The sequence below is a fragment of the Pseudomonas sp. 3A(2025) genome (assembly GCF_054589175.1).
This window is the reverse complement of record NZ_BAAILM010000048.1, coordinates 78,460-135,227: the sequence shown is the minus strand read 5'-3', so window position 1 is coordinate 135,227 and position 56,768 is coordinate 78,460. Positions and strand designations below refer to the sequence as shown.

Genomic DNA, 56,768 nt, shown 5'->3' with positions numbered 1-56,768 from the left:
CGTTCATGGCCGTGACCCTGCCGCAGATCAAACCGAGCGTGGTGTCGGCCACGCTGTTTGCCTTCATCACCTCGCTGGATGAAACCGTGGTGGCGCTGTTCATTTCCGGTGGCGACAACCAGACCCTGACCAAACGCATGTTCACCGCGCTGCGTGACGAGATCGATCCGACCATTGCCGCCATCAGCTCGATCCTGATCCTGGCCTCACTGATCCTGGTGGTGATCGCCGGGCGCAACAAGCAGTAAACCCTTAGCGCCGTAACGCCTTTGCCCGCCCATGCGGGCAAAGTCGTTCAAGGGGCTGGCTCCAGCCCAGCACAGCCTGCCGTCACGCGCCGCAATTCAGCATCTATCACCCGTGCGCAGGCTTATCTCGGCATCGGCCACTGGACCGGGCTTTTTACAATGGGCTCATCGTTCGCACCCTCAAGGCCCTGATCATGTTGAAAAACCAACTGCGTGACCCTTCCCTGCTTGTCGAACGCGCCTACGTCAACGGCGCCTGGATCGAAGCCGATGACGGCGCGACGATCGAGGTGACCAACCCCGCTGATGGCAGCGTGATTGCCCGGGTCCCGGCGCTGCAGGCCGCTGAAACCCGCCGCGCGATCGAGGCTGCGCAAGTGCGTTTCACCACCTGGCGCGAAGTGCCCGCCGCCGAACGCGCGCGCTATCTCGAAGTCTGGTTTGGCCTGATCATGGAAAACCAGGAAGACCTGGCGCTGATCATGACCTGCGAGCAAGGCAAGCCGCTGACCGAGTCGCGTGGTGAAATCGCCTACGGCGCCAGTTTCGTCAAGTGGTTTGCCGAGGAAGCCCGGCGCATCTATGGCGACACGATCCCTTCGCCTGCAACGGACCGGCGCATTCTGGTGCTCAAGCAACCCATCGGCGTGGTCGCGGCGATCACCCCCTGGAACTTCCCGAACGCCATGATCACCCGCAAATGCGCCCCCGCACTGGCGGCCGGTTGCACGGTGCTGGTCAAGCCGTCGGAGATGACCCCGCTGTCTGCCCTCGCGCTGGCGGTACTGGCCGAGCGCGCGGGCATCCCGGCCGGCGTGTTCAACGTGCTGACCGGCCTGCCTGCCGGGGTCGGCGGCGAAATGACCGCCAACCCCGATGTACGCAAGCTGTCGTTTACCGGTTCCACCCGCGTCGGGCAGGTGCTGATGAGCCAATGCGCCGCCACCATCAAGCGCTTGAGCCTGGAGCTGGGCGGCAATGCGCCGTTCATTGTCTTCGACGACGCCGATCTTGACCTGGCCATCGCGGGCGTCATGCAAAGCAAATTCCGCAACGCCGGCCAGACCTGCGTCTGCGCCAACCGCATTCTGGTGCAGGACGGCATTTACGACCGTTTCGCCGAGCGTCTGAGTGCGGCCGTGGCCGAGCTGAAAGTCGGCGACGGCCTGCAAAGCGGCGTCACCATCGGCCCGCTGATCAATGCCGCTGCCGTGGAAAAAGTTGCACGCCACATCAATGACGCCCTGGACAAAGGCGCAAGCATCGCCATCGGTGGCGCGCCTCAAGGCGAGGGGCTGTATGTACAGCCGACCGTGCTGCGCGATGCCAGCGCCGACATGCTGCTGGCCACCGAAGAAACTTTCGGCCCGGTCGCGCCGCTGTTCCGCTTCAAGGATGAGGCCGAAGCACTGACCCTGGCCAACGCCACGCCCTACGGGCTTGGCGCGTATTACTTCACCCAGGACATACGCCGCGCCTGGCGCGTGGGTGAGCGCCTGGAGTTCGGCATGGTCGGGCTGAACACCGGGATCATCTCGATGGAAGTGGCGCCCTTCGGCGGCATGAAGCAATCGGGCACCGGCCGCGAAGGGTCCAAATATGGCCTGGACGAGTTTCTTGAAGTCAAAGCCTGGCACATCGGCGGCCTGGGCTGATCGGCCAGACGAAACAGGGCTGCCGGACAGCAGATCCTGTTGGTCCGGCACTGCAAAACGGCACGAATCAGACCTGCGCCTGTGATCAGATAACCCACAGGCTTATTTGGGCAATCCCTGGTTCTACAGAGGACGACGCTTCATGAATTTCACTGAAGGTTTTGAATCGGTCAGCGTTAACAAGGTGTGCAAGCACTACGGCAACCTCAAGGCTTTGAACAACGTCGACCTCAAGGTCGAAGCCGGGGAATTCATGTCGTTGCTGGGCCCGTCCGGCTCGGGCAAAACTACCTTGCTGAGCATTCTGGGTGGTTTTATCCGGGTCAGCTCCGGCAGCATTTTATTCGGCGAGCGCGACGTCACGCTGATGCCGCCGCACAAGCGCGAAATCGGCGTGGTGTTTCAGAACTACGCGCTGTTCCCGCACATGACCGTCGGCGAAAACGTGGCCTTTCCGTTGCGTGCCCGTGGCGAAAGCGCCAGCAAAAGCCGCGACCGGGTCAAGAGCGCTCTGGCGACCGTGGAACTGTCCGGCTATGAAGACCGCAACATCGCGGCACTGTCTGGCGGGCAGCGCCAGCGCGTGGCCCTGGCCCGCGCCATCGTCTTCGAACCCAAGCTGATCCTGATGGACGAGCCACTGTCGGCCCTGGACAAGCAACTGCGCGAAATCATGCAGATCGAGCTGCGCGCCCTGCACAAGCGCCTGGGCGCCACCATGATCTACGTGACCCACGATCAGCGCGAAGCCCTGACCATGAGTGACCGCATCGCAATCATGCGCGGCGGCCAGTTGGTGCAGGTCGATACACCGCGCCGTCTGCACGATCACCCGGCCGACGATTTCGTCGCCAGTTTCATCGGCGAGAGTACCCTGGTGCCGCTGCAACGCAGTTCGAACAACGGCCTCTCTCTGGGCGCCACGCCCCTGCGCACCACCCGCCCGGTACCTGCCTCGGGCGATGTCTTCCTGGCCCTGCAATCGGAAAAGCTACTGCTGGACAACGACAGTTCGGGACCGGAATGGAATCGTCTGCGTGGTCGCGTGGCCGACATCGTTTTCCAGGGCGAAAGCCTGAAGGTGTTCGTCGACCTCGAGGGCGGGCCGACGGTCAGCCTGCGTCAACCCAGCCACCACGAAGGCAACCTCAGCCTGCCCCCGATTGGTTCGCCCATGATGATGCGCCTGCACCCGGAAGACACCATCGTCGTACCTCGCGCTGGGGTGTGATTGCGCCGATTCACAACCCATCGGCCCGTTGCGACACGGGCCGATGTCGTTTTCGGGCAAGCACACACCTTGGCGCCCTGCGCAGCGAAATATTTCGTCATACCCCTGCAAAACAGTCGATCAAAGCGTCCGATGCCCCAAGTTCAGCGCTTGTGATTCCGGGCAGTCCTTATCCTGATGACATCACCCGCCACCTTCGGCGTTCACGGAGATCGAGATGAATTCTGCACTGACTGAGAACCAACGCCTGCTGGCCCTGCGCGAACAACACGTACCGCGCGGTATCGCCACCGCTCACCCGGTCGTCGCGGCACGCGCCCAGGGCGCCGAGCTATGGGATGTCGATGGCAAGCGCTACCTGGATTTTGTCGGTGGCATCGGCGTGCTCAATGTCGGCCACAACCATCCCAAGGTGGTCGAGGCCGTGCGCCGGCAGGTCGGTGAGATTTCCCACGCCAGCTTCCAGGTGGTGGCCTATGAGAACTACATTCAGGTGGCGGCCCGCCTGAACAAACTGGTCGGCGGCGACGCCCACTACAAAAGCGTGCTGTTCACCTCCGGTGCCGAAGCGGTCGAAAACGCGGTCAAGATCGCCCGTGGCTATACCAACCGCACGGCCGTAATTTCCTTTCGTGGCGGTTTCCACGGCCGTACCCTGCTCGGCGTGACCCTGACGGGCATGAGCCAGCCCTATAAACAGAACTTCGGTCCCTTCCCCGCCGAGATCTATCACGCCACCTACCCCAACGCTTATCGGGGCATCAGCAGCGACGACGCTCTGGCCCAGCTGGACGAGCTGTTCGCCACCGACGTGGCGCCGGACCGTGTCGCCGCAATCATCATCGAGCCGGTCCAGGGCGATGGCGGCTTCCTCGCAGCGCCCAAGGAATTTCTGCAGGCCCTGCGGGCTCGCTGCACCGAGCACGGCATCGTGCTGATCCTCGACGAAATCCAGGCCGGTTTCGGCCGTACCGGCACCATGTTCGGGTTTCAGCATGCCGACATTCAGCCTGACCTGGTGACCGTCGCCAAGAGCCTGGCCGGTGGTATGCCGTTGTCTGGCGTGGTCGGTCGCGCCGAGATCATGGATGCGCCGACGCCGGGTGGCCTGGGCGGCACGTATGGTGGCAACGCCGTCGCGTGTGCGGCGGCGCTGGCCGTGCTCGACCTGTTTGAACAGCAGGATCTGCTGGCTCAGGGCGAGGCACTGGCGGCGCAACTGCAAGAGGGCTTGCTGGTCCTGCAGAAACGTTACCCAAGAATCGGCGACGTACGTGGCCTGGGTTTCATGCAGGCAATCGAAATAGTCGCCGACGATGCCGCTCACAGCCCCGATGCAGCCCTGGCGCAAAAGGTCATCGATGAAGCCCGGCACGCCGGTTTGCTGGTGATCAAGTGCGGCGTGCATCGCAACGTGGTGCGTTTCCTGGCGCCATTGGTGACCACGCCGGCGCAAGTGGCAGAAGCCTTGCAAATGCTCGAAAAAGCGTTGGCTGCAGCCTGCTGAACGCAGTGACGGTAACACCCGGCTCGACCTGCCCCGTCCGCGTCGAGCCTTGGGTTGAATCATCATGGAATCGGCATGGACCTACTCAGGAGCACGTCATGAGAGTCACCCATTACAAGGCCTTGGGCCTGTCGTTCGGCACATTGGTTGACCGCGAACGGGGCATTCTGGAAGGCCTGCGACCGCTGGCAGTGCAAAGTGAATCCCGTACCAGCGACGCACAGTTGCTCAGCGCTTACCGACAGGTGGCGCAGGAGCTTGCAGGCCGCGCTGCGCAGATCAGTGCAGCGGCGTTTCACGGCCAGTTGTACCAGCGTGTGGCGCAACAATTGCAAATCATTCCAGGCTGGGATGAAAGTGTGGCATTCAGTAGCTCTTCGTCGCTGTGGCCCATTTTCGAAGATGCCCCCGGTGCCCTTCAGTACCTGGGCAAGTTCTACCGTTTGATACTGATCGCCCCACCCCAGGGTATCGATGTACTGGCCCTGACCCGTCGTCTGCCGGTCGAATTCGATGCCGTTGTCGAACCCAGCGACGAGGACTGGCACAACAGTCTGGAAAGCGAGCTGCATCGCCTGGGGCTGGAGCGTTCGGAATTGTTACCGGTGCGCAGCACGGAAAGCGATGACCCGTGGAATGAGCGGGTGGACTTTCCGGTCTGCACACTGCGCCGCGGCCATGAGCAGCCGTGGAACCATTCGCCTCAGGCAATGGACGGCAAGCGCTGTGAATACGCCAGCCTCGCTGACCTGGCCCATGCCCATCAAAAGGCATTGCACGCCTGAGCACGACGGCCCTGATTTGACATTGCGAGGACTGATCCATGGACGCTGCAACCAAGCTCGACCGAATCGACATCAACATCCTGGTTCAATTGCAGAAAGACGGGCGCATGACCAATGTCAGCCTTGCCGAAGCGGTAGGGTTGTCGCCCAGCCCGTGCCTGCAACGCGTCAAACGCCTGGAATCCGCCGGCTATATCAGCGGCTATGAAGCCCACGTCAATCTGGCCAAGTTCGCCAATTCGGTCACGGTATTCACCGAAATGACCCTCTCGGACCACAAGCGTGCCGACTTCGTGAAATTCGAATCGAGCATCCGCAACATCGACGAAGTGCTGGAGTGTCACTTGATCAGTGGCGGCTATGACTATCTGGTGCGCTTTTTGTGCAGCAGCATTCAGCACTATCAGGAGCTGATGGAGTCGATTCTCGACAAGAACATCGGCATCGAAAAGTACTTCAGCTACATCGTGATCAAATCGCCCGTGGTCAAGAGCACTGTGCCCTTGCGCAGTCTGGTTCGGGCAATATAAAACAAGACCTGTCGCCCAATGGCGGCAGGTCAGAGCAGCATCTTACGAAAAAATGCAGAACACCTTGCGCACGGTCTCTTCGCTGGTCCACGCATTGGTGGCGCCCTTGGGCACGATCACCGTTTCTCCCGCCTGCACACAATAGCTATCGCCTTGCTCGGCCTGCAGCGTCACCGAGCCTTCCAGAATAAACATGAGCTCGGTGTAATTCGGCTCGACCTGTTTGCGCGCGTACGCCTCGCATTGCCACAACCCGATGCGCAGGTTGGCGACACTGAACAGGGTTTCGCTCCAGGCTCTCGGCGTGGCGGTCAACAGCACACTGGCCGCCGGCGGATTGGTCGGCGCCAGCGACTGCGACAGGTCGATGCTGACCGGGCTTGCGGGCATGCTGCCTGAAAGCCCCGGAAACGCCATGAACAGTCGACGCAACTGGCCGTGATGTTGCCAGCGCACATGGGCCCCACGCGGCACGATGAAACAGTCCCCAGCGGTCAGGTGCAGATCGAAACCCTTGCCCTGCACATGCAATTCGCCAGCTTCGATCACGCTCAGTTCAACCCAGGGAAACGCCTCGATCAGCAGGTTCGCGCCCGTGCTGACACTGCTGCCGGCGGCATAGCCTTGCACAGGGTCATGAAGATTGATGACCCGTCCCGTCGCCAGCGGGTCGTCCGGCAGCGCGAAGGGCGCACAGGGCAACTGGCTATCGGTGTGGGGTTGGGGGTAATGCACAATGGTTGACATGGTCTTAATGCTCGCTCATCGGCCGATGATGTCCAGAAATTGCTGCCAGCCCGCCGCCAGGCGAACGCCCGGCGCCCGGAAGGCATGCAGCGGAATGGGATTGAAATGCTCGCCCGCCAGCAAGCCGAGTTCGACCTTCTCGCCCGCCGTCATGGCTGCCAGTTGCCGGCCCATCCACGTCGACATCGCCACCCCGCCGCCGTTGTAGCCGATGGCGTAATAGCTGCGCTCATCGAGCTGCCCGGCGTGGGGAAGGTAATCGAGGGTCATCGCCACCAGTCCCGACCAGCGATAAGCAATGGCCTGGTCACGCAGCACCGGGAACACCTCGACCATGCTGCGCTGCAAAGCGTCGAATGCGGCTTGTGAATCGCCTTTGCCGAAAGCGCCGCGCCCACCAAAAATCAGCCGATCGCCGATGACGCGAAACCAGCGCAACATGCGCTTGGTATCGCCACACACCTGCCCGCCCGGCATGATCGCCGCAAGGATGTGCGCAGGCAGTGGCTGCGTGGCGATGATTGCGCTACGGAACGGAATCAAGCGTCGATGCAGCGTATCGGTGGCTCGGGTCTGGTCGGAATAACCGTTGGTGGCGTAGATCACTTGCCGGGCGCTGACCCGCCCTTGCGGCGTCTGCACGATCACCCGGTCACCTTCGCGGCGCACCTGCCCGGCCGGGCTGTTGATGAAGATTTTCACGCCACGATCAACCAGGTGGCGAGCCATGCCGCGCGCGTAGTTCAAGGGATGGATGCCACCGGCTTTGGGGGTCAGCAGGCCGCCGGCAAAAATCGTCGAGCCGGTCATTTCTCGTACCTGATCGGCGGAGATTATCTGCGACGAAGTGCCGCCGGTTTCACGCTTGATCCAGCTCGCGGTGGACTCCAGCGCGCCCAGCGCATGAACATTGTGCGCCGCCGCGATATGCCCACCCATGTGCAGCTCGGCGCCGCTCAGGCTCAGCGTGTCGACCATCTCCACCAGGCTGTCGACGGCGGAATAACCGGTGCGGTACATGTGCAACGCGGTATCACGGCCAAAACGCGCCATGAGCGTGGGGAAACCGACCCGAAACTTGGGTGACACCACGCCACCGTTACGTCCGCTGGCGCCCCAGGCCAGGGTATTGGCCTCGACGATGATCGGCTCGCGACCACTGTTGGCAATGTGATGGGCTGCCGAAAGACCGGTGTAACCGGCACCGATGATCACCACGTCGCACTGCTGTTCGCCTTCCAGCGATTGCAGCGCGGGCGCCGGTTGGGCGGTGGCCGCCCATAAACTCTGAACAGTCATGCCAGCCTCTCGACTCAATAGGTATTGGCGCCCGCGCCAGGGCCCGAGCGCCGAGGGGATCAGCCCAGCTCTTTCTCGACGGCGTCAGCCAGTTGTGCCAGCGAGGTGAAGTGGTAATGCGGCTCGGTGCGTTCCGATTCCAGCGTGCCACCGGTGCCTTTCTGGGCAAAGCGACGCTCGATCCAGCAGGTCTGATAGCCCAGGCGCATGGCCACGCCAATGTCGTGGTACTGGCTTTGAGCAACGTGCAGGATGTTTTCGAACAGGATGTCCTGGGTGGCCAGCACCCCTCGGGTGTAGGCAAAAAACTGCGGGTCTGGCTTCTCGAAGCGCACGTCGTCGACGGTGACGCGTACGTCGAACGGCTGGTCGAGGGTTTCGGCCATGTAGTTCAGGGCCCAGATCTGCGAGTTGGTGGTGGCCACCAGCTTGAAGTGCTTGCGCAGGCGCTTGAGAGCTTCGACCGAATCAGGGAACGCCGGGAAGTTCTTCACCGCCTGCGCCAGCCCCTTGGCATAGTCGTCGTTGTCCGGCAGCCCCAGTTTGGCGGCGATGACGTGATAGCAACGCTCCAGGTCATCCGGCCACCAGCCGGACTCGGTGGAGGCGCGGGCCTCGCGATAGGCCTTGAGAATGTCGTCGTCGCTGCAGGCCTTGCCCGCTTCACCCGCGACTTCGCGTACATGGGCCAGGATTCCGGCTTCGAAATCGATCAGGGTACCGACAACGTCAAACGTCAGGGCTTTGAACTGCTTGAAGGACATAGGGCGCTCCGCAAGAAAAGTCATAAGGGTGAAACTGACTGGACAGGCCCATTATCTGCCCGCCTTCTCGCGCAATATTCTGTTTTGCCCTACCCCAGAGGCATAACCTACTGTTTTTTTACTCGACGTGCCGCACCTGTGCTCAATGGGTCGATTGCAGGGTGGCAAGCAACCGCAGATCGGGGTAGAGCGCGTCGATTCTGAGCATGTCCTCGCGCATTTCTTCGATGATCCAGTCGCGCACGCTTTCGACGACCGGGCGTACCGGACGATTGGCCGGTACGACCAGGCAACACCGTCGTGAATGGACCCGAAGGGTGTCCGTCGCCGGCACCAGTTCACCCTTGCACAGCGAGTTCGACACCACGTTCAACCACCCCAGCGCCATGCCCTGGCCCAGCAATGCCGCCTGCACCACCACGGCATAATCGGAGAACACCAGCGCATTGTCGGCGCGCCCCGGTGTTTCGAAATCAGCGGCCCAGGCACGGTCCTGATTGTCCATGCTGATCAGCGTCGGCACTTGATGTTTACCCTTGCCGCGCACGACATCGGCCAGGTACTGGGCGTTGCACACCGGCAGGGTTATTTCCGGAATAACCAGTGTATCCGTGGCTTTTAGGCTGCCGGCTTCCAGATAGCGCATGCCCAGATCGACGTCCACCAAGGGGCCGCCGATCCTGCCGGACATCAACTGATAACGCATGTCGACGGTGGGAAATCGCTGGCTGAAACGACTCATGCGCGGCATCAGCCAGTGGGTGGTGAACGCGGTGGATACCGACAGCGTCACCGTCTCGATGCCCGTCGCGCGGGCTTCGATTTCACTGATGGCCGATTCGATGGTGCTGAAGCCTTCCTGCACTCGGCGATACAGAATGCTGCCGCTTTCGGTCAGTCGCGCCCCGCCGCGAACACGCTCGAAAAGCTGCACGCCGAGGTGTTCTTCAAGACGCGACAACATGCGACTCACGGCCGGCTGGCTGACACACAGCTCATCCGCCGCCCGGGTGAAGCTGCCACACCGGGCGGCTGCTTCGAAGACGAACAAAGAGCTGGAACTGGGAAGCTTGCGACGTAGATTAGACATGACCTGAGTTTATGCCTGGCACAACTATTAGTAAATTGTCCCGATCAAAATACCCCGCCTATTCTGGTGAGCGTCCGCGTAAGGCGACCCACGAATATTCAGCGCTGGACTTCTCCCCTCACGAGACTTTCCTTTTCTATGAAAAACAACCTGAAGTTTTATATCGATGGCCATTGGGTCGAGCCTCACAGCGTTGATCGCCTGCCTGTGATCAACCCTGCCACCGAACAGGCATTCAGCGAAATTGCCATGGGTGACCTGCACGATGTCGAGTCCGCCGTCATGGCCGCGCGACGCGCGTTTCCAGGGTTCTCAAGCACGTCACCGGCGCAGCGCAAGCAACTGCTGCAACGGGTTCTTGAGGTGTTCATGGCGCGCTACGATGAAATCGCCGAGGCCATCGTTCAGGAAGTCGGCGCACCCAAAGCCTTGTCCCATGCCTGGCAAGCCGGGATCGGCAAGCGTCACCTGGAGCAACTGCTGCGCACACTCGACACTTTCGAGTTCCAGAAAACCCGTGGCACCACGCTGATTACCCAGGAGGCAGTGGGCGTGGTGGCGCTGATTACCCCCTGGAACTGGCCGATCAATCAGATCGTCTGCAAGGTCGCGCCAGCCCTGGCCGCCGGTTGCAGCATGATTCTCAAACCGAGTGAAATCGCGCCCATCAATGCCTTGCTGTTTGCCGAGGTCATGCACGAGGCCGGCGTGCCGGCGGGCGTATTCAACCTGATCAATGGCGATGGCCCTACGGTCGGCGCCGCACTGTCGGCACATCCGCAGGTAGACATGGTTTCGTTTACCGGCTCGACCCGCGCCGGTACGGAAATCGCGCGCCTGGCAGCGCCCACGGTCAAGCGTGTGCATCAGGAACTGGGCGGTAAATCGGCCAACATTCTGCTCGACGATGTCGACCTGCAAGCAGCCGTGACCAGCGGCGTCGACAGCTGCTTTGGCAATAGCGGCCAGTCCTGCAATGCGCCGACGCGCATGCTGGTGCCCGCCGCGCTGCACGATCAGGCCGTGGACATCGCCCGCCGCGCCGCGCAAAAACACATCGTCGGCGCCCCGGATGCAGCCGCCACGACCCTGGGGCCGGTGATCAGCCAGCGTCAGTTCGACAGTATCCAGCGGATGATTGCCATCGGCATCGATGAAGGCGCGCAACTTGTGTGCGGCGGACCAGGGCGCCCTGCTCATCTGCCCCAAGGCTATTACGTGCAGCCGACGATCTTTGCCCGTGTCACCCAGGACATGACCATCGCCCGCGAGGAAATTTTCGGTCCGGTGCTGGTCATCCAGGCCTACGAAGATGAAGCGCAAGCCGTCAGCATGGCCAACGACAGCGTGTTTGGCCTGGCGGCCTACGTGCAATCGGCAGACCGGGCGCGCGCCCGCAACATAGCCCTGCAAATGCGTGCCGGCAGCGTCTATATCAACTATCCGGATTGGGATTCCGGTGCGCCATTTGGCGGCTACAAGCAATCGGGCAATGGCCGCGAATACGCCGAATGGGGGCTGGAGGCATTTCTGGAAGTGAAAGGCATTGTCGGCTGGGGGGCTTGAGGCCCCCGTCCTCTACAGTTGAGGCGCCACCTCGACCACACGCCCCGACACTTTCGCCCCGGCCTTGATCAGATCGGCCATTCGTTCGGCGATCATCAAGGTGGGAACGTTGGTGTTGGCGCAGGGAATCGACGGCATCAGCGAAGCGTCACACACACGCAACCCTTTAACACCGATCACCCGACCGTCGCCTGTAGTCACCGCCAGTGGATCGTCGGCGCGCCCCATGCGGCAGGTGCCTGACGGGTGCCAGGTGCCACCGACATTGCGCTGCACGAACGCGGTCAGCGCCTGGTCATCGGCGAGCAGTTTTTTCAGGGTGACGCCTTGGGTCACCAGGCCATGAATCAGCAAACCGCGCAACGGCCCGGCGATATCCAGCAGCAGGCTCAAGGCACCGCGCTGCAAGGCATTGATCGTGCCCGGCATCGCGACTCTGGCCACTCGGGGTGAGTAGCTCGATGCAAAGACCACGCTGCACTCGCGGTTCAAGGCTTGCGCCGATAAGGTCTGGGCACCGAAACGTAATGCCTGCTTCAGCCGCTCCAGGTCACGGCCATCGCTGAGCATCTCGAAGCGCACTTGCGGTTCGTCATGCGGGTCGCTGGAGGTCAGGCGCAGGCGCCCTCGGGAACAGGATTTGTTGACCCAGAAAAACATCGTGCCCAATCGATACCCAAGCGAATGCCAGCCCGACCTGGAAAGGATTGCACCGTGCATATCACAAGGCACCGTGTCGGCCAGCCCGGAGGAAAAACGCACAATGGCCTGTTCATGGTGCTCGTCGGGAAACGCCGTGCGGCCTTTGCGCTTGAGCAGTGCAGACACCGCAATCGAAGGGTGTTCCATCAGGTTGGCGCCCACCCCCGGACGATCGGCCACCGGCACGATGCCCAGCGCCGCCAGATCGTCGGCCGGGCCGATGCCACTGCGCAGCAACACTGCAGGACTGTGGATCGCACCGGCACAGACGATCACCTCACGCGCACTCAAGGACTCGACGAGGCCTTTGGCATTGATGATCCTGGCGCCCTTGGCATGACCGGCCTCGATCAGCACGCGGTCTACCACGCAATGCGTGCGCAGGGTCAGGTTCTTGCGCTGGCGCACCTCATCGGTCAGATAACACACCGATGTTGGGATTCGCTCACCCTGCTCGCTGACGCCAATGGCGCCTACGAACACGCCCTCCTCCCAGAGACCATTCTGGTCGGCCTTGTGCGCCAGGCCACGATCTCCCAGCACCTTCATTACACCTTTGACGAAAGGCGACAGACGCTCCGGGGGCGTACGCCGGATCCTCACCGGGCCGTCGCTGCCATGCAGCACCTTGTCGTGCGGGCCGAAGAAGTCGGTGTCGTTTTCCAGTTTGCGAAAATACGGCAGGCACGTTTGCCAGCTCCAGCCCTCGGCCCCCAGCGCCTGCCATTCGTCATAGTCGGCCGGCGCGCCACGGTTGGTCATCAGCGCGTTGATCGCCGAGCCCCCACCGAGAATCCGCGCCTGCTCATAGCGGCGCGGTGCACCCGCACGATTGCTCATCAACGCCGTCAGGCGCTGCCAGATATTGCCGGTATCCAGATAGGCCCGCCCCGGGTAACGGCTACGTATCTCGGCGGGCATCGTGTGCCTGGAAATATCGCGCCCGGCTTCGATCAGGCACACCTGCTTGTCGGGGTCTTCCGAGAGCCTGGCGGCCAGCGCGCACCCGGCCGATCCACCGCCCAGAATCAAATAATCGATCATGCCGACACCCAGCCTTACTGAACGAACTTGAGCCAGCGATCCTTGGCGGCGATGCCTTCGGCGGAGGCCCACCATTCTTCCGACATCAGCGCTTGCCTGGCCGCGTTGTCCGGCGAGCTTGGTAGTTCTTTGGCCCGCTCGGCGGTGATTTTCCCTGTGTCGAACGCTGCCGGGTTACCCGGACCGTAGTCGATGTAAAGCGGCAGGTTGGCTTGCAGCTCGGGCGATACCGCCTCATTGACGAACTTCACCGCCGTTGCATAGTTAGGGGCGTTTTTCAGGATGCACAGCTGGGTGTTTTGCAGCAGGCCGTCGTTGTAGGTGAAGGCCACGTCCGGATTGCTTTTTTGCACGGCACTGGCGCGGCCATTCCAGATCATCAGCATGTCGACCTCGCCATCAGCGAGCAATTGCGCCGACTGACCACCCGAAGTCCACCACACGGCGATGTCCGGCTTGATCTGCTCAAGACGCTTGTAGGCGCGATCGACATCCAGCGGATAAAGCTTGTCGCGCGGCACGCCATCGGACAGCAGTGCCGCTTCCAGCGTGCTCATCGGGTCGTTACGCAAGGCACGCACGCCGGGAAAGCTCTTCACATCCCAGAATTCGGCCCAGGTCTGCGGCACTTTTTTCAGGTTTTTCTTGTTGTAGCCAATGACCGACGAATAGAACTCGTAAGCCACCGAATACGGGGTGCGGTAGGCCGCCGGCATGCTTTGCACATTGGGCAGCTTGCTCAGGTCCAACGGTTCGATAAGCCCCTCCTTGCCACCACGCAAGCAGTTGGAAGGCGGGGTATCGATCACGTCCCAGACCGGTTTTTTCGCCTCGCCCTGGGCCTTGACCATCGGCCAGGCATCGGGGGCGCTGTCCTGTTTGATGGTGATATTCAGCCGCTTGGCCGCAGGATCCAGAATGGCTTTGGTCTGGGCCTCCTGATAAGTACCGCCTTGGGACACAAAGACGATTTCATCGGCCACAGCGGGCATGGCGCACGCCACCGAAAGGCTCAACAGGGAAATGACGGAACCGAACGCTTGAGCAACAGACAAGGTTTTCATGGCAAATCATCCTGAGCGTAGATTAATTCGGCAGCGTTAAAACCTCGACTGAACACCCTGCACCGCGTGCGTTGCTCAGGTTTGATTTTATTGTTGGACCGAGCGGGACCTTTTGACGTTACAAGAGCGTGATACCCCCGGCAATGCATAAATAGTCAGAGAAGCCATAACCTGAGGGCATGCTATTTTTCGAGGCAATTGCTATTGCAGGACTGGATCCGTTCCCCTTATTAACCCAGGCATAGCCTCAAGGTATTTTTAAGCAGCGCAAACCGGCAAAACTATCACCTCTGCGGTCCGAGCCGGAAAATAGTGCGTAATCTTCCGTTCACAGCCGGTGATACGGGAGATTGTTGCGCGCGAATCGGGCATCGTGTGAACACCTTTTTCCAGCGCCTGCGAGAGCCGCCATGACCCTGCTGTTCAAAGTCGACGATACCCGTGGCGTCGCGTGGAAATCACTGTTCGAGCAGCACGCGCCAGACATAGAGGTGCGCTTGTGGCCGGACCTCGGCGACCCGTCGCAAGTCCGTTATTTCGCCGCCTGGCAACCGCCCCGGCAATTGCATGAACGCTTCCCGAATCTGGAAGTGATCTTCGCCACCTCGGCAGGTGTCGATCAATTCGACCTCGACGAACTACCAGCGCACATCCAGGTGGTGCGCATGCTCGACCCCGGCATCGCTCAAGGCATCGTCGAGTATGCGTGCTGGGCCGTGTTGAGCCTGCACCGACAGATCCCGCTGTACCTGCATCAACAACAGGCCGGGCACTGGCAAGCCCACCTCCTGACCCCGGCAGCGCAACGTCGTATTGGCGTCATGGGCCTGGGCAACCTGGGCGTTGCGGTGCTGCAGAGCTTGCGGGCGTTCAACGTCCAGTTACATGGCTGGGCGCGCTCGCAGAAGCACATCGACGGCGTACACTGCCATGCCGGCGACGACCAGCTCGAACCTTTTCTCAACCAGTGCGACATCCTCATCTGCCTGCTGCCCCTGACCGACGACACCCGCGGCCTGCTGAACGCCAGAACCCTGGCGGCACTGCCAAAAGGTGCCGGCCTGATCAACCTGGGCCGAGGTGGACATCTCAAGGAAGACGACCTGCTTCAAGCGCTGGAATGCGGGCAACTGAGCCACGCCATTCTCGACGTGCTCAACGAAGAACCGCCCTCGCCGGGTCACCCGTTCTGGCAGCACCCGCAGGTCTGGCTGACCCCGCACATTGGCGCTATGACCGCGCCGCACAGCGCTTTTCCGGGGTTACTGGCCAATATCAGGCGGCATCAGGCCGGCGAAGCCATGCATGGTTTGATCAAGCGTGATCATGGCTACTGAAGGAATCTGTTGTCGCCTGTACCCGCAACAGCAGTCTTGATGCGCTCTGCCCGCCCATATGCACGGTGTTGAGTGCGACCCGCTTGTGCTCGGCGTGCCCCTCTGGCTCCCCGCTATTAGGGTTCACATCGAAGTGCGGGAAGTTGCTGCTGGCAATGTCCAGCCTCAGTCGATGCCCCTGCCTGAACAGGTTGCAGGTTGCGAAAGGCTCGATCACGACCTTGAAGCGCTCACCGGGCACCAATGGCTTGGGCGCGCTCCAGCCATCACGGTAGCGGCAGCGAAAGATGCCGTCGGTGATGTTCATGCAATAGCCGTGCGGGTAATCCGCGCTCGGCGGATAGACGTCGACAAGCTTGGCGGTGAAGTCGGTATCGAGCCCGTCGCTCTCAACCCACAACTCGATCTGTACCGGCCCGACCACCAACAGATCGTTGGCCAGCGGTTCGGTTTCAAAACTGAGTACATCGGCGCGCTGGCTGAGCGGTGTGTTATCGCCTTGAGTACCGAAGAAGTCCGCAGACTCACGCTGATCAAACGCACCGCCCACGAATACAGGGGCGCCAGAGGTCAGTGCGCCACCGATAGTGGGCACTGGGTTGTCTGGGTCTGCGCGGTACTGCAACTGGCCGGCAGCCACGTTGCTTGCCTCGGTTTCCAGTGAGCCCTGCGGCGTGAGGTAGAACGCTTGCGTCACGGTTTGCGGCAGCGGCCACTGATTGGCGTCGAGCCAATAGCCGCCGTGGTCGATACGCTGCTGCGCGTTGCGCTGGCCACTGCCGCCGCCCATGACGAAAACCTGCACGCGGTGCTCAGGCGTTGCAGGAGCCGCCTGGTCAAGCAAATGCTGCTCGAACCAACGCAAACGGCAGGTCAGCCAATTGTCGTCGACCTGGCCATCAAAGGCCGCTGAAGGGCCGAATTCGGCATTGCCGCTGTGGGTGATATTGCGGTCACCATGCAGCCAGGGGCCCATGATCAGGCGTTGCGGCGCCTTGCGGTCCTTGGTGAACGCTGCGTAGTTGGCCAGCGTGGAGCTGACATACGCGTCATACCAACTCGACATCAGCAGCACGGGGATATCCGGGATCCGGTCGTAGTAGCCCTCGGCGTAGAGGCCCAGTTGTTGCCAATACTCATCAAACGTTCCGTGCCGCCACTGCTCGAACAGATAGTCTTCGTATTCCGGCGCGTGCTTGAGCGGCGAGTCGCCGGGACGCCAGGGCATGCGCGCGAACCAGCCACGGATATCTTCCAGCTCCAACGCCTGGCGCACGACGGGGTCGGCGCTGGCTGCCGGGCTCTCCTTGGCTTGTTTGTAGGCCCAGGTGGCCTGCTTCAGTTCAAATGCCCCACCTTGACGGATGCCGCACTGGAAAGCGTTGGCGAACCCTCCAGAGTCCAGAACCATCGTCACCAGCCCGGGTGGATCAAGGCAGGCCATGGCCAATTGAGTATGGGCCGCATACGAAAGTCCCATACTGCCGACACGGCCATTGCACCAGGATTGTTCGACCAGCCAACTTAGCGTGTCGTAGCCATCTTCGGCTTCATTGATGTATTTGACGAACTCGCCCTGTGAAGCGTAGCGCCCGCGACAGTCCTGAAATACCGCAATGAACCCACGCGACGTAAAAGCCTCGGCCATGTCCTCGCGGGACAAGTGTCGACCGTCCAGTTGTTTCTCTGAACGGGAAGGTTTGGACTTGTCATACGGCGTGCGTTCTATCACCACAGGCTTTGGCTGGGTAACGTTGTCGGGAAAATAAATATCGGCGGCCAGCCAGATACCGTCCCGCATGGGCACTTCAATGTTTCGAATGATTTGCATACGCCGGGTGCTCGAATAGTGAAGGGTAAAAAACTCAGTAGCCCGAAGTGACGGCGAACGTCAGAAGGCCCAGGGCAATCACTGCAAAGATGACAAACAACGGCCAGATGAACCGTGCCCACTGCCCCCAGCCTACTTGCGCGGTGGCGAGCAATACCAACAGGCCGCTGGATGTCGGCGTGATCAGGTTGGTCAGACCATTGCCCAGCAGGAAGGCGAATACCGTACTTTGCGGGCTGACCCCGGACAGCTGGCCCAGCGGGCCGAAGATCGGCATCGTGACAGCGGCTTGACCCGACGTTGAAGGAATCACCACATCCAGGCTCAACTGGGCGAAGAACATGCCGTAGGCAGAGACCAGCGGGCCGTGATCGCCAATCAGGTTCGACAAGCTATTGACGATGGTGTCGAGCACCTGGCCGGTGCTGAGGATGATCTCTACCGCCGTGGCCAGGCCAATCAGCACGCCAGCCATCAGTACTTTTTTCATGCCCTCGATAAAAGCCCCCGCCGCCTCACTGGCACCCAGACCGGCTACGACCGCAAACACCATGCTCAAGGCCAGGTAATAGGAGGAGAGTTCCGGGTACTTCCAGTGCCAACGGTTCGAGGCATACACCAGAAAACCGACACCGACGGCCAGGATCAGCAGGTTGATAGCGTGGCGCCAGGGCAGCCGGGTTTTCTCGAAGGCAAACTCGGCACCGGCGTCAAAACCGAAGCGACGAATGCTGTAGAGCACGAACGCAATGCCGGTCAGCAGAAAGACCACATAGGCCACTACGCGCATGCTCAAGCCACTGAACATCGGGACGCCCACCAGCGGCTGGGCCACCGCCAGGGCGATCGGATTGGTGATGGAACCCAGGTAGCCGACCTTTACCGAGATGGCAACGATCGCCAGGCCAATGATATTGGGCAGGCCCAGCCGCGTGGTCATCGCCACCATCAAGGGCACGATGAGGATGAACTCCTTGGCCAGCCCCATGAAGGTACTGCCGGCCGAGAACACCAGCATCAGACAAGGCACCAACACATAGATATTGCCGCGTGTCAGGCCCAATAGTCGCTCCAGCCCGGCATCGATCACTTTTGCCTTGTTCAGAACACCGAACATGCCACCAATGAACAGCACCATGAAAATCAGGCCGGCGCGTTTCTCGATGCCTTGTGGAATGGCCATTACCGCCTCGACCAGCGACACCGGCCGCGCCTGCGCGCTGTCTTTGGCTCGCGCTTGCAGGGCAAATAACTGAGCGGGCGACGTCTGTTTCTCAAGCGTCGTATAAGACCCCGGCACCACGGCAATGCCGGTGCGCTGGAACTGGCCGGAGTCGACAAGGTACGTGACGATCAATGCGAGAAAAACGATGGCCAGCAGGATCAACGAGGGATTGAGCTGCCTGGGCTGGCCCTGAGGCAGTTCGCCGGTGCTTGCAACGGCAGAGTTTCGGGTGAGTTCGGACATTCAAATGGCCCTGATAAAAGCGCGACTGAGCGTGCTGGTTGTGGCAGAAGGTAACGTGCTTCTTTCGTATTGTTTTTAACGTTGCGCCTGGCAACGGCCGAGACAGTAGTTCAAACATACGGCGCTCACAACGCTATGAAGAATCTCGATTGCCCTATGCGTTAATTGATTTAAATGGTCCATTGCACATGAACTAATTGCATAGAGTAATGCAGCCTTGTCATAAGATTGCGCGGTCATCCACTGCCCGCTACTGTCCGCCGAAAAGCGCACTGCTTCAGCCCTCGCGCCCCGATTTCAAAGGCGTCGTGCCCCTTTATTCGCACGCCTGTTTGCTGCCAATAACATAATATCCAGCCAAGGACTCTTTATGCGTGAACGTCTCCCCACCGCCTCGCTGGCGTGTGCCAGTGCATTGTTTGTTATTTGTCCGTCTGCCCAATCCCAGGGCTTTATCGAGGACGCCCACGGCACACTCAATGTGCGCAACTATTACTTTAACGATGATTACCGTGATGGCGGCAACGACCGTCGGGAATGGGCACAGGGTTTATTGCTGAATCTGCGTTCGGGCTTCACTGAAGGCACGCTAGGTGTTGGTCTCGATGCGCTGGTGCTTGCAGGCTTCAAGCTTGACTCGAGCGCTGAGCATGCGGGCACCGGCCTGTTGCCGGTGCATGATGATGGTCGCGCCGCCGATGACTTTTCCAGCGCTGGCCTTACCGCCAAAATTCGCTGGGGCGATGCCTTGATCAAGACCGGCACACTGCTGCCGAAGATTCCCGTGCTGGTCTACAACGATGGGCGTTTGCTGCCCCAGACCTTCCAGGGAACCCAGGTGGAATACACCGGCATCGACAAGCTGTATCTGAACGCCGGTCATCTGGACAAGCTCAAGGCGCGTAACTCGACCGACAGCGTGGATATTTTTCCTCAGGGCTACAGCGGCTCCCAAGGCACGGATTTCGATTTCGCCGGGGCCACTTACACCTTCAACAAAAGCCTCAGCGCCAGCTATTACTACGGTGAAATGCGCGAGTTCTATCGTCAGCACTTTCTCGGCCTGGTGCATAGCCTGCCGATAGGCCCCGGCAAGTTGACCAGCGACCTGCGCTATTTCAACAGCCGTGACAGCGGGGCTGCACGCAATGGCCCGGTCGATAGCGACATGTTCAGCGGCTTGTTCACCTATCGTCTGGGCGGCCATGCCGTGGGCCTGGGTTACCAGAAACTGTTTGGCGACACTGCCCTGCCCTATACCAGTGTCAGTACCGTCTACTCGTTCAGTAATGCCGGCGTCGGTAAATTCATCCAGGCCGGTGAACAGACCTGGATGCTGCGATATGACTATGACTTTTCCGCGTTGGGCGTACCGGGGCTGAGTTTCATGACGCGCTATTACAAAGGTGATCATGGTGAATATCGCGGCACCGTGGCGCGCGAGCACGAGACCAATACCAGCATCAAATATGTACTGCCGGATGGGACGCTGAAAGGGCTGGGGGCCGAATACCGTTATGCCAATTCGCGCTCTAGCTACGCCAGTGATCGTGACAACAACCGGTTGTATCTGACGTACACCTTCAACCTCTGGTAAGCCGTCCGGCCAGGGAATTGCTGTGGGTCATTCCCTGGCCGCTGCGTCAGCTAATCACGGCTCATCGACTCCACCAGCCGCTGCCTGAGCAACTCGGCGAATGCGCTGGCAACCCGTGATCGCGGTACATCGTTACGCCACGCAAGGCCAAAGGCGTAAGGCAGCACGGGCCTGAACGGGCGTCGCTCGATGGGCAAGTAAGAAAAGTCACTGGCCAGCAGGCCATTGATGATGGAAACCCCGATCCCCTCTGCCACCAATGCACACGCCCCGCTGACCGCATGCACTTCTACCCGGACGTTGGGCGTGATGTGCGCCGCTCGAAATACCTGGTCCAGCTCGTTGCGCAAGTTGCGCTGCCGCCCCAGCAGCACCAGCGGTGTATCTCGCAAGTCTTCGGGTGTAATGACCTCTTTCTCGCACAGCGCATGACCCCGTGGCATCACACAGACACCCTCGGTGTCGAGCACTGGAATGATGTCGAAATCCTGCTGTTCGGTGGGCAGACGCACGAAGGCAAAGTCCGCAGAACGGTCAAGCACCGCCCGCTCCAGTGCGTCGTAGGAGCCTGTCAGTAACTCGACAACCGTGTCCTCGCGGTCGCGCAGAAACTCGGCAATGATCCTCGGCAACAGATGCTGCGCCATGCTGGTCGGCACCGCCACACGCAACAAACTGCGCGCCGAGCGGCCCAGCCGCAGCTCCCCGGCCAGGCGCTCGACACGCTGCATATTGTCGACCAGCGTGTCGACTTCGTGCAGCAACTCCTCGGCTTCAGGCGTCGCCGTCAGACGCCCCTTGCGGCGCAGAAACAAGGCAAACCCCAAGGCCTCTTCAAACTGGCTGAGCAAGCGACTGACCGCCGATTGCGACAGCCCCATCCGGGTCGCGGCACCAATGGTCGAGCCGGTGGCCATGATGGCCTTGAACGCTTCTAACTGCTTGAGGTTCATTCTGGTATCCAACGCACTTGCAGGTTCTGGATCGAGCGGCAAGTTTCCTTATCGGCCGTTACTGCGTCCAGTATTACTGCTCGATGGGCATTAGCTCACGGCCTGAAAAAATTTTCACGCGACCTCTTGAAACCTGTTTTCCCGATCCTAAATACGGGATTACGTGATGCCGAAAACGGGTCACGCCTTAAATCATCTGGAGAAACTCAGGAGATTTCGCAATGGCTACTACTCTTTCGCTGGCCCCTCTGTTCCGTCAGTCCGTTGGCTTTGACCGCTTCAACGATCTGTTCGAATCGACGCTGCGTAGCGAGGCCGGGAACACCTATCCGCCTCATAACGTCGAGAAGCACGGTGACAACCAGTACCGAATCGTGATCGCTGCGGCCGGTTTGACCGAGCAGGACATGGACATTCAGGTCGAGAAAGGCGTGCTGACCGTTTCCGGTGGCAAGCGTGAATCCGAAAAAGCAGTCACTTACCTGCATCAGGGCATTGCCCAACGCGCGTTCCGGCTGTCGTTCCGCCTGGCCGATCACATCGAAGTCCAGGGCGCATCGCTGACCAACGGCTTGCTGAGCATTGACCTGCTGCGCGTGGTGCCCGAGGAAGCCAAGCTGCGGCGTATCGAGATCGGTGGCTCATCGAAGCCCGATCTTGACACCGTTAGCTTGCAGTAACGGCTAACAGGAAAACGCGCCATAGGCACAAGAGGCGCTCTACGGAGCGCCTCTTTGGTTTCAGGCGGGACTCGGTATGCCTTGCACAATAAACACGCGGTATTGCGCCCCTTTCAATCGGTGCTTGAGCGCATCCTGGTAAAGAGGATCCTCATAAGCGGCCCTGGCTTGGGCCATTGTCGGGAATTCCAGAATGACGGCGCCATCGACGGGGGCGCCTTCCAGTGTTTCAACTGCGCCATAAAAGGCAAGCGGCGTCATCGAGTGTCCGGCAGACGCTGCAGCAGCCTGTTCCTCGTAGAGTCTGAATTCGTCAGGGTCAGTGATTCGATCTCGAACGTAAACCAGATAGGCACTCATGTTGATTCATCTCCCGCAAGATCACCTAGTCGCTCGGCCATGTTCAGCTCGAAGTCGCCCACTTTGCCGAAGCCGGCATCGAGTAGCCTGGGGAATGCATTTTGTGCTTCTGGCCAGAGGTCGACGCCTTGAAGGGTGTGGTTCGACATCCATAAATCGCCTTCCGACGGCACGCCTGCACGTGCGTTGACCATTTTCTTGCTGGTTTCCAGAGCCCGTTTTTCAAAGCCGCCAAGGCGCCTTGCAAAGGCATCAACGAAGCTATCAAGCTCGGCGTCTGGAATGGAGCGGTTCACAAAGCCATACCGTTCACCGATGTCCGCGTCAAAATCGTCAGCGCTGCACACGATCTCCAGCGCCCGCGAGCGGCCTGCCAGGGCCGAAAGCCATTCAACGCCGCCACCGCCGGGAATCGAAGCGCCACCTACCTCGATCAGTGCGAATTTCGCACGCTCTCTGGATGCAAAGCGCATATCGCACGCCAGCGCAAATTCAAAACCCTGTGCCCTCGCCCGCCCGCGTACTTTGGCGATGCTGATGACCGATGATTGCGCAAGGCGTGTCACGAACTTTGGCCAGTTGCCGAAGAACGGCATGGCGCCAGGCTGATCGGGTACCGTTGTGCGGTTTTCGACATCGTGATGGTTCATGAAAAAATCTTCGTTCCCGCTCTCGAAGACCACAACTTTCAGATTGCCGTCCTGTTCAATGTCATCCATCAGCACATTCAACTGCGCAAACAGTGTCGGGTCGAAAAGATTCAAGGGTGGGTTATCGATAACGACGCGCCAGTAGGCTGGCGACTCACGCTTGATAATCAAACGCCGGGGAGCAGTCATGAGCAGTTTTCCTTTGAGCGAGTGGTTATGCTGGATTACGCAGGTCGTGTCCGGCCTACCAGCCTTGTGCAGATACCGAGACATCGCGCCATGCATCCCACGTGGCAAGCCTGGCGTTGTAGACGCTGGAAACTTCGTTCACCGCCGTGCCGCCCAAGGCAATGCGCAGGGGCGGTTTGTCACTGTCAACGACGCTCAGTATTGCCCTGGCCGTCGCCTCCGGGTCGCCAAATGCATAACCCCCGAACGCCTCGGTCAATGCATCACGCACAGGCTGGTAGGCAGGGATCGCTTTGGAGTATTTCGCTGAGGACGGGTTGTTGAAGTCTGTTGCATAGCCTGCCGGCTCGATCAGTGTGACGTTTGCTGCAAACAGGCCGGCCTCTTGAGCAAGGGCTTCAAACAAGCCTTCCACTGCAAATTTTGAAGCACTGTAAATACCGAAAGTCGGTGCAGAGAACACGCCGAGCACACTGGACACGGCCAGTAGATGGCCGGATTTCTGCTCGCGAAAAACCGCCAGGGCGGCCTGTGCCAGCCACAGAGTGCCAAAGAAGTTAGTGTCCATTTGGGCACGCGCTTCGTGCTCGGAAACTTCCTCAACGGCGCCTTGATGACCGTAGCCTGCGTTACTCAGAACGATATCCAGACGGCCAAATCTGGCCCTGGCTGCCGCGACCGCCTCACGTACGGCTTCACGATCTGTGACATCCAGGCGCAAAGGCAGCACGGCATCACCGTATTGCGTGACCAGTGGTTCCAGAGAAGCCAGGTCACGCGCCGTGACGGCAACCTTATCGCCTCGTTGCAAGGCGGCACTCGCCCAGATCCGCCCAAAGCCCCGGGATGCGCCGGTGATGAACCATATTTTTTCAGTGGCCTGCAAAGACGTCATGTGATCTCCATCATTAACAGTGGCTCAGTCCGAGCGACTTATGCGAACCATGGTAATGCGTTGACCCTGCTCGATTAAGAGGGCTAACTTGCACAACAGCAGTGACAGAAAAGTCAACAATCGGAGGGTGATGTGGAGACATTGAGCGGACTTGAGATCTTCGTCGAAACGGCGCAGACCCAAAGTTTTATAGCCACCGGCCGAAAGATGGGGATCTCTGCCTCCGCCGTCAGCAAAAGTATTTCCAGGCTGGAACAACGCGTGGGCGTGAGGCTTTTCCAGCGCAGTACCAGGACTGTTCGTCTTACCTCAGAGGGCGAGGTGTTCCTGGAGCGATGCCGACGCATTCTCAATGAAATCCAGGCCGCCGAGGACGAGTTGTCGGCGATGACGGCGTTACCGCGTGGCCGTTTAAAGGTAGGCCTGGCTCATGCAGCGGGCCTGCCGATGCCCGCTATTTCTGCCTTCATGCAGCGTTTTCCGGAGATAGAACTCGACCTGGACTTCACTGATCGCATGGTCGACGTCATCGATGAAGGATTCGACGTCGTCATTCGAGGCAGCGAACTGACGGACTCTCGCTTGATGTCACGGCCGCTGGGGCGTTACCGAACGTGCCTTGTTGCATCGCCAGGTTATTTGCAAGCGCGCGGCACTCCAGCCAGCCCCACCGATCTTTTGCATCACGCCTGCCTTCACTATCGCTGGCAAAACTCAGGAAAGATCCACGAGTGGCCATTCAGGAAAGCTCCGTTCAAAGACCCTTCTGCCTCTTTGCCGGTCTCGATGATTTGCAACCATCTCGACGCATTGCTCCATCTCGCGCAGTCAGGTCGTGGCGTAGCGTGCGTGCCTGATTTTTCGGTCAAGGAAAGTCTGGCGAATGGTCAACTTCAAACGGTACTGGATTCGTTTCTGACCGGTGGTAACACGTTTCATGTCGTCTGGCCGAGCAGCAGACTCATGGCGCCCAAGGTTCGTGTATTCGTTGATTTCATGCTTGAGCATTTCTCTGCCGGGCTGACATCCCGAACAGCCTGATTGATGACAACCTGTCACGAGTGCGCTGACTCGTTACCGGCTTATTCAAACGGTTCAATCCGCCTAACATTCGCCAACCATTTCTTGGAAAGGAGTCACCATGACCAACAAGATTCGCGTCGGCATCATTGGTACGGGTGGATGGGCACGTTACGGCCATATCCCTACGCTACAGTCGCTGGATAACTTCGAGATTGTTGCAGTGTCAGGCCGCACGCTGGAAAAGGTTCGGGGCTATGCCTATGATTTCGGAATTGCACACGCTTTCGATAATGCTGACGACCTGATCAACCACCCTGACGTCGACCTGGTGGTCATTCTGGCCCCGACGCCAGAGCATGGCCGGTTGGCGATGAGCGTCATTGACGCCGGCAAGGATGTTTATGCCGAGTGGCCGCTATCGACCCACACTCAGGAGTCCGAAAAGATACTGGCAGCAGCCAAAGCCAAGGGCGTCAGGCATGTGACAGGCCTGCAGCGCCGGTATGCGCCAAGCGCCCGTTACTGGCATGACCTGGTCAAGCAAGGTTACGTCGGCAAAGTCCGCGCAGTGAACATGTCGGTGGGTGTTGGCGCCTTCTCGGCGGTCATGCCGGAGTCTGTCAAATGGGCGGTAAACCCTGCGAACTTCACTCATTTGCTGTCGATTTATGGCGGCCATTTTCTCAATATGCTTTTCCACGGAGTGGGCTTTCCGGAAAAACTGACGGCCGTTGTGGAAAACCAGTTGCCCGTCACCACCATTGCAGAAACGGGCGAAAAAATCCCGTATGACGCCCCGAATCAGGTAATGTTGATCGGCACCCTGCCCGGTGGTGGTCTTTTTTGCGTCCAACTTGAAGGCGGCCAGACTCACCCGACAGGTCTGCACATAGATATCACCGGTACTGAAGGTGCCTTGCGCATCACCAATACACGTGGGTTTCAGAATCCTGAAGATGCCGTTTTGCAGGGCATGAACGACGGCGCGCAGGCCTTTATAGAGCTCCCGGTGCCAGACGAGTACATATCGTCGGCGGTGTCGCACCTGGACGCCAGCGCTCGCGAGGTTGCTTATCTGTACCAGGCGTATGCGCGTGACAAGGCAACCGGCTCCACGCAAGCCAACAGCTTTGAAGACGCCGTACGTATGCACCGTCTTATCGACCGGATCGTTGAGTCCTCGAACCGCTTTTTCAGCTACGCAGATCGTTGATAGCGGGAACCCATGCGCCGGACGCCACTCAGAAATTGACTACCTGCTACTGGTGACCGCAATGAGTGACGTCAATACCCGCGACAACCTCCTGCTCGACAACCCTTCAGCGCCCGATGAACGCGCCCGCGCCCTGGTGGCGCAAATGACGCAGGACGAGAAGTTTTCCTGGATCTCCGGGCCGATGGCGATCCCGGTAATGGGCACCGAAAAGCCTGAAGGTGCCTTGGGTTCAGCGGCGTTTTACCCGGCCATTCCGCGCCTGGGCATCCCGGCCATGCAGCAGTCCGACGCCAGCCTCGGGGTCGGTAATCTGGGCAATGTCAGGCCGGGCGACCATGCCACTGCCCTGCCCAGCTCTTTGTTGCTCGGGGCGACGTTCAATCCCGAGCTGGCTCATGAGTCCGGCGCGCTGGTGGGCCGCGAAGCCCGGCAAAAAGGCTTCAATGTGCAGTTGGCGGGCGGCGCCAACCTGATTCGCGAACCGCGTGGCGGGCGCAACTTCGAGTACATCTCTGAAGACCCGCTGCTGACCGGTGTGCTGGCCGGCAATTCTGTGGCAGGCATCCAGTCGCAAAAAGTCGTTTCGACCGTCAAACACTTCGTGGCCAATGCTCAGGAAACCGGCAGGGTCATGGTCAGCTCGACCATGAGCGAAGCCACGCTGCATGAGTCGGACTTGCTGGCCTTTCAGATCGCCATCGAAATCGGCCAGCCAGGTTCGGTCATGCCGGGCTACAACCTGATCAACGGTGACTACGCCTGCGAGAACGCTTACCTGCTCAACACCGTGCTCAAGGGCCAGTGGGCCTATCCCGGCTGGGTGATGTCCGATTGGGGCGCGACGCACTCCACCGTCAAGGCCGCGCTGGCCGGGCTGGACGTTCAATCCGGCGCCAATCTGGATGACGCGCATTATTTCGGCGAAGCGCTGCGTCAGGCGGTGGCCAGCGGACAAGTTGCACAGGCGCGTGTCGATGACATGGTCACCCGGATCCTGCGCAGCCTGATTGCCGTCGGCGCGCTGGACGATGCCGCTGCTCCGGCATTTCCTGTCGATTACAGCCTGCACAAACTGATCGCCCAGCGGCAGGCCGAGCAAGGCATCGTTTTGCTCAAAAATGCCGATCAGGCATTGCCGCTGCCGCAACGGGCGCCGCGGTTGCTGGTGATTGGCGCGCAGGCCGATCACGGTGTGTTGTGCGGCGGCGGTTCGTCGTCGGTGACGCCGGTGGGCAGCGTGTCGTTGCCGGGCCTGGACCTGATGGGTATGAAGGTCAACAAGGTCTATCAGCCCTCTTCCCTGCTTCAAGCCATCAAGGAAGAAAGCGGCGCGCAACAGGTCGACTTTCTTGACGGCACTGATGTAGCGCTGGCCGTCGCGCAGGCGCGGATCTCAACGGCGGTCATCGTCGTGGCCCAGGAATGGCGCTCCGAAGGACTGGATGCCGAAGGCCTTGGCCTGCCAGACGAGCAGGACGCCTTGATCAAGGCGGTCAGCGCGGCGAATAGCAAAACCATCGTCGTGCTGCAAAGCGGCGGTCCGGTGCTCATGCCCTGGCTCGATGCCGTTGCCGGCGTGCTGGCCGCCTGGTATCCGGGTTCGGGTGGCGCACCGGCAATCGCCGGGGTGTTGTTTGGTCGGGTCAATCCGTCAGGCCGCTTGCCCCTTACCTTTCCGGCCAGCGAAGCACATCTGCCGCGCCCAGAGCAGATCGACCCGCAGACCACCACCTCCAATCCCGGCATGCCCCGCAAAGGCAAGATCATCCCGATCGACTACGATATCGAAGGGTCGGACGTCGGCTATCGCTGGTATGCGCGTGAAGGCCTTGAACCGTTGTTTCCTTTCGGCTTCGGGCTGTCCTACACCCGGTTTGAAACCCGTGACGCCTACATCACCTCCGCTACGCAGTACCAGGTGTCCGCTACCGTGAAAAATACCGGCGAGCACGCCGGCGCGACCACGTTGCAAATCTATGTGGCCAAACACGGTGAAGACGGTTTTGCCAAACGGCTGGCCGGTTTTCAGAAAACCTTTCTGCTGGCCGGTGAACAGGCCCAGGTGGATGTGCTTCTGGAGTCGCGGATTCTGGCACGCTATCAGGATGGACGTCTGGTCATCGCGCCGGGAGATTATACGGTCTGGGTGGCCAATGACGCTTCGGACGAAACCTTGGGGCTGAGTCTGCACATCGCCTGAACCGGGGCTGATGCCTCGGCGTTTGACCAGGTTCAGGACCTGCTGGCCCGCACTTAACCGGTCATGCGCTCTACCCGCGCCGGGCTGCGCTGCATGATCACCTTGCCCGCCCGAATCGACATCAATACCTGGCCCTGGCTGCGAATCATCTCGTAGTCGTCCGGTGCTGAAAGGATCAACAGATTGGCCGGGCGTCCGACCTCCAGCCCGTAGCGCTCGCCCAGGTTCAAGGTGCGGGCGCTATTGTCGGTGATCAGGTCGAGGCAGCGCTGCAGGTCTTCATAACCGAGCATGTGGCAGATGTGCAGGCCGGCCTCGAGGATGCGCAGAATGTTGCCGTTACCCAGTGGGTACCACGGGTCGACGATGGAGTCCTGGCCAAAGCAGATGTTCATGCCGGCACGATCGATTTCTGCAACACGGGTCAGCCCGCGACGCTTGGGGTAACCGTCATAGCGCCCTTGCAAGTGGATGCTTTCGGTCGGGCAGGAAATGAAGTTGATCCGCGACTGTTTGAGCAGGCGGAACAGCTTGTAGCAATAGGCGTTGTCGTACGAACCCATGGCCACGGTATGGCTGGCGGTGACCCGCTCGCCCATGTCGCGCGCCCTCGCCTCTTCGGCCAGCACTTCAAGAAAGCGCGACTGCGGATCGTCAGTTTCGTCGCAATGCACATCCACCAGGCAACCGGTGCGCTCGGCCAGGTCCATCAGGAATTTCACCGATGACTCGCCCTGCGCCCGGGTGTTTTCAAAGTGCGGAATACCGCCCACCACATCGGCGCCCAGCGCCACCGCCTCGGTCATCAAGGCCCGACCATTGTTGAATGACTCGATGCCCTCCTGAGGAAACGCGACGATTTGCAGGTCGATCAGGTGGCGGGTTTCTTCGCGCACTTCAAGCATCGACCTGAGCGCCGCCAGACTGGGGTCGGTGACATCGACGTGGGTGCGCACATGCTGAATACCGTGATCGACCAGCATGTCGATGGTCTTGCGCGCACGCCGCTTGGTGTCTTCATGGGTCACCAGGGCCTTGCGCTCGGCCCAGCGCTCGATGCCCTCGAACAGCGTGCCGCTCATGTTCCAGCTCGGTTCGCCGGCCGTCAGCGTGGCGTCCAGATGAATGTGTGGCTCGACAAAGGGCGCGGTCACCAGGTTCTGCCCGGCGTCCAGATCAGCCGCATGGAGTGCTTTGATCACGTCTGTTTGAGCGACGATGGCCTTGATCTTTCCGGCGTCGAGTTCAAGACGATACAGGCCGGTCTTGCCGCGCAGGCGGGCGTTGATGATGTTCATGGTCATTCCTTGCTATTGGGCACTTTATGGATGGGGGTCATGCGCCAGACCAGCAGCGCCACCGAGGCGTTCATGCGAAACAGCGGGTCGTCGAGCGACTGTCCACTCTGTTGCTCGATGCGCTGGATACGTTGGTTGAGGGTGTTGCGATGGATCGACAGACGTGTGGCAGCCTTGAGGGCGTTGCCGTTTTCCTGAAGCAGCGCATCAAGGGTTTCGATCAGCACAAACGGCTGCTTGCGCGACGGCTCGATCAGCGCACCGAGGGTCTGCCTGACGAAGTGGTCGATCACCGAGCGGTCTTCGATGCCTTGCAGCAGTCGCAGCACGCCCAGTTCACTGAAGTCGCAGAAGCCGCTGGCCGGGTGCAGGTTTTCCGCCACGTCCAGCGCCTGACGCGCTTCATTCAGCGCCTTGCGATAGTGACCGCAGTCCTCGACCCGGTTGGCCAGCCCCATGAACAGGGTCATGTCGCCGGTCAACGAGGTGAGTGCCTGGTAAAGACTCAGCAGGTCGGCCCGCAGGCTGTCGCTGTCCGGCAGTAACAGGATGAACAGGTCGCCCTGGACGATCACTGGCAGCGACGCAGGCAGGTCGCGGTTCCAGGCTTCGAGGTGGTCCTGCAACGCCTGGCGCACGTGCTGCAACATCTGTTCAGCCAGGGCCGGGGCATGGCGCTCGAACAGCACACTCACCGACGACAACCGCAGTGCCAGCAGGCGGCGTGGGCCGTCTACCGGCAAGTTCGCATGCTCGGCGCGCTGGCGGGCGATGACCAGACTGGGATAGTCACCGGTCAGCAACTGACTGAGGATATCGTGCCGCGAGCGCCGGGCCTGGGCCATGTGCACCAGCGCCGTGCCGATCGCATGGGTGACGATGATCATCTTCAACAGGTACGGCTGCTCGATCAGCGGTAAGCCCAGCACGTCGGCGCGTTCGATCACGGCCTTGGGAATGCGCTGGATGAACGTGCCGCCGGTGAGAATCACCAACCCGGCAATGCCCACTGCAACGCCGTCTTCGACCAGGCTCAGCAGGTTCGCCTCATCGCGGGCGTGGTTGATGCCGGTGACGAACACCAGTTCGCCGCCCATCACCCACTCGGCGATGCCTTCGTTCTCGGCCACATACGGCCAGCGCACGCTGCGGTGCAGTTGCGCGCCGCCGGCACGCACCGCCAGCTCTTCAAGCCCAGGCAGCTTGAGGATTTCAGCAACGCTCAGGCTCATTGTTCGCCCTGCACCTGGCCAAGAGCTGCCCGGCGGCCACTCAGTTGCAGCAGGCCGATGTAGCAGATAGCGGCCACCGCAATGCCTACCAGCGGTGCAACCCATGGCGAGCAGTACGCCACCAGCGCGCCGACCGCGTATGAAAACAGCCCGATAACGTTGTAGCGCGGCAATGTGGTAGTGGCCAGCAGCGGGTACTGGCCGCGATGGCGATACCAGAAGTCCGCCATGATCACCCCGCCCACCGGCGGAATGATCGAGCCCAGCAGCACCAGAAACGGAATCAGCATCTCGTACATGCCGCCGATGGCCAGCAGCACACCAATACCCGCCGACACCAGGGTCATGGTCCGCCGGCGCTGGCTACGCAGCAGGTGGCAGCCAGCGGCCGCCACGTTGTAGATCGTCGGGCCCTGAATGGTCCACAAGTTCAGGCACAACATGACCACCGCCGCGAACGACAAGCCCTGCAGGATCATCACCTCGACGATATCGGCCTGCTGATAGACGATGGCGCACCAGGCGCCGGCCACCACCATCAAACCGTTGCCCAGCAGAAAGCTGACAACACTGGCAATGATCGCCACCCGCCCAGTGCGCGACAGCCGCGTCCAGTTGGTCGCCTGCGTTGCACCGCTGGCAAAGGTGCCAAAGACCATGGTCACCGCCGCCGAGAACGTCATGGTTTCATGCGGGATAACCGCCGCCAGGCCTCTGAAACCACCGATATCGCGGGTGGCGATAACCATCGAGATGACCAGCAGCACGAACATCAACGGCACCGAGATTCGCGACAGCACATCGAGGCCTTTGAAGCCAACGATGGCGGTGATACAGAAACCGAAGCCGAACAGGATCATCAGGGGAATGGTCAGGCCTTCACTCAGGCCGAGGATTTTTACCAGCACAATCGCCACGGTCGCGGTGCCCCAGGCGTACCAGCCCAGTTCGGCGAAGCCAAGCAGAAAGTCCGAAAGCCGGCTGCCGGCCTCTCCAAAACAGAAGCGCCCCATCAGCACCGTGTTCAAACCGCTGCGCGAAGCGATAAACGCCAGTGCAGCGGCATACAGCGCCAGCAGGCTGTTGCCGATGGCCGCGATCCACAGCATGTCGACGAACGAAAACGCCATGCCCAGCTTGCCACCGGCAAACATGGTGCCGGTAAAGAAGGTGAAGCTGAACAGCACCATGGAAATGGGCAACAGCCCCTTGCGGGCAGAGGGCGGGGCCTCGGTTAACGGAAAGTCACCGGTTGAACTCATGTGTGTCTCCTGCTGGCGTGCGAAGTAGATAAAGAAGCGCACGACAACAAGAGCAATTACCAGGCCCGTTTCAAACAGGCTGGAAATGAAGGTAAAACGGGGCGTGAGTGATATTCAGCGGTGTTCACATTGCACATTTAAGCGAGAGAATGCCTGACATAACTGTGCGAAACGCCCTTTATTCAGGCGTTGGCGCACCAGATGGGTTCAACCATTCAACAAGCGATACAGCGCTTGAGTATGGGAAATTTTCAAGCCCGCACGTTGCAGATTGCGCCGGCTTTGCGAGTTGGCTAACGCGGTGGCTGCAACCGCGCGACACCCCAGTTTTCTGGCTTGCTCGATTCGATGCGCGATCAATGCCCCGTGATAACCGCGGCCCCGATCCGCTTTACGGGTAGCCGCAGTGCCCAGATAAGCAATACCGTTACTGGCCAGAAACATCACGGCGCCGGCAACCACTTCACCCGCCTCTTTGATTACATAAACTTTCAATGAATCCCCTGCCGCCGCACCTGAAAACGACGCCTGATTCAGTGCCCGCTGTGCAGGTTTGGTATGAAAGCCACCGGCATGAACTTCGGTAAATGCATCCAGCGTCTGTGTCGTTGCCTCTTCAATGTTGAAGGAGTGCGGGTTGATCACCGTCTGTTCAAGCGCACACGCCAACTGCACATGCGTCCAGCCTTTCAAACGCTCAAGCTGGCAACCCGCGATAACAATCAGAGGTTCAAGCGTCGAGGGAGAACCGATCAGAGGCGTTACGCTCACATTGTGTTTAAGCAGATCCAGCATGGCCTGGGGATCAGCCAAAGGCTCACCGTAGATACGATTGAGCATCGGACTGGGCGACGCGGCGACTTGAAAACACGGCAGCGCGCCATTCAAAAACACCCGCGCGCCATACGGATTACCGTCCAAGCGCAGCAGATTCTCCACTCGCGCGTGCAAGTACTCGCGCTCGGCGGCTTCAATCTCAAGGGCTGATTCAATATCCATGTACATTGTGGTTTTCCTGCCTGCATTAGCAGGTAGTGTGACGCTTTTTACTCAAGAAGGCCCCGGTAGGAGGTTAAAACCCTCTTGTAGGAGGCAGCTCTGCTGGCGATGAGGCCGGGGTAGGCAAAGACAGTTGCTGCCCCATTCGCAGCGCATGATGCGCCAACGCTCTAAACCTTCAGCCCCGTCATCCAGCCATTTACCGCCTCCATCGTTCTCCTCTCCTGCGGCCCTTCCATCACAAATCCCTTAACGACCCTGGCTCCCGGCGCGTGCCGGGCGACCACCTCAAGGCTATTGCCCAGCCCATAACCGCCATGGGTTACAAACGGCACGATGGTTTTTCCGGACAGGTCATGGGCCGATAAGAACGAGCGGATCACCGGCGGCGCCGTCGTTCCCCAGATCGGAAAGCCGAGAAACACCACGTCATAGCGTTTGATATCGGTGACCGTTTCTGCCAGCTCAGGCTTGAAGCCATCGGCGGTCTCGCGGCGTGCTTGCTCGACCGTTTGCAGATAGTCCTCGGGATACGCCGTCGCGGGCCTTATCTCGAACAGGTCGGCGTGTTGCCCGCGCTGGATCAGGCCGGCCACGACGCGGGTATTGCCTGAGCGTGAAAAGTACACGACCAGCGCCTTGGCCCCGGATACCCGCGAAGTAGGCTCGTCAGCGCTGACGTCGGTGACCAGCAGTGGCAGGCTGGCAATGGCCGCGATGACCTGGCGACGAAGCGGATCGTGTTCAGCCATACCGTTAACTCCCTGCTATCGATCAATGATTAATGGCAGAGGCTAGTTTTATAAGCGCGGCTCAACAATCGGCAAACGGCTTTATAGGCCCATGAGTAAAACTCACCAATCATTCACTCCTGCTCGCGTGCCCAGGTGCGTACCGCTTCGGCGAACATGCGCAAGGCCATGGGCGGGTGTCGATTGGCCGGGTAATACAGGCAGGCGCCCGGGTAACAGGGGCCCCACTCGGGCAGCAGGTGCACCAGGCGGCCGGCCTGCAAGTGCTCGGCAACCTGATGATCGGGAACCCAGGCAATGCCAACCCCGGCCAGGGCGGCTTCGGTCATCAGATTAATGTTGTCCATGGTCATGGGACCGTCAACGTCGATGCTGGCTGAGCGGCCTTCATGGTCCAGGTCCCAGCGAAACAGCGTGCCACTGGCAAAGCGAAAGCGAATGCACCGATGCGCCTTGAGGTCGTGGGGCGTTTGCGGCGCCGGGTGCCGGCTCAGGTAGTCCGGCGAGGCCACGGCAGCAAAGCGCACATCGGGCCCGAAGCGCACGGCGATCATGTCACGCGGCACATCGTCATACAGCCGGATACCGGCATCGAAGCCGTCGGCGACGATGTCGATCAGGCGGCTGTCGGTCACGCATTCGATATGGATCTGCGGGTTGTCCTGCAAAAACTGTGGCATGACATGGCGCAGCAACAGCTTGAATGACGATTCGGATGCGCTCAGCCGGATCGACCCCGAAGGCGTATTACGCGCCGAGGTCACGTCATTGACAGCACATTCCAGGTCGCCCAGCAGCGGCTGCACCCGCAGAAACAGTTGCTCGCCCGCCTCCGTCAGCGCCACTGAGCGGGTGGTGCGATTGAACAGGCGCAGCTCCAGACGCGCTTCAAGCCCGCGCATCGAGTGGCTGAGCGCAGAGGGTGAAACGCCCAGCGCCCTGGCCGCGCCGCTGAAGCTGCGTTGCTCGGCAATCGCGACAAAGGCAGTCAATTCTGGAAGGCCTGCACGAATCATTAGTGAATTAACCTCAATTGCCCATGAAACAGAGTGCCGATTGTTGAGCCGGACACAGGAATTTAGAGTGTACCCATTGACCACAGCATCAACCACATCACTGCGAAGGAGACACAGCATGCAAAAACGTCAGCTAGGCAACAGCGGTTTGCACGTATCTGCCCTCGGCCTTGGCTGCATGGGCCTGAGTTTTGGCTACGGCCCGGCACAGGAACACAAGGCGGCGGTCGCCCTGATTCGCGATGCCTTCGACAAGGGCGTGAATTTTTTCGACAGCGCCGAGGCCTACGGGCCGTACACCAACGAGGAGTTGCTGGGCGAAGCGCTGGCACCGATGCGTGAACAAGTGGTCATCGCGACCAAGTTCGGCTTCAGAAATGGCAAACCGGGCGACGGCCTGGACAGCCGCCCGGAAACCATCAAGGCGGTGGTCGAGGCCTCGTTGCAGCGCCTGAAGACGGACCGTATCGAGCTGCTTTATCAGCACCGCATCGACCCGCAAGTGCCGATCGAAGACGTGGCCGGTGCCGTCAAACAACTGGTCGAAGAAGGCAAGGTGCGGCATTTCGGGCTGTCAGAAGCAGGCGCCGATGCCATTCGCCGGGCACATGCGGTGCTGCCGGTCGCGGCGCTGCAGAGTGAATACTCGCTGTGGTGGCGCGAGCCAGAAGAGCAGATTTTGCCGGTGCTTGAGGAACTGGGCATCGGTCTTGTGCCGTTCAGCCCGCTGGGCAAGGGCTTTTTGACCGGTGCCATTGATGACCGCACGCAGTTTGCCGAAAACGATTTCCGCAAGGTAGTGCCGCGTTTTACCGAGGAGAACCGCAAGGCCAATGCGCAACTGGTCGAGGTACTGGGCGGTATTGCAGACGGTAAAGGCGCCACGCGCGCGCAGGTCGCGCTGGCCTGGTTATTGGCGCAAAAGCCGTGGATTGTGCCGATTCCCGGAACGACCAAGCTGCATAGGCTGGAAGAAAACATCGGCGCCGCCAACCTTGAGCTCAATGACGTCGATCTGGCCGCTATCGCCACGGCGCTGGAGCAGATCAAGGTGGTCGGGGACCGGTATCCAGCGCATTTGCAGAAGAACGTTAATCGCTGATTACAACGCATCACGTGCGATGCCATTGGACACCCGGAGGCGGCCCGCACGCTGCCGGGCCGAGGGTGAGGCCGTTGAATGGTTCTGTCCTTACTCAAGCGGTCATCAACTTTTCCTTGGTGATCGGCAGGCTGCGAATGCGTTTGCCCGTAGCGTGGTACACCGCATTGGCGACCGCTGCGGCAAGGCCGGTCACGCCGATTTCGCCGATGCCACGCGCGCCAAACTCGCTGAGGTTGTAATCCGGATAATCGAGCAGGGTGATTTCGATATCGGGCAAATCGGCGTGCACGGGCACCACGTATTCGGCGTAGTTGTTATTGACCGGCAGGCCGCTGCGCGGGTCGTTTTCCGAGGCCTCGAACAGCGCCATGCCAAGGCCCATGATGATCGCCCCTTCGACCTGGTTGCGCGCCGCCAGCGGGTTGACCACCTTGCCGACATCGATGGCGCTGACCACTCGCGCCACCCGCAGGCGGGAAATGCCAGGGTCCCAGCGCACCTCGACAAAATGCACGCCGAAAGAGCGATAAGAAAAGTCGCCGCCCTTGGCGCCGCTCTGGAAATGCCCTTCGGCACGCGACAGCCTTTGATGCTTGAGCACCTCAGCAAAACTGACACCGCGCTCGCCGCTGACCAACTGGCCGCCTGCAACCGTCAGGCTGCCGGCCTCGCTGCCAGCCAGCAAACCGCCGTTCATGACCGCGTACTGGCGCAGTTTTTCGAGTGCGGCGCGGGTGGCGCCCGCCACGGCCGGCAAGATACTGGCCGTGGCCCAGGAACCGCCCGCCAACGCGCCGGGCGGAAACGTCGAGCTGCCCAGTTGCACCTCGATACGCTCGAACGGCAAGCCGGTCAGTTGTGCCACTGTCTGCGCCGCCACGGTGTAAGTGCCGGTGCCGATGTCCTGCTGGCCGCATTGCACCAGCGCGCTGCCATCGGAACGAAGAATCACCCGGGCGTCGGTCGGCACCTGAAAAGCCTCCCAGTTGCAGGCGCCCATGCCATAGCCGATCAGTTCATCACCGTCGCGCATGCTACCCACTGCCGGATTGCGCGTGTGCCAGCCAAAGCGTTCAGCGGCAATGTCGATGGCCTCGGGCAGATGATTGCTCGACCACTCCAGGTTCATGCTTTCGTCGCGGGTGGCCAGGTTCAGTTTGCGCAACGCCAACGGGTCAATGCCACGCAGCAAAGCCAGCTCGTCGATAGCCGACTCCAGCGCAAACAGCCCAGGCGCGGCGCCCGGTGCGCGCATTGAAGTGGGTGTGCCGCGATTGAGCGGGCTGTTCTTGTGGTTCACCAGCACGTTGGCGCACGAATACAGGCTGCGGGTCACGCCACCGCAGGCTTCGGTGTAGGCATCGGTGGTCGAGGTGCTGTTGAACGACTCGTGACGGATCGACACCAGCTTGCCCTCGCCGTCGGTTGCCAGGCGAATACGCTGCAGGGTTTCCGGACGGTGACCGGCGGTGGTGAACATTTGCGCGCGCGGCAGCATCAGTTGCACCGGGCGTTTCACCACTTTCGCGGCAGCGCAGGCGGCAATCGAATGGGGCCACGGCCACAGCTTGCTGCCAAAACCGGAACCGATAAACGGCGCATGTACTTCAACCTGGTCTTCAGGCAGGTCGAACACGTTGGCCAGCACATTGCGGTGGTTGACCACGCCCTGCGTGCCTTCGTAGACAAACAGCTTGCCGTCGCGCCAGTACGCTGTGGTGGCGTGCATCTCCATCGGGCTGTGGGTTTCCACCGGCGTGGTGTAGGTCTGGTCCAGGCGCGTACTTGCGGTGTGCCAGGCGGCATCGGGGTCGCCGCGTTTGTGCCCTCGCCCGCCTTCGCGGGCACCTTTTTGCCGCAATGCATCGGCCAGGCTGGTGATCGGCGCGGTTTCGGCGTATTCAACCTTGACCTTCAGCGCCGCGGCACGCGCCTGCTCGAAGGTGTCGGCCACCACCAGCGCAACGAACTGCCCTGGATAAGAAACCCTGTCATCCTCAAACGGCAGCCGGCGCTCGTCGACCTTGGCCGCACGGAGCATGTCCTTGAAGCTCAGGGCCACGTCGGGCGTGCGGTGTAATGCGGGAAAATTGCCATGATGCAACACCGCGACCACGCCCGGCATGCCGCGTGCGTGTTTGTCGTCGATGGCGGTGATGCGGCCGCTGGCAATGCTGCTGTAGACACCGTAGGCATAGGTCATGTCGGGCAGCGGATGGTCCGCCGCGTAACGTGCGGCGCCAGTCACCTTGAGCCGGCCGTCAATACGTTTGTAGGGGGTGCCGATAATCGATTGGCTCATCAAGTGCACTCCTGTGTTGTCACGTCAAGGCGGTCAGATCGCGAAGATTGCGCGTCACGACCTGCTGGCCGAGCGGAATCTTGAAGCCGTTGTGTTCATAAGCCCGGGCGCCTTGCATCGCCCGCGCGCCAACCTCAGTGAACAGCGCCATATCGACCTTTTGCCCGATCAGTGCGCGCTCGGCGTCAATTGCCCGCCAAGGCTTGGTGCCCACGCCGCCCTGGGCAATTCGCGCCTCGCGGATACGCTGACCGTCCAGCACCACAATGATGGCGCTGGACGCCAGCGCGAATTGATACGAGGTACGGTCGCGCAGCTTCAGATAGCCCGAACGGCTGTTGGCCAGCGGCGCATCGAGGGTGATGTGAGTGATGAGTTCGTGCGGCTCAAGCGCATGCTCCAGCCACGGCGTATTGCCCGGCAGCCGGTGAAAGTCGGCGAACGCTATCTCGCGTACACCGCGCGGCCCTTGCACCGTGACCTGCGCGCCAATTGCAGCAATGGCCACGCACATGTCCGAAGGATGGGTGGCGATGCAGTGTTCGCTGGTGCCGAGCACCGCATGGACGCTGCGATTCAGGCCACCAATCGCCGCGCAGCCCGAGCCTGGCTGGCGTTTGTTGCACGGCGAGACACCGTCGCGAAAGTAATTGCAGCGCACCCGCTGCATGACGTTGCCCGCCGTGGTGGCCTTGTTGCGCAGTTGCGTCGACGCCCCGGCCAGCAAGGCTTGCGACAACACGGCATAGCGCTCGCGAATCAGTGCATGGCTGGCCAGCGCGGTATTGCTCACCAGTGCGCCGATACGCACGCGACCATCGGCCAGTGGCTCGATCTGCTTGAGCGCAAGCTGATTGATATCGACCAATCGGTCGGGTTGCATGACATCCAGCTTGACCAGGTCGAGCAGCGTCGTGCCACCGGCCAGATAGAACGGCTGACCCGGTGCCACATGGCTGGCGATGGCCTGGGCCGGCGATTGTGCGCGGGCATAATCGAACGTACGCATCAGACCGCCCTCGGCATCTTGCCGCGCGCCGACTGGATCGCCGCGAGGATGTTTTTGTAGGCGCCACAGCGGCAGATATTGCCGCTCATGGCCTCTTTGACGCTAGCATCGTCGGAGCCAATGTTGGGATCGTTGAGAATCGCCACCGCGCTCATGATCTGCCCCGAGGTGCAGTAACCGCACTGATAGGCATCGTGATCCCAGAACGCTTCCTGCACCGGGTGCAAATCGTCACCCTGGGCCAGGCCTTCGATGGTGGTGATGCTGTCGCCATCGTGCTGCAAGGCAATCGACAGGCACGAGTTGATCGCCACACCGTTGACCAGCAGCGTGCAAGCGCCGCACTGGCCGTGGTCGCAGCCCCTCTTGGTGCCGGTCAGTTGCAGCCGGTCACGCAAGACATCCAGCAGAATCGCATTGGCCGGCACATTGAGCGCGTGCACCTGGCCATTGACGGTCAGTTTGATGCGCTGCTCGCCCGCCTTGGGCGCCTCCTTGTCATCGATAACTGCTGGCGCAAGCTGGGCCGCGACCACTGAATCAGGAATCCAGGTCGAGACCGTCGCAGCGGCAATGCCCGAGACACCAAATTTCAGAAAGTTGCGGCGTGAGGGTGCAGCCCCTTCAGGAGGCTCTGGTTTTTTGCTGTCGGTCATCAGGTTTCACCTTTAGCGGATGCCGTTACGGCTACAAATCGAGCAAGCGGCGCAGTTGTGCTTCAGAGGTGTTGGCCCGGAATCCCGGCCCGCCGCGCTGGAAGCTGATCGCCTGGGCCAGCGTACCGACCACGACCGGTGCGCAGCCGGCGTCACGCACCAATTGCGAAACCACCTGCAAAGCGCCTTGGTCGTCGCTGGCAATCGGCACGCCCAGCGTTTCGCCAGAGCCTTCGAAAGACGCCTCGACCGAGGTCGCATCCACAGCGCTGAACGCACGCACCACGCGGGCGCCGGCCAGGTATTTGGCGGTGGTTACGGCGGCGCCGTTGGCCAGTGCCTCCTGAACCAGCGGCGTATTGCTCGAGGCGGAAGGGTTACAGGCATCCAGCACGATCTTGCCGCGCATGAACGTGCCCAGGTTTTGCGCCAGCTCTGGAATGGCCTCGTAAGGCACCGCAATCAGCAAAATATCGCCGAACTCGGCGGCCTGTTGCGGCGTGCCGAACGAGGCGCGAGCGCCAAGCGGCTTGACCCACGACGCCAGCTCTTCGGGATGCCGGGTTGAAAACAGCACCTCATGCCCGGCCTTGACCCAGCAACGGCCAACGGTGCCGCCCAGCCAGCCCGCGCCAATCACGCCGATGCGCAGCGGTTTGCTCATAAGGCTACCGCCGGCACCGTTTGCAGCGGCAAAGCCAAGTACAGGCATTGCCGCCAGCGCGCTCATGGCGACCAATACCGTGCGTCTTGTCGGGGTCATGCGGGTTCTCCTTGAGAGACAAAACTGCCAAAACTCAGGCTGGCACCCGCCTCGATCAGGCCATTGAGCAAGTGCGCCATCGGCGCGCTGTCGAACGATTCGGTCATTAGTTGCTCGCTTTCCCAATAGCCGCTCAGCCACCACAGGCCAGGCTCTTGCGTGCTGGGGCTGAGCACATAATCAAGGCAGCCGGGAGCACGTCTGAGAGGAGCGAGACAGGTTTTAGCGATAGCGGCGAAAGCCGGCTGCGAAGGCTCGACCACCCGGATTTCAATGGTATTGACGCATTCGATCGGCATAGGCACACCCTGCTTGTTTCGCTTGGCGCGAATCTAGCCGCGCTCAGGCAGCGCGACTACATCAGCAAAACGGGATGGGGTTATGAGTGTGGTTCATGAATCAGCGGCAAGCCCCGATGGACGGGGTATTGGCATTTGTACGCGGGTCGTGTTGATACAATTTGCAATCATTGCCGCCGGTAATCACTGGGGGAAAAACCACTGTCCTTGCGAAAGATCCGGGAGAAATGGCTCGCATTGCTGTAGCCAACCTCGTTGGCCACTGTCACAACGGTCATTTGCGTCTCTCGTAACAAGCGGCGCGCCTCATCCATTCGCAGCTTGATCTGATACTGCGAAGGCGGCATGCCTACCGCCCGCTTGAACAGCCGGTTGAAATGGAATTCGCTCATTCCCGCCTGATCCGCCAGGGTTTTCAGGTTGAACGCCTGCGCCAGGTGTTCTGCCATCCAGGCGGTAATGCGCCGTAGCTTGAAGGCCGGCAGCGCGGTGGCCGCCTTGCTTGCGCCAGGGCCAATCTCGACATAGTGCCGGGCAAGGTGCACGCACAGGGCCTGAGCGATGCCTTGAGTGAGGAACCTGCTGGCGTCGCTACGCGCCGCTTCTTCGCGCAAGCGTTGCAGCAGGCTGACAAGCGCCAGGTCTTCACCTGCCGAGACATCCTGCAAGGTGGCGCAAGCCGCATGCGCACCATGAATGTCTTGTAGCACCTCCTCAAACAGCGCCAGATCCAGCAGTACCATCACCACTTCCAGCGGTTCGGCACTCAGGCGCGTCCAGCAAAACTCGTAGGGTGCACCGCCAGCCGTCACAAACAGCGCCCCCGGTTTTATCCGGCTGCTCACCCAAGGTCCGTTCTCTTCGCGCTCTCGGGTTTCAGCCTCTCCTGAGGTGACCCACACGATCAGCGGCTCTGCCACCGTCGGCATCTCGAAACACTCAGAGGCGGTGGCCAGCGAAAAGACCGACAACCGCACATGCCGCCAGGACGGGCCGCCGGTGGTGATGACTTTCTGCCCGGCCGGATAACCATCAAGGCTCTCGACCGAGGTCATCAGCGGAATTGAGTCGATGTCCAAAGTGCGCTCCAGCGTCTTGTCAGGCGAAAGATAAAAGCAAAATCACAACAGGTCGCGCAAGCCGCAGGTAGAGCCGCAAGAGCGGTCGCCCCAGACTGACGGCATCCGATCCTGGTACAACCCAAAGGTGAAAAATGATCAAACGTCAATTGGGCAACAGCGGCCTTGAAGTGTCGGCTCTGGGCATGGGCGTGATGAACCTGAGCTACGGCACCGGCCACGCTGTCGAGCAACGTGAAGGTGTCAGGGTGATTCATGCCGCCATCGAGCGCGGGATCAACTTCTTTGATACCGCTCAAGCGTATGGGCCTTACACCAATGAACGACTGCTGGGCGAGGCGCTGGTCGAGCACCGCCAGCAAGTCGTTATTGCCAGCAAATTCGGCTTCAGGCTTGAACAGGGCGCAATCGTTGGCACCGACAGTCGACCGCAAACGATTCGGGCGGTGGCCGAGGCTTCGCTGAAAAGCCTGAAGACCGACTACATCGACTTGTTCTATCAGCACCGGGTCGACCCTGGCGTGCCCATCGAAGAGGTTGCAGGCACACTGAAAGACCTTATCGGCGAAGGCAAGATTCTGCATTACGGGCTGTCGGAAGCAGGCGCCTCGACGATTCGTCGGGCGCACGCCGTGCACCCGGTGACGGCTGTGCAAAACCAATACTCCATCTGGACGCGAGAGCCTGAAGACGAAGTCATTCCGGTGTGTGAAGCACTGGGAATTGGATTTGTACCGTGGGGCCCATTGGGTACCGGGTTCCTGACCGGCACCCTCGATGCGAACAGCACCTTCGACAGCGCCACGGACCTGCGGGCGAACTTTCCTCGCTTCACCCAGGCGGCGATGCGCGCCAACATGCCGGTGGTCGACATGCTGCGCGCCGTGGCGGCGAAGAAAAACGCCACGCCCGTGCAGATTGCACTGGCCTGGCTGCTCGCCCAGAAGCCCTGGATCGTGCCGATTCCAGGCATGGATAAAATCGAATACCTGGACGATAACCTCAAGTCGATCCAGGTCGAGTTCACCCCGACCGACCTGCGCGAAATAGACGAGCAATTGTCGGTCATCAACATTCAGGGTGGCCGGCTGGATGAAGGGTTGCTGTCAATGTCCGAGGACTAATGGGCAATGGCAGCGCGCGCCTGAAAATCCGCTATCCGCCGCCACATCTCGATCGGATTCGAATACATCGGAAAGTGTCCGCATTCAGCAATCCTGGCCAGTTCGACGCCTTGCGCCTTGATATCGGCCAGGTACGACAGGTGACTGTTCTGATCGCCGAACATGAACATGCGCGGGCATGGCAGGCCAAGAAACTTGCTCATCAGTTCGCCATGATCCGATAACTCCACCATCGAGGTAAAAATTCCGTGCACCGCCCGGGCGCGGACCTTGTACGGCAGGCTGGCGGCATACAGTGCGCTGGCCGGGTCCGCACTGTGGCGGGTGCGTTCGATAAAGTCGTTGAAAAATACCTGTGGGTCATCCGCCGGGTAGTCGACGATCTGGCGGCTGAGAAAGCAGTCTTCCGGGGCGATATTGCCTTCGATGTCGACAAAACTGAGCACCCGCTGTGGGCAATGATGGGCCAGCAACAGCGCCGTGAGTCCACCCATCGAGTGGCCTACCAGATGAAAGCGCTGAATGCCGTAGTGTTCCAGCACCTTGAGGGCCGTGGCCAGCAGCAACGGGATCGAGACGCGGGACAGGTCGCTGCACTGACTCTCGCCACAGCCTGGCGCGTCATAGGCCACGAACGGACGGCCATCGAACGCAGGTTGGCGAGTGATGCCGACGTAGTCTTCCTTGGTCGAGCCAAAGCCATGCAGAAACAGGATCGGCTCACCAGCGCCTGCGCGGTAAACGCTGGACAGCTCAAGGTCTACGCCGTCGAGGCTGATATTCAGCCGGTCTTGCTGGAAAGAATGCGCTTGCGGCATAGGCGGGCTCCTTGGTTTATTCAGCCCGGCACTGTCGACGTCGACACCTTGATCTGTAAATTCCTGATCGACAATGGCTTTCATACGGCAAACCTATTGATCGATGGCGCTAATCTGGCTCACCAGCGCCTCGACCAAAGGGTTGGCACGCTCGCGGTTCCAGGCAATCGTGGTGGTGACCACGCTGATGTTCTGGGTCAACGCCCGCAGTACGACGTTGCCCGGCGCCAGCTTTTTCATGGCCGCCGGCACCAGCGCGATGCCCTGGCCGCAACTGACAAAGGCGATTTGCGACGCGACCGAGCGTACTTCGTGCAAGACCCTGGGCGAGAATCCGTTGGCCCGGCAAGTGGCAATGATGTTGTCGAAATACAGCGGGCTGACCTTGCGCGCAAACATCACCAGCGGCTCATTGGCCAGGCTTTCCAGCCCGATGCGGCTGCGGCTGGCCAGGGGATGATCGGCCGGCAGCGCGACCATCAGGCGTTCTTCGGTCAGCGGGCGCCACTCGATGGCTTTGCCCAGGTCGCCATCCAGCCGCGCAAAGGCCAGGTCAATATCGCCCGCTTCAAGGGCCGGCACCGCTTCGACGCTGTCGATTTCACGCACTGACACGGTGATGTGCGGGTGTTCAAGCTTGAAGCGCTCGATGACGCCGGGCAGGACGTCGAACATGGCCGAGGAGATGGCGCCGATGGTCAGCATGCCGCGATGGCCGGCCACCGCCTCCTCTACTGCCAGTTCCAGGCGTTCGAGCTGGTCGGCAAATTTGCGCACCGCCGGCAGTATCGCCGCCCCCACGGGCGTCAACCGCGCACCGCGTCTGGAGCGGTCAAACAGTTTGACCTTGAGCGCCTGCTCAAGAATCTGGATCTGTTCGGTCAAGGGCGGCTGGGTCATGCCCAGACGCTTGGCGGCGCGGCCAAAGTTCTGCTCTTCGGCCACCGCCAGGAATAGCCACAGGTGGCGTATCAGGCGAAAGTTGATCATGTGTATTCCATAGGTTGAGCGTATGTAATGCATCGTTGATACGGAATATACCTATCAGTCCGCCTGACTGACACTGGCGCCCTCCTTCACCATCAGGTTTACCCCATGACTCAGGCTTGCGCGCTCGAACGGCTGGCGGCACTGGACACCAACACCGTGTCCGATGCGCTGGATTTCCTTGATCTGCCCGGCGCCACGTTCGGCCTGCGGCCTTTGTGGGGCTGCGGCAAAACCGTCGGCCGCGCCAGCACCGTGCAACTGGCGGCCAAAACCGACAACGAGCCCACCGTGCACCTGATTACCCCGGTGATCGAGGCCATCACTACCGCTGACAGAGTGCTGGTGATTGCCGGTGGTCTGGACGGCATTTCGTGCTGGGGCGACATTCTGGCCAATGCCGCCGTCGCCAATGCCGCCGTCGCCAAGGGCGTACGCGGCACGGTCATCGACGGTTACAGCCGCGATATCGATGGCAGTGCCGACATCGACTATCCGGTGTATGGGCGTGGCGTCACCATGATCAGCGCCCGCAACCGGGTGGTGCAGGTCGATGCGGGCTGCACCCTTGAGGTGGCGGGTGTCGCGGTCAGCGAGAACGATTATGTGATCGCCGATAACTGCGGCACGGTATTTATCGCGCAGCAGCATATTGCCAGGGTGCTTGATCTGGGCGAGCGCATCGCCCGCCGTCAGGGCGGTATGGTCGAGGCGGTGCGTCGTGGCCAATCGGTTGCCGAGGTGATGCACGACACGCAGTTCGAGGCGATCAATGTGGAGCACGCACGATGAACGACGACCTGCAACGACTCAATCAGCGGCTGGCCAGCGCCCGCCCTTCAGCCACCTACGGCATCATCGACCGCGTGGCGCAACGCCGGGCACAAGGTGCACAGATTATTTCGCTGTGCGCGGGCGAGCCGGATTTCGACACGCCCACGCACATTCGCGAAGCCGCCAAGCAGGCCATCGATCAGGGCCACACCCGCTACACCCAGGTAGCGGGCAGCCGTGCGCTGCGTGAAGCGGTCGCCGCCAAGTTTCGCCGCGAGAACGGTTTGCAGGTCGAGTGGCAGGACACCCTGATCGGCAGTGGCGGCAAGCAGGTGATCTACAACGCTCTGTCGGCCACGCTCAACGAAGGTGACGAAGTCATCGTGCCGGCGCCGTATTGGGTCAGTTATCCGGAAATGGTGCAACTGTGCGGCGCGCACAGCGTGATCGTCCCCTGTGACGCCAGCAGCGGCTTCAAGCTGACGCCCGAGGCACTGGCCGCTGCCATCACCCCACGTACGCGCTGGTTGATCATCAACTCACCGTCCAATCCGACCGGCGCGGTGTACAGCCGTGATGAGTTGCAGGCCTTGGCCGCCGTACTGCTCGACCACCCACATGTGCTGGTGCTGGCCGATGATATTTACGAACACTTGCTGTTCGACGGCCAGACGTTTCACACCCTGGCACAGGTCGAGCCGCGCCTGGCAGCACGCACACTGACCATGAACGGCGTGTCCAAAGCCTATGCCATGACCGGCTGGCGCATCGGTTTCGCCACCGGGCCACGCTGGTTACTGGCAGCCATGGAGAAACTTCAGGGCCAACAGACCTCCGGTGCCTGCTCGATTTCCCAGCAGGCGGCGATTGCCGCGCTGCAAGGCCCCAAGGACTTCATTGCGCAGAGCCGGGCGGTATTCCAGCGTCGTCGTGACCTGATGGTGCGGCTGATCAACGCCATTCCAGGTTTGCACTGTGAATGCCCGGCCGGCGCCTTCTATGTGTTTGCCAACTGCACAGGTTTGCTCGGCAAGACCTCGGCGCAGGGCCGCTTGCTGGCAACCGATGAAGACGTGGCGCTGGCGCTGCTGGAAGAGAACGATGTGGCGGTGGTGCAAGGCAGCGGCTTTGGTGTCGCGGGGCATCTGCGCATTGCCTACGCGATTGATGACGCCTCGCTGGTGCTGGCCTGTGACGCGCTCAAGCGCTTTTGTGAGTGCGTCACGGGCTAGCCAGAAACACTCAAACCTGGAAGCGGCCCACCAGTGTTTGCAAATGCACGCCAAGGCGCGCCAGTTCAATACTGGAGGCGGCCGTTTCTTCACTGGCAGCGGCCGTTTGCTCGGACACTTCGCGCACATTGAGCACGCTGCGGTTGATCTCGTCAGCCACCGCGCTCTGTTGCTCGGAGGCGGCCGCAATCTGCAGGTTCATCGACTCGATGGTCGCCACAGAACGAGTAATCGTCATCAACGAAGTGCCGGCACGACGAGTCAGCTCGACACTGGTACTGGTCAGTGCGCGGCTTTTATCCAGCGTGTCCGAGACCTGCTGGGTACGACGGTGCAGACCGCCGATCAGGCCCTCGATTTCTTCGGTCGAGGTCTGGGTGCGCTGCGCCAGGCTGCGCACTTCATCGGCCACCACGGCAAAGCCACGCCCGGCTTCACCGGCACGTGCAGCTTCAATGGCAGCGTTCAACGCCAGCAGGTTGGTCTGTTGAGCGACCGATTTGATCACGTCCAGCACGGTGCCGATCTTGTCGCTTTCACGCTTCAACTCGGCCATCGCATCAGTCGAATTGCCGACTTCGTTATCCAGATGGGTGATCTGCTCAATGGCCTGACTGACGACCGTATCGCTCTCACGGGCTTCCCGGCCGGCATTGACAGCAGCGCTTGAGGCTTGCTCGGCACTGCGCGCCACTTCCTGCACGGTGGTCGCCATCTCGTGCATGGCCGTGGCCACCTGATCGGTCTCGACCTTTTGACTGTTCACGCCCGCGCTGGTTTGCTCGGTCACCGCCGACAGCTCTTCGGCCGCGCTGGAAATCTGGATGACGCCGTCGCGCAAGCCGCCAATCAGTTCACGCAGGTTCATCGTCATGCGTTGCATGCTGGCCTGCAACAGGCCCAGTTCGTCGCGCCGTGAGACTTCGATGTCCTGGCTCAGATTGCCCTCGGCCACGCGTTCGGCGCTTTGCAGCACTTGATTCAACGGCATGACGATCAATCGCGTAATCAACCATGAAGCCAGCGCGCCCAGTAACAACGCCAGGATGGTGGCGCCGATCAGTCTTTCAACGGCTGTTTGCACTTCATCGTCGCGCTTTTTAGACTGACTGTCTGTCAAATGCCCGCTGGCGGTAAACAGGGTTTTGATGTCCGTGTCCAGGGCAGACTGGGCCTGCCTGGAGTTCACCTCACTGCGTGCCTCTGTGGCGCGAGCGAAATCCTCGAAGTGGCCACGGTAACTCAGGACGGCGCTGTCGACTTCCTGAATCAGGCGCTGATCGGCGGGATCGACAAATTTTTTCGCCAGATCATCGATGCGAGTATTGAGGTCGTCCATCACTTTAATGACAGCCGCCGCGTGTGCAGCGTCTGGTGTAATCGTATAACTGAGGCGCGCAATGCGCATGTCGCGCACCACTTCATTGATTTTGGCGATGTTGCTCAGCCTGGCACTGCGTTCACCCAGGCCGTTCAGTCCAGCCCATCCCACCATTGCAATAATGAGGGTCAGCAATAAAACCACCATAAAGCCCAGGACCAGTTTGGACCTGACACTTATATTCCCCAATCCCTTCTCGACCGCCTCGAACATGTGCGCCACTCTGTAATCACAGACTTAATGTATGGATAAGCGGAAACAGCCTGCATGGGCTGCTTCCAGTACCCGACGATTTAAAACTTCGGAAGGCCATCCATTGGCTCGACAGGACGAATAGCCCTGTCGACGGTTGTCGTAATGCGTAGAAAATGTATCAGGTATGATACAGATGCTCTCGAATGGGGCATCGAGCAAAGAGAGTAAATTGAACCCTGAAACAGTATGACTGAATACGCGTTGTGCCCCACGCGGGTGCGCCGATGCTATCATGCAATCAAGGCTAACTGCCATCACTCTTCAATACCCATCGCAGAACGTCAGGCACCCGCCCCTGTTCGAGAGTACCTGCGTCTTAGAAAGAATGGGAAGTCATGCCGTTATTCCCGGAAACTTGAGTCAGGTCGTAGGTAATATCAATAATTTATGAGACGAGCGGCCCTGGATTCCCGTGCTGCTTTTTAGTTCTCCCCTACGCTTTCAAAGCGAAAGGGAGAACGGTCATGGCGGATGCAAGTTGCACGGCAATCAAGCAAGTGGGTGTTCGTGGGGCGCCGACGCACACGGCGCTAGTGCTGATTGGCCTTACAATAAGCGGCTGTGCAAACATGGACAGCATCTACAGAAAACATACATTTGATTTACATAGCCCCGTCTCCGAGTCGGCATTCATTGATGCCAAGCAGCGGGAAATCATCGCAGGAAATTATACGGTTTGCCCAAGCCCGCAAGGCGACATCATGATGACCTATGCCGCTGAACTGGCAGGTAAAGCCGATATTTCTGACAAGGCAAAGGCAGAACTGGCCATGGCCGCGCAGTCATCGGCAGCCTATGTCGGAGTACGCTCCAGAAACATTCAGTTTTCACGGGATCAGATCTACAGCCTTTGTATCGATAGAATGAACGACGCCGTGGATGATGGCCAATATAATTTCTATAAATCCAGGCTGCATCGATATCAAATGGCAATGGCCTCAATTGAACAGCTTACCGACCCGGCTACCTGGCAGCCCGTGATACTTTCGTCCAAGGGGTCCGCCACCCTCTCAGGACCAACGGCTCATGATGAAAATACACTGGCGGCGCTGGAGAAGGAAAAAACCGAGAGTGTTAAAACGGGAGGTCCTAAAGCGGATGGACAAAATCTGACGACTGAAGAGACCAAAAAAATCAAGGACCTGGATGAGCAGATAAAAAAACTAAAAGAAACAATAGAAGCGTCGACATCCGCCGCCTCCAGCCATTCAGCAGGCATTATCGATCCCGCTATAACCCGCTCAGGTTCTTTGAGCAAAGAAACCGTAGAGGCTGTCACGAAAATCGTCATTTCAACACTTCTGACTGACGACTCGAACCTGATGTGTATGGAGCGACTTATCAATATTGAAAATCAGATCAATGAGGCTCGGGAACAACACCAGGACAGAAACCCCAATGCGGCTGAAATGGCAGAAATCAAGTACTGCACGACTGTCCTGGAGGGGCGTGGAACGCCCCTGATGAAACTATCGCCAGAATTAACCAAGTGGATAACCCAGTAGACTCGACGCCGCTTACGGCACCCTCGGCAACTGGCGTTTATGCGCGGTACGCCCATACGCCGCCTCAATGATCGCCTGGGTTGCCGGCGTCACGTCTTCGCCCATCAGGTACGCATCGAGTTCTGCATAACTGCACCCGTAAGCCACTTCATCGAGCTTGCCCGGTTGCAGTTCTTCCAGATCCGCCGTCGGTGCCTTGTAGACCAGTTGCGCCGGTGCCCCGAGTGCAGCGGCCACCAAACGCACCTGCCCCTTGGTCAGTCCCGACAGCGGTGCCAGGTCACAGGCGCCGTCACCGAACTTGGTGAAAAAGCCCATCAGCGCTTCTGCCGCGTGGTCGGTGCCGACTACAAGGCCGTGGGTGAAGTTGGCAATTGCATACTGCGCGACCATGCGTGCGCGGGCCTTGACGTTGCCTTTGGCAAAATCGGTCAGTTCGGGCGACGGCTGCAAGCCTTCGATATCGATGGCGGCCATCAAGCCGTCTACGCCCTGGGCAATGTTGGTCGTGGTAATCAGGTCCGGGCGAATGAAGTCCAGGGACGCTTGAGCGTCACTTTCATCAGCCTGGGTCCGGTAAGGCAGGCGCACGGCGATAAAGCGTGCGTCATGCCCTTGCCCGCGTAATTGCTCGACCGCCAACTGGCATAACCGCCCGGTCGTCAACGAGTCGACGCCGCCGCTGATGCCCAGCACCAGGGTCTTGCAGCCCGAGTCTTTCAATACGCTTTTGATAAAATCGACGCGCCGGGTGATGTGCTGTTGCTCGCTGCCGGCTTGCCACTGACGGTCAATACCCAGATCGCGGGCGATGTCTGTTTGCAGTTGGTTGCTCATGACGGACTCTCCGTTATTGATTATTCAGATCGACGCTGAAGACCTGAGCGGCGTATTGCAGGAACGATGCGTCTTCACAGACGTTCTTGATCGGGTCATCGGAAAACTTCACCACCGGTTCACCGTGCACCCGCACCAGTTTCATCACGATGCTCAGCGGCTCGACGCCGTCAACATCGCACGCCAGGCTGGTGCCCATGCCAAAACCGACCCGTGCCTTGCCGCGCACATGGCGCAGGATCGGCAAGCACTTCTCGAAGTTCAGGCCATCGGAGAACATCAAATCCTTGGTTTTAGGGTCGATGCCCAGTTCCTGATAACGCTGCAATACCTTGTCGGCCCAGACGATCGGATCGCCGGAGTCCTGACGCAGGCCGTCGTACAGCTTGGCGAAATACAGGTCGAAGTCCTTGAGAAAGAAATCGGTGCTGATGCAGTCGGTCAAGGCAATACCCAGACGACCACGGTATTCATGCACCCAGTTTTCCAGCGCGGTGCTCTGACTTTCGCGCAGGCGCCCTAGTTGCTGGTGCACCATCAGCCATTGGTGGGCCATGGTGCCGATCAGTGGCAGATCGAACTCATAGGCAATGTGCGCATTGCTGGTGCCGACGAACACGCCAGGGAAATCCTTGCGCATGATGTCGACCACTTCGCGCTGGGCACGGAACGACAAGCGCCGACGGGTCGAGAAGTCCGAAACCCGCAGCTCGGCCAGTTCTTCAGGGCTGGCGTTTTTCTCCAGCCAGTCGAACTTCTGATAGAGCCTGCGGGTGACGTCAGCCAGTTCGACGTCCGGGTATTTATCGCGGTTGCGCAACTCGCTGACCATGGCCAGCACCGGCTGCTCGAACATGATGCAGTGCAGCATCGGCCCACGAACGCGGATGTTCAGTTGGCCGTCGACCTCAGCGACATGGATGTAGCGCAGGTTGAAGCGAAACAGGCCCAGGAACTGCTCGAAATCCGGGGTCAGGTATTCGCGAGAGCGCTTGTTGAACAGAAAGCGCTGCTCGCCTTCGCGCATCTGCAAGTCAGCGAGCTTTTCCAGCTCTTCACGGATCTCGGGGATCAGGTGCCCGAGCGACTCTTTGGAGCGAACGATGAACAGGTACTCCACATCAACGTTAGGGTGCTGGTGCAACACCGCCTGCATCATGGTGAAGGTGTAGTAGTCGGTGTCCAGCAGGCTCTGGATAACACCGGTGCTGCGATCAAAGGCACTGTCCATGGGTGTCGCTCCTTATTGAGTGGCCAATCGGCTGGTTTCTTCACGGGTTGCCGCCACGGCAATCCCGGCCTTACGCATGTCGTCAATCGCGTTAAAAGCCCCTGCCTCGCTGATCGCGCGGCAGGCCGGCAAGTGCACGATGACCTTGAAGCCGGCCGCCGCCAGTTGCAGCGCGGTGGTCTTGACGCAGTAATCGAGGGCCAGGCCGCCAACGATGACCTGTTGCACACCCCGGCTGTTGAGGTACTCGACAACACCGGTCGACAACTTGCCGTGCAGGTCGTGGTACAGCGCGCCGTACGGGTGAAACTCAGGCTCTACACCCTTCCAGACGAAATAGTCGTAGTCATACGGCGCCGGCAGCTCATCCAGAAGCGTGAAACCTTGCGTGCCCGGCACACAGTGGCTGACCCAGGTCAGGTCGGCATGTTCAAGCCCGGTGGGCTGCAACATCGCTGTGTGCTGCGCCACCACCCAGGGTGCTTGTGGGCTGTGGGCGTCCTTGCTGCCGATGCGCAGGCTGGCCAGGGTTGCAATAAAGTTCAGCTCACCGCCGATCTGATCACCGCCGATGACCGGGAGTTCATCGGGGCACAGCGGCGTAAAGCCTTTTTGCGCATCAACATCGAAAGAAGCCGTGTTTTTCAGTGAAAGGTTCATGTCGTGTACCTCCTTTGCATGAATCAAAGGTACACGTCATGTACTGATGGCGCAACCTCTATTTTGAAAATACCCGTAGGAGCTGCTTCAGCAGCGAACAAGAGCCGCAAAGCAGGTAGCGTTAAAAAAGCTCTTCCATCAAAGACCAATCTACCATAAGGTACACGTCGTGATCTTTATGAGGATTCTGCGATGTACGACCTTGCGCTTTACGGTGGCGCCTTCAACCCGCCGCACGCCGGCCATGCCAGAGTGATGATCGAAGCTTCGCGCCAGGCGCATAACGTGCTGGTCGTGCCCAGCTTCAGGCACCCCGATGGCAAGCGCATGGCCGATTACGCCCTGCGCCTGAAATGGCTGCACAGCATCGTCGCCCACGTGCAAAAGGACTGCGCTGCCGAGATTCAGGCGTGCGATGTCGAGGCGCAGCTGGCCGCCGTGCAGCCGGGGCCGATCTACAGCTACACCCTGCTCGACCATGTGGCCAACTGCCTGGGTATCGCTGATCGTCAACTGGCGCTGGTGGTCGGCCCGGACGTGCTGCAGCAACTGCCACGCTTCTATCGCGGCAAAGAGCTGCTGCAACGCTTTTCAGTGATGTGCATCGACGAACAGATCGGGGTGCGCAGCAGCACCCTGCGCGAGCGGCTGATCAAGGGCGAGCCGGTGCCAAGTCACTGGATGGCGCCGGGTATGAATCCGCTAAACTATGGCCTCTACGCCGCACACGGAAACTGACATGCAAGACCGCATTGCCCCCAGAAGTGCCTATCTGCACACCATCGACTTATGCGTGCTGCGCTACTGCCGTGATACACAGACGCTGCAAATCCTGCTGAACCAGCGTGATAACGAACCGTTCGCCAACCATTGGGCGCTGCCCGGCATCGTGGTCAATGGCGATGTCGAAGACCGCACCCTGGAGGACGCCCTGGAGCGCCTGCGCAGTTCCAGCAAGGTCGGCATGTCGCTGGCCTGGACCGAGCAGGTAGGCACCGTCGGCGATGCCTTTCGCGACCCGCGCTGCTGGTCGTCTTCGACGTTTTACCTGGCGATCGTCAGCGATACGCATGAACTGTCGCCGCATCAGGGCTTTTTTGCACTCAAGGATGTCGCGTCAGGGGCGTTCAAACTGCCTTTCGACCACAACAGCCTGGTGGCCCGCGCCCATGAGCGCCTGCTCTCCAAGTCGATGTACAGCAGCCTGCCGCTGATGTTTCTCGGCCCGGAGTTCAGCGCCCCGGAAACCGTGAATATCTTTTCGCTGGTGCTACAGCGCCCGGTGCTCAAGACCAGCATCCGCCAGCGGCTGTTGAAGATGATCGAGGCCGGTTACCTGCAAGAATCCGGACGCAAGAAAAGCGGCGAAGGTGGTCGCCCGCAGGCGACGATGGACAATCTCAAGCCAGGCAGCCTTTATCTGTTTGATCGCAGCTTTCTGGATTGAGTCGTGTTACTCGTGGGTTCGATCCTGAACCGACGTAACGGGCACCTCTAAAAACTACCTGCGTTGCCATCGCTGCGTTAAAAACAGGCTCGAAATGCTCATTTACAACCCGTAAATTCCGCTTTCTCGCCTGTTTTTGTGGGGCCGCCATCGGTATTGCGCTGACTCCCTCGCCTACGTTTTTAGAGGTACCCGTAACGGTGCAACGACTCAATCCACGAGCACACGAATATTGGAGTTGCCCCACACGGTATACAGATCGGCCAACAGTACGCCGCCGTTCAATTCTTCCAGCTCTGCCTGCGAAACTTCCACATCATGCTGGGCACCAAACAACACCACTTCATCACCCGGTTTGATATCGGCACGATCAGTGACATCGACCATGATCGTATTCATCGACACCTTGCCCACCGTGGGCACCCGCTGGCCATTGATAATAACGAAGGACTTATTGGTAAACAGGCGTCGATAGCCGTCGGAATACCCCACTGCAATATTCGCCAGCCGAGAACTTCGATCAAGTTTTAGCGTGCGGTCATAACCCACTGTATTACCGGCAGGGTATATGTTCACCGAGGCAACGCGGCTCTTGAAGGTCATGACCCGGCGCAGTGCTTCGTGCCCTTGTAAATCACCATATAAACTTCCGCCTGCCCGCACCATGTCCATGTGCGATGCGGGCACATACGCGGTCGCAAAAGAGGCCGCCGCATGCAGTTGAATGTCCTGGCGATTCAAACCGGCATGCTTGATCAGCCAGGCACTTTCAATCACGAACTTCGCATGGGCCGCTTCGATGAACGCCTTATCCTCTTCGGCAAAGTGGGTCATGATCGCCACGGTTTTCAGGCCCGGTGCAGCAACGATTGCCAAGGCGTCCTGCTGCCCTTTGTCGGTACTTAGCTCAAGCCCGTTACGACTCATGCCGCCGGCATTGGTGGCGATGTGCACCTTGATAGAACGCCCGGCGCTGGAAGCCGCCTGACCAATGGCTTGAGCGGTGTCGGCATTGCCGATCATTTCTTCGACGTCGTAGGCCATAGCCTTCGTTGCTTCGCCGACGCTGGCCTGGCGAACCCGAAGAATGCGACCTTTATAACCTTCGGCCCGGGCAATCCGGGCTTCTTCGTTGCTGGCAATACCGATGCAATTGATCTGTTTATTTATGATCGAAGGCATCAACAGTGCCATTCCATGACCATAGGCATCTGCTTTCATCACCGCACAGAGTTGAGCGCCCTGGGTCAACGAGGCGTTGACCTGATCGATATTGTGTTCAAACGCCGAACGACTGACTTCAACCCAGGCATTGGCCTGTTCGATTTTATCCTGTATGGGCTGATTGAAATCATAGGGCTGTAATACGGGCGCTGCCGATACACCTTGATGCAAGGTGGCCAGGATGGCTATTACCATCAACTTGTATCCGGTATGGGTGGGCTGCATTTTATATCGCCTTGGTGATTGAGGCTGCATTCAATCACCTGCCCAACATCGATGACAGCACTTAACTTCTACACAGCCCGATACTTTGTCTTGAACAGTTTCAGCCAGTAAGTATATGTTTCAAATTACGGTCTTACAGCATATGCCCCGCCCAGATCCCCTGCTCTACCAACTCCGATGCCAGTTGCACAAACGTCTCGCCGACATAGCGCGTCGCCGGGCTCACGCGGCGGTCTGCCGGTGACACCATTACCACCTTGCGCATGGGTGTCGGCTCGATCAGCGGCGCGGCGCACAGCGTGCCGTTCTGCAAGTGGTTATAGATTGAGGCCAGGGGCAATACGGTAAAACCAAAGCCATGACGGACCAGATCGATCATGGCGCCAAACGAATCGGCTTCTACCTGGGTGATGAGTCTGAAACCGGCATCGACGGCGCATTGATCGAGGATTTTGCGCAAGCCGTGCCGTGCGCTGGGCAGCACCAGCGATTCACCCATGAGATGACTGAAATTGACCGGTGTGTCCATGTTCAGGCCGGCGCTGACAGGACCGACCAGAATCAGGTTTTCCATCATCACCGGCACGATGCGCAGGGTGTGCAAGGGCTCCAGGTCGTAGGAGATCGCCAGCTCCAGCTCACCGCGTTGCAGCCAGTCGACCAGA

52 protein-coding genes (1 of these 52 running past the window's edge) are annotated in these 56,768 nt (G+C 60.0%); 20 read left to right on the top strand and 32 right to left on the bottom strand.

Translation table 11 applies throughout. From position 1 onward, the window contains the following. The 6 genes from ACYP2A_RS18445 to ACYP2A_RS18420 all read left to right on the top strand — a co-directional run. Positions 1–248 carry the 3' portion of an ABC transporter permease gene (locus ACYP2A_RS18445; RefSeq protein ID WP_459747125.1) on the top strand. 547 nt of this gene lie to the left of the window's left edge, so the window shows 248 of its 795 coding nt (coding positions 548–795); its start codon lies beyond the left edge, outside the window; it ends in the stop codon at positions 246–248. 194 nt (positions 249–442) lie between these two features. Then, positions 443–1,903: an NAD-dependent succinate-semialdehyde dehydrogenase gene (locus ACYP2A_RS18440; RefSeq protein WP_459747124.1), complete on the top strand. Its 1,461-nt coding sequence runs from the start codon at positions 443–445 to the stop codon at positions 1,901–1,903. Positions 1,904–2,045: 142 nt separating this feature from the next. Then, complete coding sequence (locus ACYP2A_RS18435) at positions 2,046–3,134, top strand: ABC transporter ATP-binding protein (RefSeq protein ID WP_459747123.1); 1,089 nt, start codon at positions 2,046–2,048, stop codon at positions 3,132–3,134. Positions 3,135–3,351: 217 nt separating this feature from the next. Beyond that, a complete protein-coding gene (gabT, locus tag ACYP2A_RS18430) occupies positions 3,352–4,641 on the top strand; it encodes a 4-aminobutyrate--2-oxoglutarate transaminase (protein ID WP_459747122.1) in 1,290 nt (429 codons plus the stop codon). Between the two features lie 98 nt (positions 4,642–4,739). Continuing rightward, complete coding sequence (locus tag ACYP2A_RS18425; RefSeq protein ID WP_459747121.1) at positions 4,740–5,426, top strand: HAD family hydrolase; 687 nt, start codon at positions 4,740–4,742, stop codon at positions 5,424–5,426. 38 nt (positions 5,427–5,464) lie between these two features. Next, a complete protein-coding gene (locus ACYP2A_RS18420; RefSeq protein WP_459747120.1) occupies positions 5,465–5,956 on the top strand; it encodes an Lrp/AsnC family transcriptional regulator in 492 nt (163 codons plus the stop codon). Between the two features lie 42 nt (positions 5,957–5,998). Here ACYP2A_RS18420 and ACYP2A_RS18415 read toward each other — a convergent pair whose 3' ends face one another. From ACYP2A_RS18415 to ACYP2A_RS18400, 4 genes are all read right to left on the bottom strand, one after another. Then, positions 5,999–6,703, bottom strand: coding sequence for a cupin domain-containing protein (locus ACYP2A_RS18415; protein ID WP_459747119.1), 705 nt, complete (start codon positions 6,701–6,703; stop codon positions 5,999–6,001). Between the two features lie 15 nt (positions 6,704–6,718). After that, a complete protein-coding gene (locus ACYP2A_RS18410; RefSeq protein ID WP_459747118.1) occupies positions 6,719–8,002 on the bottom strand; it encodes an NAD(P)/FAD-dependent oxidoreductase in 1,284 nt (427 codons plus the stop codon). 59 nt (positions 8,003–8,061) lie between these two features. Beyond that, positions 8,062–8,766, bottom strand: coding sequence for an HAD-IA family hydrolase (locus ACYP2A_RS18405; protein ID WP_459747116.1), 705 nt, complete (start codon positions 8,764–8,766; stop codon positions 8,062–8,064). Between the two features lie 142 nt (positions 8,767–8,908). After that, positions 8,909–9,856 carry a LysR family transcriptional regulator gene (locus ACYP2A_RS18400; RefSeq protein ID WP_459747115.1) on the bottom strand — a complete coding sequence of 316 codons (948 nt, stop codon included), beginning with the start codon at positions 9,854–9,856 and terminating at the stop codon, positions 8,909–8,911. A gap of 138 nt (positions 9,857–9,994) precedes the next feature. Between ACYP2A_RS18400 and ACYP2A_RS18395 the strand changes: the two genes are divergently transcribed. Further along, positions 9,995–11,422, top strand: a complete 1,428-nt coding sequence (locus ACYP2A_RS18395) for an aldehyde dehydrogenase family protein (protein ID WP_459747114.1) — start codon at positions 9,995–9,997, stop codon at positions 11,420–11,422. A 12-nt stretch (positions 11,423–11,434) separates the two neighbouring features. Here ACYP2A_RS18395 and ACYP2A_RS18390 read toward each other — a convergent pair whose 3' ends face one another. Both ACYP2A_RS18390 and ACYP2A_RS18385 read right to left on the bottom strand, forming a co-directional pair. Beyond that, complete coding sequence (locus ACYP2A_RS18390) at positions 11,435–13,168, bottom strand: GMC family oxidoreductase (RefSeq protein WP_459747113.1); 1,734 nt, start codon at positions 13,166–13,168, stop codon at positions 11,435–11,437. A 14-nt stretch (positions 13,169–13,182) separates the two neighbouring features. Further along, on the bottom strand, positions 13,183–14,232 hold the full coding sequence (locus tag ACYP2A_RS18385) for an ABC transporter substrate-binding protein (protein WP_459747112.1): 1,050 nt from the start codon (positions 14,230–14,232) through the stop codon (positions 13,183–13,185). A 410-nt stretch (positions 14,233–14,642) separates the two neighbouring features. Between ACYP2A_RS18385 and ACYP2A_RS18380 the strand changes: the two genes are divergently transcribed. Beyond that, positions 14,643–15,569, top strand: coding sequence for a 2-hydroxyacid dehydrogenase (locus tag ACYP2A_RS18380; protein ID WP_459747111.1), 927 nt, complete (start codon positions 14,643–14,645; stop codon positions 15,567–15,569). Here ACYP2A_RS18380 and ACYP2A_RS18375 read toward each other — a convergent pair. Together ACYP2A_RS18375 and ACYP2A_RS18370 are read right to left on the bottom strand one after the other, a co-directional pair. After that, positions 15,547–17,400: a CocE/NonD family hydrolase gene (locus ACYP2A_RS18375; RefSeq protein ID WP_459747110.1), complete on the bottom strand. Its 1,854-nt coding sequence runs from the start codon at positions 17,398–17,400 to the stop codon at positions 15,547–15,549. The genes ACYP2A_RS18380 and ACYP2A_RS18375 overlap by 23 nt on opposite strands. Before the next feature lie 34 nt (positions 17,401–17,434). After that, a complete protein-coding gene (locus ACYP2A_RS18370) occupies positions 17,435–18,868 on the bottom strand; it encodes a YfcC family protein (protein WP_459747109.1) in 1,434 nt (477 codons plus the stop codon). 370 nt (positions 18,869–19,238) lie between these two features. Here ACYP2A_RS18370 and ACYP2A_RS18365 point away from each other — a divergent pair, with 370 nt between their 5' ends. Then, positions 19,239–20,465, top strand: coding sequence for an OprD family porin (locus tag ACYP2A_RS18365; protein ID WP_459747108.1), 1,227 nt, complete (start codon positions 19,239–19,241; stop codon positions 20,463–20,465). A gap of 50 nt (positions 20,466–20,515) precedes the next feature. Here the strand turns inward: ACYP2A_RS18365 and ACYP2A_RS18360 are convergent, their stop codons facing one another. Then, positions 20,516–21,418, bottom strand: a complete 903-nt coding sequence (locus ACYP2A_RS18360) for a LysR family transcriptional regulator (RefSeq protein ID WP_459747107.1) — start codon at positions 21,416–21,418, stop codon at positions 20,516–20,518. Between the two features lie 221 nt (positions 21,419–21,639). On the opposite strand from ACYP2A_RS18360, the gene ACYP2A_RS18355 reads away from it, so the two are divergent. Beyond that, the gene (locus ACYP2A_RS18355) at positions 21,640–22,098 is read left to right on the top strand and encodes an Hsp20 family protein (protein ID WP_459747105.1); all 459 of its coding nucleotides are present in this window, start codon (positions 21,640–21,642) and stop codon (positions 22,096–22,098) included. A 60-nt stretch (positions 22,099–22,158) separates the two neighbouring features. Here ACYP2A_RS18355 and ACYP2A_RS18350 read toward each other — a convergent pair whose 3' ends face one another. Genes ACYP2A_RS18350 through ACYP2A_RS18340 form a run of 3 tightly spaced genes read right to left on the bottom strand, consistent with a single transcriptional unit; the run spans position 22,159 to position 24,192 of the window. Then, the gene (locus ACYP2A_RS18350) at positions 22,159–22,458 is read right to left on the bottom strand and encodes a DUF1330 domain-containing protein (RefSeq protein ID WP_459747104.1); all 300 of its coding nucleotides are present in this window, start codon (positions 22,456–22,458) and stop codon (positions 22,159–22,161) included. Continuing rightward, complete coding sequence (locus ACYP2A_RS18345) at positions 22,455–23,297, bottom strand: enoyl-CoA hydratase/isomerase family protein (protein ID WP_459747103.1); 843 nt, start codon at positions 23,295–23,297, stop codon at positions 22,455–22,457. Before ACYP2A_RS18345 ends, ACYP2A_RS18350 begins: the two co-directional genes overlap by 4 nt. Before the next feature lie 55 nt (positions 23,298–23,352). Then, positions 23,353–24,192, bottom strand: coding sequence for an SDR family NAD(P)-dependent oxidoreductase (locus ACYP2A_RS18340; protein WP_459747101.1), 840 nt, complete (start codon positions 24,190–24,192; stop codon positions 23,353–23,355). 132 nt (positions 24,193–24,324) lie between these two features. On the opposite strand from ACYP2A_RS18340, the gene ACYP2A_RS18335 reads away from it, so the two are divergent. The 3 genes from ACYP2A_RS18335 (at position 24,325) to ACYP2A_RS18325 (ending at position 28,631) form a co-directional block, all read left to right on the top strand. Continuing rightward, entirely contained in the window at positions 24,325–25,233 is a 909-nt protein-coding gene (locus ACYP2A_RS18335) for a LysR family transcriptional regulator (RefSeq protein WP_459747100.1), read from the top strand. Positions 25,234–25,333: 100 nt separating this feature from the next. Further along, positions 25,334–26,428: a Gfo/Idh/MocA family protein gene (locus ACYP2A_RS18330; protein WP_459747099.1), complete on the top strand. Its 1,095-nt coding sequence runs from the start codon at positions 25,334–25,336 to the stop codon at positions 26,426–26,428. Between the two features lie 61 nt (positions 26,429–26,489). Then, positions 26,490–28,631 carry a beta-glucosidase gene (locus ACYP2A_RS18325; protein ID WP_459747097.1) on the top strand — a complete coding sequence of 714 codons (2,142 nt, stop codon included), beginning with the start codon at positions 26,490–26,492 and terminating at the stop codon, positions 28,629–28,631. Positions 28,632–28,684: 53 nt separating this feature from the next. Here ACYP2A_RS18325 and codA read toward each other — a convergent pair whose 3' ends face one another. From codA to ACYP2A_RS18295, 6 genes are all read right to left on the bottom strand, one after another. Next, positions 28,685–29,929, bottom strand: a complete 1,245-nt coding sequence (codA, locus tag ACYP2A_RS18320; protein ID WP_459747095.1) for a cytosine deaminase — start codon at positions 29,927–29,929, stop codon at positions 28,685–28,687. Positions 29,930–29,931: 2 nt separating this feature from the next. After that, positions 29,932–31,161, bottom strand: a complete 1,230-nt coding sequence (locus tag ACYP2A_RS18315; protein ID WP_459747093.1) for a PucR family transcriptional regulator — start codon at positions 31,159–31,161, stop codon at positions 29,932–29,934. Next, positions 31,158–32,423, bottom strand: a complete 1,266-nt coding sequence (gene codB / locus ACYP2A_RS18310; RefSeq protein WP_459747092.1) for a cytosine permease — start codon at positions 32,421–32,423, stop codon at positions 31,158–31,160. Before codB ends, ACYP2A_RS18315 begins: the two co-directional genes overlap by 4 nt. A 207-nt stretch (positions 32,424–32,630) precedes the next feature. Then, positions 32,631–33,428, bottom strand: coding sequence for a GNAT family N-acetyltransferase (locus ACYP2A_RS18305; protein ID WP_459747090.1), 798 nt, complete (start codon positions 33,426–33,428; stop codon positions 32,631–32,633). Positions 33,429–33,592: 164 nt separating this feature from the next. Continuing rightward, positions 33,593–34,174, bottom strand: coding sequence for a flavodoxin (locus ACYP2A_RS18300; RefSeq protein WP_459747089.1), 582 nt, complete (start codon positions 34,172–34,174; stop codon positions 33,593–33,595). Between the two features lie 113 nt (positions 34,175–34,287). Further along, complete coding sequence (locus ACYP2A_RS18295; protein WP_459747088.1) at positions 34,288–35,190, bottom strand: LysR family transcriptional regulator; 903 nt, start codon at positions 35,188–35,190, stop codon at positions 34,288–34,290. A gap of 118 nt (positions 35,191–35,308) precedes the next feature. On the opposite strand from ACYP2A_RS18295, the gene ACYP2A_RS18290 reads away from it, so the two are divergent. Then, the gene (locus ACYP2A_RS18290) at positions 35,309–36,292 is read left to right on the top strand and encodes an aldo/keto reductase (RefSeq protein WP_459747086.1); all 984 of its coding nucleotides are present in this window, start codon (positions 35,309–35,311) and stop codon (positions 36,290–36,292) included. Between the two features lie 94 nt (positions 36,293–36,386). Here ACYP2A_RS18290 and ACYP2A_RS18285 read toward each other — a convergent pair whose 3' ends face one another. The 6 genes from ACYP2A_RS18285 to ACYP2A_RS18260 all read right to left on the bottom strand — a co-directional run bounded on the left by ACYP2A_RS18285 (position 36,387) and on the right by ACYP2A_RS18260 (position 42,403). Continuing rightward, entirely contained in the window at positions 36,387–38,597 is a 2,211-nt protein-coding gene (locus ACYP2A_RS18285) for a xanthine dehydrogenase family protein molybdopterin-binding subunit (protein WP_459747085.1), read from the bottom strand. Between the two features lie 19 nt (positions 38,598–38,616). Further along, positions 38,617–39,606: an FAD binding domain-containing protein gene (locus ACYP2A_RS18280; RefSeq protein WP_459747083.1), complete on the bottom strand. Its 990-nt coding sequence runs from the start codon at positions 39,604–39,606 to the stop codon at positions 38,617–38,619. Beyond that, a complete protein-coding gene (locus ACYP2A_RS18275; protein WP_459747082.1) occupies positions 39,606–40,262 on the bottom strand; it encodes a (2Fe-2S)-binding protein in 657 nt (218 codons plus the stop codon). Before ACYP2A_RS18275 ends, ACYP2A_RS18280 begins: the two co-directional genes overlap by 1 nt. A gap of 31 nt (positions 40,263–40,293) precedes the next feature. Beyond that, a complete protein-coding gene (locus ACYP2A_RS18270) occupies positions 40,294–41,025 on the bottom strand; it encodes an NADPH-dependent F420 reductase (RefSeq protein WP_459747081.1) in 732 nt (243 codons plus the stop codon). After that, the gene (locus tag ACYP2A_RS18265) at positions 41,022–41,324 is read right to left on the bottom strand and encodes an antibiotic biosynthesis monooxygenase family protein (protein ID WP_459747080.1); all 303 of its coding nucleotides are present in this window, start codon (positions 41,322–41,324) and stop codon (positions 41,022–41,024) included. Before ACYP2A_RS18265 ends, ACYP2A_RS18270 begins: the two co-directional genes overlap by 4 nt. A gap of 167 nt (positions 41,325–41,491) precedes the next feature. After that, positions 41,492–42,403: a helix-turn-helix domain-containing protein gene (locus tag ACYP2A_RS18260; RefSeq protein ID WP_459747079.1), complete on the bottom strand. Its 912-nt coding sequence runs from the start codon at positions 42,401–42,403 to the stop codon at positions 41,492–41,494. Positions 42,404–42,537: 134 nt separating this feature from the next. Between ACYP2A_RS18260 and ACYP2A_RS18255 the strand changes: the two genes are divergently transcribed. Beyond that, entirely contained in the window at positions 42,538–43,527 is a 990-nt protein-coding gene (locus ACYP2A_RS18255; RefSeq protein WP_459747078.1) for an aldo/keto reductase, read from the top strand. Here ACYP2A_RS18255 and ACYP2A_RS18250 read toward each other — a convergent pair. After that, complete coding sequence (locus ACYP2A_RS18250; RefSeq protein WP_459747076.1) at positions 43,524–44,345, bottom strand: alpha/beta fold hydrolase; 822 nt, start codon at positions 44,343–44,345, stop codon at positions 43,524–43,526. The genes ACYP2A_RS18255 and ACYP2A_RS18250 overlap by 4 nt on opposite strands. A 93-nt stretch (positions 44,346–44,438) precedes the next feature. After that, the gene (locus ACYP2A_RS18245; protein ID WP_459747075.1) at positions 44,439–45,335 is read right to left on the bottom strand and encodes a LysR family transcriptional regulator; all 897 of its coding nucleotides are present in this window, start codon (positions 45,333–45,335) and stop codon (positions 44,439–44,441) included. Between the two features lie 105 nt (positions 45,336–45,440). On the opposite strand from ACYP2A_RS18245, the gene ACYP2A_RS18240 reads away from it, so the two are divergent. Both ACYP2A_RS18240 and ACYP2A_RS18235 read left to right on the top strand, forming a co-directional pair. Continuing rightward, positions 45,441–46,124 (top strand): RraA family protein, encoded by a 684-nt coding sequence (locus ACYP2A_RS18240; protein WP_459747074.1) that lies wholly within the window; start codon positions 45,441–45,443, stop codon positions 46,122–46,124. After that, positions 46,121–47,338 carry a pyridoxal phosphate-dependent aminotransferase gene (locus ACYP2A_RS18235; protein WP_459747073.1) on the top strand — a complete coding sequence of 406 codons (1,218 nt, stop codon included), beginning with the start codon at positions 46,121–46,123 and terminating at the stop codon, positions 47,336–47,338. Before ACYP2A_RS18240 ends, ACYP2A_RS18235 begins: the two co-directional genes overlap by 4 nt. A 10-nt stretch (positions 47,339–47,348) precedes the next feature. Here ACYP2A_RS18235 and ACYP2A_RS18230 read toward each other — a convergent pair whose 3' ends face one another. Beyond that, on the bottom strand, positions 47,349–48,932 hold the full coding sequence (locus ACYP2A_RS18230; protein ID WP_459747071.1) for a methyl-accepting chemotaxis protein: 1,584 nt from the start codon (positions 48,930–48,932) through the stop codon (positions 47,349–47,351). A gap of 506 nt (positions 48,933–49,438) precedes the next feature. Between ACYP2A_RS18230 and ACYP2A_RS18225 the strand changes: the two genes are divergently transcribed. Then, positions 49,439–50,479: a hypothetical protein gene (locus ACYP2A_RS18225; RefSeq protein WP_459747070.1), complete on the top strand. Its 1,041-nt coding sequence runs from the start codon at positions 49,439–49,441 to the stop codon at positions 50,477–50,479. Between the two features lie 12 nt (positions 50,480–50,491). Here the strand turns inward: ACYP2A_RS18225 and nadE are convergent, their stop codons facing one another. From nadE to ACYP2A_RS18210, 3 genes are read right to left on the bottom strand one after another with little or no spacing between them, the layout of a single operon-like run. Then, a complete protein-coding gene (gene nadE, locus ACYP2A_RS18220) occupies positions 50,492–51,316 on the bottom strand; it encodes an ammonia-dependent NAD(+) synthetase (protein WP_459747068.1) in 825 nt (274 codons plus the stop codon). 13 nt (positions 51,317–51,329) lie between these two features. Further along, on the bottom strand, positions 51,330–52,547 hold the full coding sequence (gene pncB / locus ACYP2A_RS18215) for a nicotinate phosphoribosyltransferase (RefSeq protein ID WP_459747067.1): 1,218 nt from the start codon (positions 52,545–52,547) through the stop codon (positions 51,330–51,332). Positions 52,548–52,559: 12 nt separating this feature from the next. Beyond that, positions 52,560–53,207, bottom strand: coding sequence for an isochorismatase family protein (locus ACYP2A_RS18210; protein WP_459747065.1), 648 nt, complete (start codon positions 53,205–53,207; stop codon positions 52,560–52,562). 192 nt (positions 53,208–53,399) lie between these two features. Here ACYP2A_RS18210 and ACYP2A_RS18205 point away from each other — a divergent pair, with 192 nt between their 5' ends. Continuing rightward, a complete protein-coding gene (locus tag ACYP2A_RS18205) occupies positions 53,400–53,945 on the top strand; it encodes an adenylyltransferase/cytidyltransferase family protein (protein ID WP_459747063.1) in 546 nt (181 codons plus the stop codon). A gap of 1 nt (position 53,946) precedes the next feature. Beyond that, a complete protein-coding gene (locus ACYP2A_RS18200) occupies positions 53,947–54,654 on the top strand; it encodes an NUDIX hydrolase (RefSeq protein WP_459747062.1) in 708 nt (235 codons plus the stop codon). Positions 54,655–54,864: 210 nt separating this feature from the next. Here the strand turns inward: ACYP2A_RS18200 and alr are convergent, their stop codons facing one another. Beyond that, on the bottom strand, positions 54,865–56,103 hold the full coding sequence (gene alr, locus ACYP2A_RS18195; protein ID WP_459747061.1) for an alanine racemase: 1,239 nt from the start codon (positions 56,101–56,103) through the stop codon (positions 54,865–54,867). A 133-nt stretch (positions 56,104–56,236) separates the two neighbouring features. Next, on the bottom strand, positions 56,237–56,768 hold a 532-nt coding region (locus ACYP2A_RS18190), incomplete at its 5' end, for a LysR substrate-binding domain-containing protein (protein ID WP_459747060.1).

Excerpts from the sequence above, each read along its gene's own strand:
- ACYP2A_RS18385 (WP_459747112.1), bottom strand. The coding sequence starts at position 14,232 with ATGAAAACCTTGTCTGTTGCTCAAGCGTTCGGTTCCGTCATTTCCCTG.
- ACYP2A_RS18280 (WP_459747083.1), bottom strand. The coding sequence starts at position 39,606 with ATGCGTACGTTCGATTATGCCCGCGCACAATCGCCGGCCCAGGCCATC.
- ACYP2A_RS18405 (WP_459747116.1), bottom strand. The coding sequence starts at position 8,766 with ATGTCCTTCAAGCAGTTCAAAGCCCTGACGTTTGACGTTGTCGGTACC.
- ACYP2A_RS18380 (WP_459747111.1), top strand. The coding sequence starts at position 14,643 with ATGACCCTGCTGTTCAAAGTCGACGATACCCGTGGCGTCGCGTGGAAA.
- ACYP2A_RS18290 (WP_459747086.1), top strand. The coding sequence starts at position 35,309 with ATGCAAAAACGTCAGCTAGGCAACAGCGGTTTGCACGTATCTGCCCTC.
- ACYP2A_RS18285 (WP_459747085.1), bottom strand. The coding sequence starts at position 38,597 with ATGAGCCAATCGATTATCGGCACCCCCTACAAACGTATTGACGGCCGG.
- ACYP2A_RS18205 (WP_459747063.1), top strand. The coding sequence starts at position 53,400 with ATGTACGACCTTGCGCTTTACGGTGGCGCCTTCAACCCGCCGCACGCC.
- pncB (WP_459747067.1), bottom strand. The coding sequence starts at position 52,547 with ATGGACAGTGCCTTTGATCGCAGCACCGGTGTTATCCAGAGCCTGCTG.
- ACYP2A_RS18365 (WP_459747108.1), top strand. The coding sequence starts at position 19,239 with ATGCGTGAACGTCTCCCCACCGCCTCGCTGGCGTGTGCCAGTGCATTG.
- ACYP2A_RS18415 (WP_459747119.1), bottom strand. The coding sequence starts at position 6,703 with ATGTCAACCATTGTGCATTACCCCCAACCCCACACCGATAGCCAGTTG.
- ACYP2A_RS18390 (WP_459747113.1), bottom strand. The coding sequence starts at position 13,168 with ATGATCGATTATTTGATTCTGGGCGGTGGATCGGCCGGGTGCGCGCTG.
- ACYP2A_RS18360 (WP_459747107.1), bottom strand. The coding sequence starts at position 21,418 with ATGAACCTCAAGCAGTTAGAAGCGTTCAAGGCCATCATGGCCACCGGC.
- ACYP2A_RS18305 (WP_459747090.1), bottom strand. The coding sequence starts at position 33,428 with ATGTACATGGATATTGAATCAGCCCTTGAGATTGAAGCCGCCGAGCGC.
- ACYP2A_RS18330 (WP_459747099.1), top strand. The coding sequence starts at position 25,334 with ATGACCAACAAGATTCGCGTCGGCATCATTGGTACGGGTGGATGGGCA.
- ACYP2A_RS18250 (WP_459747076.1), bottom strand. The coding sequence starts at position 44,345 with ATGCCGCAAGCGCATTCTTTCCAGCAAGACCGGCTGAATATCAGCCTC.
- ACYP2A_RS18420 (WP_459747120.1), top strand. The coding sequence starts at position 5,465 with ATGGACGCTGCAACCAAGCTCGACCGAATCGACATCAACATCCTGGTT.
- ACYP2A_RS18395 (WP_459747114.1), top strand. The coding sequence starts at position 9,995 with ATGAAAAACAACCTGAAGTTTTATATCGATGGCCATTGGGTCGAGCCT.
- ACYP2A_RS18345 (WP_459747103.1), bottom strand. The coding sequence starts at position 23,297 with ATGACTGCTCCCCGGCGTTTGATTATCAAGCGTGAGTCGCCAGCCTAC.
- ACYP2A_RS18425 (WP_459747121.1), top strand. The coding sequence starts at position 4,740 with ATGAGAGTCACCCATTACAAGGCCTTGGGCCTGTCGTTCGGCACATTG.
- ACYP2A_RS18200 (WP_459747062.1), top strand. The coding sequence starts at position 53,947 with ATGCAAGACCGCATTGCCCCCAGAAGTGCCTATCTGCACACCATCGAC.
- ACYP2A_RS18275 (WP_459747082.1), bottom strand. The coding sequence starts at position 40,262 with ATGACCGACAGCAAAAAACCAGAGCCTCCTGAAGGGGCTGCACCCTCA.
- ACYP2A_RS18440 (WP_459747124.1), top strand. The coding sequence starts at position 443 with ATGTTGAAAAACCAACTGCGTGACCCTTCCCTGCTTGTCGAACGCGCC.
- ACYP2A_RS18210 (WP_459747065.1), bottom strand. The coding sequence starts at position 53,207 with ATGAACCTTTCACTGAAAAACACGGCTTCTTTCGATGTTGATGCGCAA.
- ACYP2A_RS18355 (WP_459747105.1), top strand. The coding sequence starts at position 21,640 with ATGGCTACTACTCTTTCGCTGGCCCCTCTGTTCCGTCAGTCCGTTGGC.
- ACYP2A_RS18270 (WP_459747081.1), bottom strand. The coding sequence starts at position 41,025 with ATGACCCCGACAAGACGCACGGTATTGGTCGCCATGAGCGCGCTGGCG.
- alr (WP_459747061.1), bottom strand. The coding sequence starts at position 56,103 with ATGCAGCCCACCCATACCGGATACAAGTTGATGGTAATAGCCATCCTG.
- nadE (WP_459747068.1), bottom strand. The coding sequence starts at position 51,316 with ATGAGCAACCAACTGCAAACAGACATCGCCCGCGATCTGGGTATTGAC.
- ACYP2A_RS18350 (WP_459747104.1), bottom strand. The coding sequence starts at position 22,458 with ATGAGTGCCTATCTGGTTTACGTTCGAGATCGAATCACTGACCCTGAC.
- codA (WP_459747095.1), bottom strand. The coding sequence starts at position 29,929 with ATGAACATCATCAACGCCCGCCTGCGCGGCAAGACCGGCCTGTATCGT.
- ACYP2A_RS18235 (WP_459747073.1), top strand. The coding sequence starts at position 46,121 with ATGAACGACGACCTGCAACGACTCAATCAGCGGCTGGCCAGCGCCCGC.
- ACYP2A_RS18230 (WP_459747071.1), bottom strand. The coding sequence starts at position 48,932 with ATGTTCGAGGCGGTCGAGAAGGGATTGGGGAATATAAGTGTCAGGTCC.
- ACYP2A_RS18410 (WP_459747118.1), bottom strand. The coding sequence starts at position 8,002 with ATGACTGTTCAGAGTTTATGGGCGGCCACCGCCCAACCGGCGCCCGCG.
- ACYP2A_RS18340 (WP_459747101.1), bottom strand. The coding sequence starts at position 24,192 with ATGACGTCTTTGCAGGCCACTGAAAAAATATGGTTCATCACCGGCGCA.
- ACYP2A_RS18300 (WP_459747089.1), bottom strand. The coding sequence starts at position 34,174 with ATGGCTGAACACGATCCGCTTCGTCGCCAGGTCATCGCGGCCATTGCC.
- ACYP2A_RS18325 (WP_459747097.1), top strand. The coding sequence starts at position 26,490 with ATGAGTGACGTCAATACCCGCGACAACCTCCTGCTCGACAACCCTTCA.
- ACYP2A_RS18370 (WP_459747109.1), bottom strand. The coding sequence starts at position 18,868 with ATGTCCGAACTCACCCGAAACTCTGCCGTTGCAAGCACCGGCGAACTG.
- ACYP2A_RS18265 (WP_459747080.1), bottom strand. The coding sequence starts at position 41,324 with ATGCCGATCGAATGCGTCAATACCATTGAAATCCGGGTGGTCGAGCCT.
- ACYP2A_RS18240 (WP_459747074.1), top strand. The coding sequence starts at position 45,441 with ATGACTCAGGCTTGCGCGCTCGAACGGCTGGCGGCACTGGACACCAAC.
- ACYP2A_RS18400 (WP_459747115.1), bottom strand. The coding sequence starts at position 9,856 with ATGTCTAATCTACGTCGCAAGCTTCCCAGTTCCAGCTCTTTGTTCGTC.
- ACYP2A_RS18225 (WP_459747070.1), top strand. The coding sequence starts at position 49,439 with ATGGCGGATGCAAGTTGCACGGCAATCAAGCAAGTGGGTGTTCGTGGG.
- ACYP2A_RS18295 (WP_459747088.1), bottom strand. The coding sequence starts at position 35,190 with ATGATTCGTGCAGGCCTTCCAGAATTGACTGCCTTTGTCGCGATTGCC.
- ACYP2A_RS18435 (WP_459747123.1), top strand. The coding sequence starts at position 2,046 with ATGAATTTCACTGAAGGTTTTGAATCGGTCAGCGTTAACAAGGTGTGC.
- ACYP2A_RS18245 (WP_459747075.1), bottom strand. The coding sequence starts at position 45,335 with ATGATCAACTTTCGCCTGATACGCCACCTGTGGCTATTCCTGGCGGTG.
- ACYP2A_RS18315 (WP_459747093.1), bottom strand. The coding sequence starts at position 31,161 with ATGAGCCTGAGCGTTGCTGAAATCCTCAAGCTGCCTGGGCTTGAAGAG.
- ACYP2A_RS18375 (WP_459747110.1), bottom strand. The coding sequence starts at position 17,400 with ATGCAAATCATTCGAAACATTGAAGTGCCCATGCGGGACGGTATCTGG.
- gabT (WP_459747122.1), top strand. The coding sequence starts at position 3,352 with ATGAATTCTGCACTGACTGAGAACCAACGCCTGCTGGCCCTGCGCGAA.
- ACYP2A_RS18255 (WP_459747078.1), top strand. The coding sequence starts at position 42,538 with ATGATCAAACGTCAATTGGGCAACAGCGGCCTTGAAGTGTCGGCTCTG.
- codB (WP_459747092.1), bottom strand. The coding sequence starts at position 32,423 with ATGAGTTCAACCGGTGACTTTCCGTTAACCGAGGCCCCGCCCTCTGCC.